A 57,671-nucleotide genomic window follows, 5' to 3' on the forward strand; every position below is an offset into this window, starting at 1 on the left:
CTGTTCGTCGAGGATCACGCACGGGCGCTGGAACTGGTCGCCACCAAGGGCACGCCGGGCGAGAGCTACAATGTCGGTGGCAATTCGGAACGCACGAACCTCGCCGTCGTCGAGACGATCTGCGATTTGCTCGACATCAGGCGTCCCAGGGCCGGCGGCATGCGCTACCGCGAGCTGATCTCCTTCGTCGCCGACCGCCCCGGCCACGACCGCCGCTACGCCATCGACGCCTCCAAGATCGGCCGTGAGCTCGGCTGGGCGCCGAGCGAGAATTTCGACAGCGGCCTGGCCAGGACCGTGGACTGGTTCCTCGACAACAAATGGTGGTGGGGGCCGATCCGCGAGCAGCGCTACGCCGGTGAAAGACTGGGTGAAGCCCGCAAGGTGGGCGCGTGAGGCTCGTTGTCACCGGACGCGACGGCCAGGTCGCGGCTAGCCTGCTGGAAGTCGGCCAGGCGCGCGCCGATGTGGAGGTCGTCGCCCTCGGCCGCCCGCAGCTTGACCTGGCAAGGCCCGAGACCGTCATTGATGCCATCGCCGCGGCGAAACCGGATATCGTCGTCTCGGCCGCCGCTTACACGGCCGTGGACCAGGCCGAGGACGAGCCCGATCTGGCCTTTGCCGTGAATGCCTTAGGCGCCGGCAAGGTGGCTGAGGCGGCAGCGCGGCTCGGCCTTCCTGTCATCCATCTCTCGACCGACTATGTCTTTGACGGCTCGAAGGGCAGTGCCTACATCGAGACCGACGCGACGGCGCCGCTCGGTGTCTACGGAGCCTCCAAACTCGCCGGTGAGCAGGCGGTCGCCGCCGCCAGTCCGCGCCACCTCATCTTGCGCACCGCCTGGGTCTATAGTCCGTTCGGCCGGAATTTCGTCAAGACCATGCTGCGGCTGGCCGCCGACCGCGACGAGATTTCGGTGGTGGCCGATCAATGGGGAAACCCCACATCAGCGCTTGATATCGCCGACGCGATCATGCATGCGGCGGCAATGCTGCATGGCGACAGGCGCTTTGCCGCGTTCGGCATCTACCATCTGGCCGGCACGGGCGACACAAACTGGAGCGGCTTTGCCCGTCATATCCTTGACACAAGTGGCGTGCTTGGTGGCCCTTGGGCGCGGATACGAGACATTGCTACGATGGACTATCCGACCAAGGCGCGCCGCCCCGCCAATTCCCGGCTATCGCCCACGAAATTCGCCTCCACCTTCGGCTGGACCGCGCCGGACTGGCGGCAATCGACGGAAGCCGTGGTGCGCCGGGTTGTGGTTGGCGAGACGAAACAGGCTTTGACGGCATGAACAAGCATCCGTCACCTGAGCAATTGCATGACGCGACGCCCGGCGCGCGGGGGATCGATCAACCAACGCCGAAGAAGCGCGCCAAGGCTACAAAGCCCGAGCCGCGTATCTGCATCATGGTGCTCGGCATGCACCGCTCGGGTACGAGCGCGTTGACGAGGGTCATCAGCCTTTTGGGCGCGGCGCTTCCGCATCAGGTTCTTAATCCGGACGACAGCAATGCCAGCGGCTATTGGGAGCCGACGAATCTCAACCATCTCAATGAGAAAATGCTCGCTGAGGCCGGCAGCCGCTGGGACGACTGGCGCAGCTTCGACCCAGGAGATCTGGGACGTTCACGCATCCTGTTCTACAAAACGGAAATTTCCCGAATTGTCGATGAAGAATACGGAAATGCCTCGGCGATCGTTCTCAAGGAGCCGCGAATTTCTCGCTTTGTGCAGCTTTATGCCGCTGTTCTAAAAAAGAAAAAGTTTCAACTGCACTACGTACTGGCCATTCGCAATCCGCTGGAGGTCATAGCATCTCTCAGCAAGCGAGATGGCTCGACTTTCGCAACGGGCTCGCTGCTTTGGCTGCGACATCAAATTGAAGCCGAGCGCGCAACGCGGGGTATGTCGCGTGTCTTCGTCTCATATGACGCCATGATGGTCGATTGGCGCTTGGAGCTGACAAAAATCATCACCACTCTGCCGTCAGGCTGGTCCAGGTCGTTCGAGGAGGTCGGGCCGGAGATTGATGCGTATCTATCCTCCGACCACAGACATCACGCGATAAACGATGACCGCCTTTCGGCCGACGAACGGGTGCTTCCTTGGGTCAAAGAAGCCTACACAGCTTTTCGAGCGTTGGAAGCGGACCCGAACGATACCCGAGCGCTAGCCATTCTCGATGGCATTACAGCTGAATTCGACGCGCAGACGCTTGTTTTTGGTGAAGCCGTTTTCCCGGAGCTGAAAAAGAAAAGTGAAGAGTTCAGGTTTTTGGAAGGAAAGCTTCGGGAGCTTTTGAATCAAAAAGTCGAAGAAATAAGAGAACTAAGCGCTTCCAAACACACGATGCTGCATGGTTTTAATGCGGAGAGGTCAAGTTGGACTGCGCAAAGAGATGAGGCTCAGCAAGAGATCCGTGCGCTGCAACAAAGTGCTGCGGAGGCCAGGAGATCGGAAGCTGCGTTCTCCGAAGCTGCTGAGACCTTAGAAAAAGCGCTCTCATTACAGAAGGAGAAGGCTGAGGTTTTGATTGCCACGAATGAGAAAAAATATCTCGCAGACATCCGAGAGAAGTATAAATACATAGAGGCTTTGCAGGCAAAAGTTGATCAGATTGACCAGGACATCAAGGTATTGCGCCTCGATGCCGGGCGTAAATCTGACTTGATTTCGGCGATTCAGAAAAGCAGCTCATGGCGCGTGACCGCTGGCTTGAGGTACGTAAGGCGGTTTCAGGTCGAGCTCCCATCGAAAGTACGTTCCGCGACCGAGCGAGGCCTCGTCGCATTGTGGCGCCGTGCTCCGATCGGGGGGCACCGTAAAGCGGTTCTCAAGGCTGCCTTGTTCAAAAACCTCCCTTGGTTTTTTGAGAAATTTGACACCTACAGGCAGTGGTTGTCGAACAGGCAGATTGATAATTTGGAAGTGAAAGCGAGGCCAAAAATATCGATCGCGGGTCGGGTAGATCAGAAGCTGGCCAGGATTATTTGCTTTTATCTACCTCAGTTTCACGAAATTCCTGAGAACGATGCGTGGTGGGGCAAGGGATTTACTGAGTGGTCAAATGTAGTTCCGGCCCAAGCTCAATTTAAAGGACACAACCAGCCAAGGAACCCAGCAGACCTCGGATACTACAATTTGTTACAAAGCGATGTTCAGAGGCGACAGATAGAGATGGCCTCTTCCGCAGGAATCGAGGGCTTCTGTTTCTATTTTTACTGGTTCGGCGGGAAGCGCTTGTTGGAAAAACCCGTCGACAATTACCTCGCAGACACCACTCTCGATTTCCCGTTCTGTCTATGCTGGGCGAATGAGAACTGGAGCAGGCGATGGGATGGGCTTGAGAGCGACATTCTGATTGGCCAGAACCACTCGCCCGACGATGATATCGCATTCATTCGCGAGATCGCTCGATTCATGCAGGACGACCGCTATATTCGTATCGGCGACAAGCCTCTGCTTTTGGTCTACCGCCCGAGTCTCTTTCCTTCGGCCAGGGACACGGCAACACGTTGGCGTACGTGGTGTCGAGAGAATGGTATCGGGGAGATTTTCCTCGCCTGTACGCAATCCTTCGAGCAGGCAGATCCTGCCGACTACGGGTTCGATGCTGCGGTTGAGTTTCCTCCCAACAACTCGGCACCTCCCGATATTACCGATCAGGTTCAGGGTTTTGTGCCTAAGTTCGGCGGTCGTGTGTACGATTGGACTGCTTTGTTGAAGCGCAGCCTGAATTACGCCAGTTCAAGCTATGTCACATTCAGGGGGGTCTGCCCAGCATGGGACAATACGGCGCGGCGTAAAAACAAAGGCAACATATTCGTCAACAACAGCCCCCGCCTATTCGAAGAATGGTTGAAAAACGCCGTCGATGACAGTTTGCAGCGGTTTCAACGAGTCGATGAAAGGTTGGTATTCGTAAACGCCTGGAATGAGTGGGCGGAAGGCGCCTACCTAGAGCCAGACGACAGAGATGAATTCGCCTATCTTAGAGCGGTAAGGAACGCAGTGTTTTTGAATCACCGCTCGGAATACCTCCCTGCCGCAGCTATAAACGCGTTGCCGGCAATGAAGCTTTTCCCTCGTGTTGCTTTGGTCGTTCACGCCTACTATCCGGAATTACTGTCGGATATATTGGATATTGCTTCAGAGAATCCTTTTCCAATCAAGATTTTTGTTACGACGGGTAAGGATAGCGAGGGCGAGGTACGAAATTGTCTCGAGAAATATAGCATCCCCTTCCTTTTGAAGGTGGTCGAAAACCGTGGGCGAGATGTCCTGCCGTTCTTTAAAATTCTTCCCGAGGTGCTGCGGGAGGATATTCCCTATGTCGTCAAGGTGCACACAAAGAAGTCTCCGCATCGCGTTGACGGAGACTTCTGGCGGCAGGATCTGGTGAGAAAAGTTTTGTCCTATGAGGCTCTGAACGGTTCCCTGGAGAGGTTTGAAGCCGATCCCCGTTTAGGAATGATTGGCCCGGCCGGGCATTTCGTTTCCATGACGACATACCTCGGTTCGAACCATTCCCGGCTGGTCTGGCTGGCCGAAAAACTGGGGCTTACGGAGGAGCGCATCCTGCGCGAGGGCTTCTTTGCAGGAACGATGTTTGCCGCGCGCACGGCGTGCATGGCGCAACTTCAGCCGCTCGTGGCTGACGACCTGTTTGACCTTGAGGCTGGTCAGGTGGATGGTACATTTGCGCATGTCTTAGAACGAGGCTTTGCGTTGAGTGCCGTTTCATTGGGAATGAAGATCGAGGAATCGCACGCCGGCATGGATTTGGAGATGATCGGCAGAGGCGTCGTTCCGGCAGAAAGCTACCCGCATGCGTAATGTCTGCACTGTTGTGAAATCACGCCGAGGATAGCCTTTTGCCCGCTTCCGTTGAAATCTCTGAGGTGGATTGCCGAAGATTCCACCAAGTTGACGACCTGTTTCAATTGCTGGATCGATCGCTTCCTTTTTCGGACAGGGTCATTATCCAAGAGCCCGAGCGATGGGTCGGCACGACGCCGCACGGTCTTCGTGTCGGAGCGAACGTTTTCGGCGACGGGTACGCCGCTCCAATGATGTCTACTATAAAGAGCGAAACGCGAATGAAGTCAGTCGCTTCATTCGCGTGTGATCGCGCGACCCTGCTCCCTGCCACAGGTGCGGTGATCACCCAGGACAACGGACTGGTTCAATCAACTGTTGAGAATGCGCACTATTTTGGTGGCGTCGAGTTTGTTGAGCCCTACCTGTCTCGTAAGGGAGCCGGGCTCCAATCTTCCTACCTTAATGATCTGACGGATATTGATGCCGACGTTGTTACAAGTTTTGGAGTAGGGAGCTCGAATTATGGGCATTTCATGTTCGATGGACTGCAGGCAGCATATATTATTTACAACGTTGTTTCACCAAAGACAGAAGTATTTATTGCAACCCAGAAGCTGAATTCCTGGCAAAGGGGGATTCTGTCCGTCCTTGGTCTTGACAAGCGCGTTGTCGAGGTGGATCGCCCGACCCGCTTTCGCTCGATATTGGGGACGACACTCGTATCGATGCATATCTCGTATACGACACGGTTCTGCCGCCCGCTCTTTGATACGCTGCGCATGAACGTGGCATATCAGGACACCGCACCAAAAAGAATCTATATTCAGCGACCGCCTGGCAGCACTAGGGCGATGAAAAACCAGGACGCCGTCGAAGAGTTGTTGAAATCGCGGGGTTTCTTGCTGGTTAGGCCAGAAATCTTCGACATTCGGCAGCAGATTGGACTTTTCTCCAATGCGCAAGTCGTGGTGGCTCAGACCGGAGCTGCGCTGGCAAACATTGGATTTTGTCCGCCTGGATGCCAGGTGTTGGAAATCATGCCGGAGTGCTACTTCGACCAGTGGATTCGATCGACCAGCTATTTTCTGGGCCACGACTGGAAAGTCATTTTTTGCAGCGTTCCGGAGGCTTCTCGACATGGGCTCACGGCCGGCGGAAAAGAGCACCCTCATGCAGACTTCGATTTCTCAGTAGATATCGCCGAGCTTCGACGGGCGCTGGATGCTGCGGAAGAGTGTCTGGTTTCTCAACGCAATTGATGAGGACCGGAAGAGTATTATGCATCTTCGTATTATTTTTGACCTGGCTCGTCGAGAGGTCGCTGGTCGTTACCGTGGATCGACACTTGGGCTGTTGTGGTCGCTGCTTAATCCGCTCTTCATGCTAGCCGTTTACACATTTGTCTTCGGCGTGGTGATGAAGTCACGATGGACGATGCCTGACCAACAGGCCGCCACGCATTCGACGGGAGAGTTTGCGGTCATCCTGTTTTGCGGGCTGATCGTCTTCCAGTTTTTCGCCGAGGTCGTTTCGCAGTCGCCAGGACTGATCGTCGCCAATGCCAGCTACGTCAAGAAGGTCGTGTTTCCGATCCAGATTCTGCCTGTGGTTTCGGTTGGTGCTGCCTTGTTCCACGCTGCAGTGAGCCTGCTCGTGCTGTTGGTATTCGCCTACGTGATCTTCGGGAGCATTCCGCTGACGGTGGTGCTAGCACCGGTGGTACTGGCGCCGCTGGTGGTGCTGGTGCTTGGCATAGCTTGGATATTGTCATCGATCGGCGTCTATTTTCGTGACATGGGCCAGATCGTGACCCCACTTGTGACGGCGACGATGTTCCTCTCCCCGGTTTTTTTCCAGAGGACAGCCCTCCCTACTTGGCTGCAACCATGGCTCTCATTCAATCCGCTCGCTATTCCCGTAGAGAACTTTCGCAACACGGTTCTCTTCGGGGTGTGGCCGGATTGGATGGCGCTTGGCAATTATTCGATCGCGGCCATTGCGATCGCTTTTCTCGGCTATCAGTTTTTCCAGAGGACTCGCCGAGGCTTTGCCGATGTTCTCTAACAGGTTTGACGCCGACGCTCGTGCATTTCCGCGAGCGTGCTCGATATGTCGAAGCGTTTCTCGTCTTGATTGGATCGTCGGCTATGACCAGCAGTGATGTTGCTATCCATCTGCAGGATGTGACGAAAGTGTTTCGTATCTACTCGCGCCCCCAGGATCGATTGATTCAAATGGCAACTTTCGGCCGTGTTCGCAGGTTTCGGGAATATCCGGCCATACACGGAGTGTCGTTTGACGTTTTTAAGGGTGAGACGATCGGCATCATCGGCCGCAATGGTAGCGGCAAATCCACGCTTCTTCAGATGATTGCGGGCAACTTGCTACCGACCTCAGGCACGATCGAACAAAAAGGCAAGCTGTACTCACTGCAGCTTGGGACGGGCTTTGACCCGGACTTCACTGGGCGCGAGAACGCCTATCTCGGCGCCGCGATCCTCGGAATGTCGAGGTCCGACGCGGAAGCCAGAATGGGTTCGATCCTGGAGTTCGCGGGCATCGGCGATTTCATCGATCAGCCGGTCAAGACCTATTCGAGTGGCATGTACGCACGCCTGGCCTTCGCCGTCGCCGCGCATCTGCCGACGGAAATTCTTCTCGTGGACGAGGTCCTGGCCGTTGGTGATCTGGCCTTTTCTCAGAAATGCATGCGTTTCATCCGCGAGTTCAAATCGCGCGGGACGCTGTTGTTGTGCGCGCATGATCTAGGTTCGGTGATGGCCCTGTGTTCCCGCGTCGTCTGGGTCGACGGAGGCAAGATCCGCATGATCGGTGAGACCAAGGAGGTCTGCGATGAGTACCGCCGTGCGATCGAGCTTGAAGGCGACAGCACGGCCGAATTGAAATTTGGCGGTCGCCGCGGCGAGCGCCCGCCCGAGCCCCCCCCGCCTCCGGACCATCGTTCCGAAATACTGCGGTCGTCCTCGCTCGCCAACGAAATCAAAGTCTTCGATTTTGACGATGACGCCGCCTGGATCGGTACCCGCTCGGGGTCGATTGTTTCTGCAGGGTTGAGAAGTCCGGCGGGGCTACCGCTCACCAATCTTTCGGGTGGGGAGAGCATCGTCTTCGAGATCAAGGCAAAGGCAAATGCGAACCTTGAGCGTCCAATCCTGGGTTTCACCGTTCGTGACCGACGTGGCCAGGCTGTCTTTGCCGACAATACATTCCTGACCTATCACGACCATGACATCATCATACAAGCCGGGGAAACGATAGTTGCCCGATTCGCGTTTCAGATGCCCTATCTGCCGACCGGAGATTATGGAATTACGGTCGCGTTGGCCACTGGAAACCAAGCGGAACACATCAAGCAGCACCGGGTCGAAGACGCCATCTTTTTCCACGTTCTCTCATCGCATGTGGCAAAAGGCCTGATGGGCATCCCTATGCAGTCGATCACGATGGAAACCATTGGCGGGCAGGAGTTTTCGGCATGAGGGACCCGGGCGAGTTTTATCTCGATCTTCTGAAGCGCTCGCTGCTCAACTGTGTGTATCTCGATAATGAGCTTCGCATCATCTATCTGCGCAACTGCATTGCCGGCTCCGAAGTGTTTGACCCCCGCGTGCTGCACGATATTCGCCATGAACGTGCCGATGCCTATACCGAGATGGTCGCAGGGCGTGCCGATGGCAGGTTCTTTGGCCGTAGTATCCACAATGCCGGATATTCGCATACGATGATCGGACGGGCACGTCTGGACATGCTGCATGAGTGCCTCGACACAGTGGTTGACGACGGCATTCCCGGGGATCTTGTCGAGTGCGGTGTCTGGCGCGGCGGCAGCTGCATTTTCATGGCGGGATACCTGAGGATTAACCCAGCCGAAAACCGCCGGATATTTGTCGCCGACAGCTTCGAAGGACTACCTCCTCCGAGCCTTGCACAGGATGCCGGACTCGACCTGAGCAAGACAGTCTATCCCGAGCTTGCGGTAGGTGAGGAAACTGTTCGCGAGAACTTTGGCGTTTACGGGCTGGAGTCCGATTCGATCGTTTTTGCCAAAGGATGGTTCAAGGACACGCTCCCTCAACTCCAGACGCGTGAAATTGCCTTGCTTCGCCTGGATGGTGATCTTTATGAATCGACTATGGACTCCCTCGATGCGCTCTACGACAAGGTTTCGCTAGGCGGCATCGTCATCATCGATGACTACGCCATAGAGCAATGTCGTCTCGCGGTGGCAGATTATTTTGCGCGGACGTCGCGTGATCTTCCTCAAATGCACCAGGTCGACTGGACGGGCGTTTGGTTTCGCAAGGCGGCGTGATGGATTATCTTGAAGCCCTCTCGTCGATACACAGGATATTGCGACCCCGAAACTATCTCGAAATCGGGTCGCGTTTCGGCCACAGCCTTGCTTTGTCTGAGGCGCCGTCGATCGGGGTCGATCCGGACTATGAAATCAGGCTGCCACTGAAGGCGCCAACGCGTTTGTTCGCGGAGACGAGCGACGACTTCTTCAAGCGTGACGTCGCCGCGCTGGTGTGCGGCCCGGTCGATCTCGCATTTATCGATGGCATGCACAATGCGGAGTTTGCGCTCCGCGACTTCATCAATTGTGAGCGTGCGAGCCACGCGCAGGGCATCATTGTGATCGACGATGTCTTGCCGCGCGACATTGCTCACACGAGCCGTGAGCGCAACACTCAGGTCTGGACTGGCGATGTCTACAAACTGGTTGCGATATTGCGGAAATTTCGACCTGACCTGATCGTGGAAACATACGATGTCGAGATGAAGGGACTGTGCATCGTCTCGGGATTGAGACCGGGCGACGCCACCCTCACGGAAGCCTATCGCGACATCGAGGCCGGGATTCTGAATGGCCGCTACCAATTGGAAACGATCGAGGAAATCACTCGGATTGTCGCGCCGCAGCCGGCGGCCTCATTGCAAGCCGATCTTGAGCGATTGAAGGAGCGCCGCTCGAAACGAAGCTACGCGACGGGCCTGGTTGGCGCTGATCTCCCTGCTTACCACGCCGGGACTATGGAATATCGTTACCGCGGCATTCCGTGTCTAAAAAGCCCTGTCGACATCGCAATCTATCTGCGGCTCCTGGACCAGCTCCGGCCTGCATCGATCATCGAGATCGGATCGAAGCATGGCGGAAGCGCCATGCTTTTCCGCGACATGTGCGGGGCCATGGATATCCAGGCCCAGATTGTTTCGATCGATCTGGATCAGCCGGGCCTGCCCGCTTCGGAAGAAATTCGGTTCGTTCAAGGCGATGCCGCCAATCTTGAGACTCCGTTCCGCCAGCACGGACTTTTTGACTTGCCCCGGCCCTGGTTGGTGATCGAGGATTCGGCTCATAGCTATGCCGTGTGCACCTCGGTTCTTGAGTTTTTCGAAGAGCATCTTCGCACTGGCGAGTATCTCGTCATGGAAGACGGCGTGCTCGACGATCTCGGATGGTCGGCCCAATATCAGGGAGGGCCCAACAGGGCGATTGCGGAATTTCTTGCAAGAGGCTCCCGGTCCTTTGAAATAGACGTTGCCTACTGTGATATGTTCGGCCGCAACATGACTTACAACCCCAATGGATATCTACGACGGACATGAGGCTTTTTTCACGAAAGCGTCGACCGTTCCTTTCGGTGATCATCTGCATCCATGACATGGCAAGAGAGGCGCCGCGTACGATCCTGTCTGCTTGCCTTCCTTATCAAAAAAATGTCTCGCCCGAGGACTATGAGGTTATTGTCGTCGACAATGGCTCGGCTGTTCCTTTTACACTATCCGAAAGCGCGGTTCTGTTGCCGGCCCCCCGGATCGTAAGCATGCCTAGCCCGCGACCGTCCCCTGTCTTTGCGCTCAATTGGGCAGCAAGGCACGTGGCCAAGGGCACGCATATCCTATTTGCCATCGACGGAGCCCGCATCTTTTCGGATCAATTGATCGCCAATACTTTGAGGGCACACTCAATGTGTGCTGATGCGTTCGTCTACACACTGGGCTGTCATCTCGGGCCAAGCGTGCAGATGGTCTCGACGACCCAAGGGTATAATGAGGACGTCGAGGACAGGCTGATCGCGGAAAGCGGCTGGCCCTCGAAACCGTCCGCCCTCTACGATATTTCCGTATTTGCGGGCTCTTCCAGTAACGGCTTCTGGAAGCCGATCGTGGAAAGCAACGCATTCTCGGTACCGCGCCATCTCCTCGACAGGATGGGCGGTTTCCATGAAGGCTTCGTTTCCCCGGGCGCCGGCTTGGCCAACCTCGAGATTTTCGCACGATACGTGCAACGTCCTAACGCCAAGAATATATGCCTGCTGTCGGACATGACATTTCATCAAGTTCATGGCGGTGTAGCAACGTCGGGGAAGGTGCATCATTCCACCTTCGCGGCCGAGTATCTCTCGATTTTTCAATACGGCTACCAGCCGCCTTCCTTTGATCCGATCTATCTTGGGCCTCTCCGTGCAGAGGCCGAGAAATTTGCAAGGATTGGCCTCGGCGACTACAATTCGGCAGGGCTGACGCGGTAGCCGGCGTGCTGACCGAGTGCGTGGAATCCGAGCGTGGGCATTGCAAGGCGTGATGAAGCCTGGACAACAGATGACCGTGATTCCGAATCGCCGGGCAGGCGAGCCGCGCCCGGTTCACTTCCGACAAAGGGCCTGATCCCGCCGGAATGAAAATCTCAAGCAAGGTGTTTGACATCAGTGGATAGGGCAGATTTGCGCATAGCGGTGCTGATGGGCACCAAGGACGGCGCGACCTTCATTGGTGAGCAGTTGCAGTCCCTGCTTGCGCAGTCGCAGTCGCTCATCGATCTCTGGATCTCCGACGATGGCTCTGTCGATGGCACCATTGCCATCATCGAAGCTTGGAAGTCCCGCTGGACAAAAGGTCGAATCACTTTGGTGGAGGGGCCGCGCGCAGGATTCGCCGCCAATTTCCGTTCGATGATACTGGACCGGCGCATCGATGCCGACTGTTATGCCTTCAGCGATCAGGACGATGTCTGGGAGCCGGACAGGCTGGAAAGTGCCATCCGATGGATGCAGGCATTCGATGCGGGAACCCCGTTGATGTTCTGCTCGCGAACCGCGACCATGACCGAAACGGGAAGCCTTATCGGCCATTCGCCGCTGTTTCGCCGTCCGCCGTCCTTTCGCAACGCGCTTGTGCAAAGCATCGCCGGCGGCAACACGATGCTGCTCAACCGCGCGGCGCTCGATCTGTTGGCAAGGGCTTCGGCACGCACTGGCTTCGTCAGCCACGACTGGTGGGCCTATCTGGTTGTCACCGGCGCCGGCGGCGTCGTCCACTACGACCCGCGGCCCCTGGTGCGCTATCGGCAGCATGCGGCAAACCTTGTCGGCGCCAACGTGTCGTGGCGGGCAAGGATCTCGCGGCTTGGCCGTCTGTTCAAGGGTGGGTTCGCCGACTGGACCGATCTCAATCTTGCCGGCCTGGCGGCCAATCGCGACCTCCTTACGCCCGATGCCGCGGCGTGCCTTGACCTGTTCGCTAGCGGTCGAAAGGGCGGTCTGTTCCAGCGCTTGCGCGCTCTGCAAGGAAGTGGTGTCTATCGGCAGACCTTTGCCGGCACCCTGGGGCTTTATCTGGCATTCGTCCTTGGTCGCATCTGAAATCGAACCGCTTCAAGGCGCGCAGTCAGGGAACGCCGCCACAGTTCTCGCATTCATGCTCCGGCGAATGTAGTGACCGCTATCGGATGGGGTCTTGCTTGGCCGTGGTCGCCCGCGCCCTTTCAAGCGTCAAGGCCACGATCGCAGCCGCTCTGTCAGGGGTTGCAGCCTCCGAATAGCAGCGAAGCTCGGGCGCGTTGCCGGAAGGGCGCAAATGGACGATTTCGCCAGTCTGCATCCGCGCCCGGAGGCCGTCCGTCTCGTCGACTTCGGCAACGGTCCCGAGAGGCGCCAGAAATTGCCGCAGTGCATCCCGATCCGCGAGTCGGCGCATCAAGCCGCGCGAGCTCTCCACCGGGAAGTTTTCAAGTCGCTCGCTTGCGCAAACCGGAAGCTTCCAAACCGCGCGCAGTTGCGACAGCGTATTTCCTGTCGCCCCGGCCAGACCCAGGACGGCGAGGATCGGCAGCAATGAATCGCGTGTCGGCAATGCCGTCAGCGTCTTTCCGCGCAACGAACAATCCGACCCCAGGAGGACGCCGCCATTGGCCTCGAAGCCGATGACGATGCGACCGGCATCGTATGATGCTTCCATCCCTTCGATAACAAAGGGAGATCCGACCTTCGTTCTCACGACCTCGAAACCGAAAGCTTTCGAAATGCCTGAGTTGGAGGTCACCGGCGTCACGACGACGTCCGCCCGCAAGAACAAGGCCGTGGCGAGGCCGATCAGGTCGCCGCGAAAAAGATCGCCATTCTCGTCGGCGATGAGCGGACGATCGGCATCGGCATCTGTCGACACGATGGCATCCAGGTTGAATTCCCGAGCCCAACGTTTGAATTTTGCTAGTGTGGTCGGGCTCACAGCTTCCGTGTCAACGGGCACGAAGGTGTCGGACTTCCCGACAGGCGTTACTGTGGCGCCAAGCGATTGGAGAATCTCGACTAGCAGATCCGCCGCCACCGAGCTGTGCTGGTAGACGCCGACCCTTCTGCCGGAAAGGGAGCCGGGCTCCAATATCATCTCGGCGCGCGCGCGATAGGTGGCGATCGCTTGATCATGGCGTGTTGGTATAGCGCTTCCTGGCTGCGGCGGAGCGCGATAGACTTCCGATCTTTCCGCCGCGTATTGTGCCATGGCGGCTTCATCGGCCTTGCTGATTTCGCCGTGCGGGCCGTAGAACTTAATGCCGTTGCGGTCCGCGGGGATATGCGAACCCGTCACCATAAGTGCCGCTGCGCCATGCTGCTGGCCGTACAGCGCCAAAGCCGGTGTTGGAATGGCGCCGCAATCGATCGGTTGAAGCCCGCTTGCCGTCAGGGCTGCCATGCAGTTGGCGGCAATGGTGGGGCTGCTATCGCGCAAGTCACGACCCACCAGCACCATGGCGTTCGGCTGGGTTCCGGCGGAAGCCAGGCGCCAGGCAAACGCCTCGGTATAAAGTCCGCTCGGGTTCCCGACCAGTTCCGAAGCCAAGCCTCGAAGGCCACTCGATCCAAATTTCATCGCTTCGCTTTGAGTGGTGAGAGGGAAGGCCGTCATATTGCGGTAGGTTCCCCTGTCAACCGAAATCGCTTGCCCGTCCGGCGAGGGCTCTCCTTGAGAGCTTGCAACTGTGCATCGAACGAAAGGGTAAGGGCAGCGCTGTGAAAATGCGTCAAACGGCTGCCAATTTGCATCGCCGGACCTGCCCGTGGCAACAGCGTGCACCTCAAATCTTTCCGCCGGTCACCTGGCCGTCCTTAAGCTCTATGAGCCATAGCCACTTTGCCCTTGCTGTTGCGTGATATCCTGGTCGACGACTTCAGTCCAATCCCACCGCCAGTGAAAGAAAACTCTGGCGACGACGGCAACTCCACGCTATGCGATGGGTCGCAGCGGGGGCTGAGGATTTGGACTTCAACGGGTGGTTAGTGACGTATGTCAATTGATCTCACGCTAATGTAGTCTTCAAGTCCTTTCGCCTGGAGTTCAGTACTGGCCAATGACTTCCTATTTGCAAGCCGTGTCCGGAAGTCGGCCGAAGATGCGACGCGCCATCATCATGGTCCAGGATCTTGTCATGGTCTTGGTCGCCGTAGCGCTCAGCCTGGTCCTCTCACGGTCAAATCTTTCGTTCGAGGCGCTCTCCTATGAGGGCTTGGCCACCTGGTTTGGCATCGTTGTCATCAGCCACCTGCTGTTCAGATATTGTGGTCTCTACACCACGATCTGGCGTTTTGCCTCGACCCCGGATTTTTTCAACATTCTGAAGAGTTGCGGGATTCTGACGATTGTTCTTTATGGCGTCTCGCTGCTGGCTCGTTACATCCAGCCCGTCGCTGGCCTCAACGAGCGCCAGTTCATCGTCTTCTTCCTCGTTTCCTTCACCATCATATCGGCGCCTCGGCTGTTCTACCGATTTCTTCGCGACGGCGCGAGCTGGGGCATCCTCACCGACAAGACCGGTAAAGCGCAGGCCAAGCGGGCGCTGTTTGTCGGCCGCCTCGGCGAGGCTGACCTGATCATTCGTTTCACGCGCACGGCAGAGCCATCAGACCATTCCATCGCCGGCATCATGGCGACAGAGCGCGGTGCGCCGTTGGGCACACGCATTCAAGGTGTCCCCGTGGTGGCGACGAGGCCGCGCCTGATCGATGTCCTGGAGGACTACGCCGCCGGCACCAGGAGCATCGACCTGCTTATTTTCGGCAGCGGCGCCGAACATGAGATCGAGGAATATTCCGAGCTTGTGCGTGTCGCCCGGCATGGCGGCATCGCCGTTGCCCAGTTCTCGAGGCTTTCGCAACTGGGGCAGGAGGGCAAGCTCGTTCTCGACGAAGTCGAGATGGAAACGATCCTGCGCCGCCCGACGGTGCCGTCCGATATCGAGCGCATTGGTGCCTTCGTCGGCGGTAAGCGCGTCCTGGTGACGGGAGGTGCGGGATCTATCGGCCGCACGCTGGTCAAGCGGTCGTTGGAACTCGGGGCAGGGGCGGTGCTGGTCGCCGACAATTCCGAGTTCGGCATCTTCCAACTGAGCCAGTATGTCGACGAGAAGGACCATGATCGCCTCAAGGTTCGCATCGTCGATGTCGCGGACCGGCGCCAGATGACGCGCGTCGTCACGGAATTCAAACCGGACATCATCTTTCATGCCGCCGCGCTCAAGCACGTTCCGCTGCTCGAGGAAAACTGGGAATCGGCCATCCAGACCAATGTTTTCGGCACGCTTGTCTGCGCTGAGGTTGCCGCCAAGTGTGGCGTTCCGCAATTCCTGCTCATCTCGAGCGACAAGGCTGTGGATCCGTCCTCGGTGCTTGGCATCACAAAGAGAGCGGCCGAACAGCTCGTCAGTTCCCTGCACGAAAGCCACGCAATCGCACCGGATGGGCGCCGTTCCGGCACCAAGTTCATTGCCGTGCGGTTCGGCAACGTGTTTGGCTCCAATGGTTCGGTGGCAACGATCTTCCAGGCACAGATTGAAGCCGGCGGTCCGGTCACGATTACCGATCGACGCATGACGCGTTATTTCATGACGGTGGCGGAAGCTGTCGACCTCGTCATCATGGCGGCCGCCGACGCACAGTCGCGCAACGGCAAGGACGACTATGCCATCTACATGCTGGACATGGGCAAACCCGTGCCGATTCTCGAAGTCGCGGAAACCATGATCCGCATGGCCGGCAAGACGCCCTATACGGATATCCCGATCCGTTTCACCGGCATCAGGCCCGGTGAGAAGCTTCATGAGACGCTCCAGGGCGCCAATGAAGAGGTCGTCACGCTCGACATCGCCAAGATCTTCGGCCTCAGGACCGATGTCGTGGCGTGGCCGACGGTTCAAGCCGCGTTGGCTGCGCTACAGGCTGCAATGAAGAACCAGGACAAGGCTTCCGCCCTTGCCGTGTTGGCGGAACTCCATCGGCCGGAGACATCAGCGCCCGACACGCTGCAGGAAACTGGCACGAGAACAGTCGGGCAAGCGGGTTAGATACGTTGCAGCGGGTGGTCGAACGGCGAGGCTTTGCCCTGAAATCGATCCCCCGGCCGGCATTGTCAGAGCAATTCCCAGGGGAATTGCTCTAGTGAACAGGGAGCATTGGCGGATGGCCGTGAAGGGACCGAAGCGAGCCTTCGACCTCGTCGCGACAGCCCTGCTGTTGCTGGTGACGTCCCCTGTTTTGTTGCTCTGCGTCCTGGCCGTGCGGGCATCGTCGCCCGGTCCGGCGATTTTTTCCCAGACGCGGGTCGGCCGCGATGGCGCGTTGTTTCGCTGCCACAAGTTGAGGACGATGTATCAGGGAACGCCGTCCTTGCCGTCGCACGAAGCGCCCGCGCATGCCGTGACTTCGGTCGGAAGGGTCCTGCGGAAATTCAAGCTCGATGAGCTGCCGCAATTCTGGAATGTTCTGCGGGGCGAGATGAGCCTGGTCGGACCGCGCCCATGTCTGCCGACACAGACGGAATTGATCGAGCGTCGCAGGCGGCTGGGGGTTTTGGCAGCACGTCCGGGCATTACCGGCATGGCGCAGATCAGGGGCATCGACATGTCGAATCCGCGGCTTTTGGCGCAAACGGATGCCGCCTATCTCAGGACGGCGTCATTCTGGCTCGACCTTCGTATCCTGTTTGGAACGCTCTATCGCAGCGGAGGCGGTTGAGCGTTTCCGAGCCGCGCTATCTCGGCCAGCCGCTCAAGCGTGCCTGTTTCCGGCAGCCAGCCTTCGGATACGAGCAGGGACGGGTCGCATATCTGCGTCGCGGTCATGCTGTCCCAGGATGTCCGCTTGCCCAAGAGGATCGCGGCTGCCCGCAGTGGCCCGGCCGGCACGGCCATTAGGCGCGTCGGCCGCCCGAAACCGTAGCGAAAGGCGCCGACAATGGCAGCGATCGAAACCGGCGGCACATCGCTGGCAACATGGATCGGGCGCAGCGGCTCCGAATGGCTCAGCAGATGCCATATCGCGCCTGCCGCCGACTGCGATGACATGAGCGAGCGGGTTCCGGTCAGGGCGCCTGTCGGCAGCGGCAAGGCCGTGTCGGCCAGCCGCATCAGCATCGCCATATTCCCTTTCATGCCACTGCCATAGACCGGGGGCAGCCGCAGCACCGTGGCGTCGGGGCGGCCATGCGACGCATAGGCTTCCAGCACCCTGATCTCCGCTTCACGCTTCGAGCGCCCATAGGCGCATTGCGGATCGGGCATCGTGTTCTCGTCGATCGTCGCGCTGACGCGCGCGCCAATCACGGCCCGGGTCGAGGAGAGATGGATGAAGCGTCCGCTTGCCTGCGTGGCCGCGGCATGCGCCAGCCGTGCGCTCAGTTCCGTATTGGCCGCCCGAAAATCGGCTTGGGTGGCGTTGCCCTGATCATTGTTCAGGCCGGCGCAATGGACAATGTCGGTAACATCGCTGGTGAGTGCAAGGAAGGCCGCGGCCGAGGCATCGAAACCGGGCATCGGCATGGCATCGAAGCCCGGATCAAGTTTCTCCGGGTGGCGGGATGCAAGGCGAAGCTCGATGCCGGCCAGATGAAGCCGATGGACCACCTGGCGGCCGATGAAGCCTGTCGCGCCTGTAACCAGGACTTTCATTGCCTTGCCCGCAACGGCTAATGGGGAACTGGTGGGAGAGCTTCCGCCAGCAGAACCTGGCGGCCAGAAGCAAGATATGTTCCGCTTACCAGAAACACCATCAGCACAGAGTCTAGAATGTCGTGACCAACCAGGATGCCTGTCATTCCGGCTGTGAGATAGGTAATCACCACGATGACAATCATGGTGGCGCCGAACCGCTCGATCGGGTCCGCGCTGTTGCGCAGGACCAAGGCGGCATTCCTGGCTGCAACCACAAAGATCGCCGCCAGCGTCACCGCGCCCAGGATTCCGGCCTGCACCAAGGCGGTCAGGAAGCCATTGTGGAAATGATTGAAGCCGGCATCCATCCCGAACTGGTCCCGAAAGCCCTGTTTTATCAAGTACTGGGTGGCGCCCACGCCATGTCCGAACAATGGGGTCTCGCGGAACGACTTCAGGCCTATGTCCCAAAGGGCAACTCGGAAACCCAACGAGGTGTTGTAGTTGCCCTGTGTCCCAAGTGCATCCCAGTCGGCGCGCAGAAAGTCGACACGCCCGGATATCGTCTGGAAGCCGACAGCCGCGACCACGACGCCAACCGCCAACAGCAGCAACAGCAGGCGAACGGCATTCCTGCCTCTCAGCCGCTGCTGGTTGATCAGCAAGACAGCAATGCCGGCGATCAGCAGCGACAGCCAGATAATGCGCGTCCCGGAATAGACAATGGCGATCGTCCCGCTAAGCGCTGCGCAGATAAAGGCGTTCCTGTGTCTCTCGATACCCGACAAGGCTCCAGCCACACAGACCATTACGGCAAGGGAGAGGACCTCCGCGAACACTATCGCATTGCCGGCCCCGCCCTTGGCCCTCATCCCCAGCCAATATTGCTGGACAACGGCCAGCAGCAGCGCGACGAAACAGGCGGCAAGGCTGCTGAACACGATTATGCGGACAAGCGTGGTTTTCTGCGAGATGCTCCAGGTCGAATAGGAGATGGGGAAAAGCAGGAACGTCACGAGCGGAATAAGGCGTGGCGCATCCTGGACGATCGCGTTGTTGACGATGGACGCCACGAGATTGGCCGCGCAATAGGCATAGATCGCGATCGTCAGCGCCATCATCGCCCTGTCGGTGTTGAAGCGCCTCTTCTTCAAGGCGATCAACAGGGCGGACCACAGGCCGCCGCCATTGAACGCGAAGCTAACCAGCGATCCCAGGACCGGTGGAAAAAAGAAGCAAAGGGTGGAGAAGTAGATATTGATCCGCGACGGCGTGAGTTGCGGTCTCATGGACGAAAGCCGGTTCAAGTTTCGGGCTCGCTATTCTCGAGTAGCTCTAGGCGGCACATCCTGTCCAGCGGAACCGAATGTGCTCGCCTCGAAATTGCCCATGCCTGATGACGCATCTTGCCCGCTTCCGGAGGTTTGTATAGTGGCTGGGCTGTCTTTTCGATAGTGCGGCGGGGCTGGTTGTCACCGAAAATCGGCGGCCCGGCGGTCGTCGATTGGGAAATGGCTCCAGAAGCGTTTGTCATCACGTTCTCCCGAGCAATTTTTTTCCTGCGTTTCTTCGGGCCAGGGCCTTGCGAACAGAAATTTCCGGGTTCCGGCGAAAGCGTGGAAAATTCATTCTCGAACCGGCTGCTGCCGGGGCTTGTCTTGCATTGTTCTGCCGTGCGCTGATCTGCTAGAACGCCCGCACGAAACACGTTGTCCAGAAGCGAAGCTTGAATCGGCCATAAAGGCCCCATCATTTGACGCAAGGTCTTCTGCGAGAAAGCACGAGAGAACGCTCACAGTCGATGACAATAGCGCTTACGCATCTGCAGCGGCTTGAAGCCGAATCCATCCACATCTTCCGCGAGGTTGCGGCCGCCTTCGCCAAGCCGGTCATGCTCTATTCGGTCGGCAAGGATTCATCCGTTTTGATGCATCTGGCGATGAAGGCGTTCTATCCGGCCAAGCCGCCGTTCCCGTTCCTTCATGTCGACACGACATGGAAATTCCGCGAGATGATCGCATTTCGCGATCAGATGGCGCAAAAACTCGGCTTCGACCTTTTGGTTCATGTCAACGAAGACGGCGTGCGCGACAACATCAACCCGTTCGATCACGGTTCGAACACCCACACGCATGTGATGAAGACCGTGGCGCTGCGCCAGGCGCTCGACAAATACGGTTTCGACGCCGCTTTCGGTGGTGCCCGCCGCGACGAGGAAAAATCACGCGCCAAGGAGCGCATATTCTCTTTCCGTAACGCCCAGCATGTGTGGGATCCGAAGAACCAGCGGCCCGAAATGTGGAAGATATTCAACACGCGCATCGCAGCGGGTGAATCGATCCGCGTCTTCCCGCTGTCGAACTGGACCGAGCTCGATATATGGCAGTACATCCTGCAGGAGAATATCCCGATCGTGCCGCTCTATTTCGCCAAGGAACGGCCGGTGGTGGAACGCGACGGCATGCTGATCCTCAAGGACGACGACCGTATGAAACTGCGCCCCGGCGAGACGGTCGAGAACCGGCTGGTCCGGTTCCGCACTTTGGGCTGCTATCCGTTGACCGGCGCCATCGAATCCGATGCCGACACGCTTGAAGCCATCGTCGGTGAGATGCTGACCGCGCGCACCTCCGAGCGGCAGGGCCGCCTGATCGACCGTGATGAAGCCGGCTCCATGGAAAAGAAGAAGCGCGAGGGGTATTTCTGACCATGCGCCACATCATGGCAAAAAGCCTCGCACCCACCGACAGCGTCCGCGACTATCTGGCCGCACAGGAGAAGAAGTCGCTGCTACGCTTCTTGACCTGCGGTTCGGTCGATGATGGCAAGTCGACGCTGATCGGGCGCCTTTTGTCCGACACCAAGCAGATTTTCGAGGACCAGCTCGCCGCGCTCGAACGCGATTCGCGCAAGCATGGTACCACCGGCGACGACATCGATTTCGCTCTGTTGGTCGACGGCCTCGAGGCCGAGCGCGAACAGGGCATCACCATCGACGTCGCGTATCGCTTCTTCGCCACGCCGAAGCGCAAGTTCATCGTCGCCGACACGCCGGGCCACGAACAGTACACCCGCAACATGGCGACCGGCGCCTCGACCGCCGATCTGGCGATCGTGCTGATCGATGCCCGGCAAGGGGTGCTGCGCCAGACCAGGCGCCATTCGATCATCGCCTCGCTGCTCGGCATCCGCCACATCGTGCTGGCCGTCAACAAGATCGATCTCGTCGATTTCGATCAGGCGGTTTTTGACCGGATCGTCGAAGAATACCGGCAATTCTCGCGTGATCTCGGCTTCCAGACCATCGCGCCGATCCCGATGTCGGCCCGCTATGGCGACAACGTCAGCGGCCGCTCGCAGAACATGAAATGGTATTCCGGCCCGACTCTGATCGAGCACCTTGAGACCGTTTCGGTCGAAGAGGCTGCCGTCGAGCAGCCGTTCCGTTTTCCGGTGCAATACGTCAATCGCCCCAATCTCGATTTCCGCGGTTTTGCCGGCACGATCGCCTCCGGCGCCATCGCGCAAGGCGACGAGGTCGTTGTCGCCAAATCCGGCAAGTCGTCGCATGTCAAACGCATTGTCGCTTATGGCGGCGATCTTGAACAGGCGGTGGCCGGCCAGGCCATCACGCTCGTTCTTGACGACGAGGTCGAGGTCTCGCGCGGCAACATGCTGGTTTCGCCGGCCGCCCGGCCGCAGGTCGCCGACCAGTTCGCAGCCAACATCGTCTGGTTCGACGAGCATGCGCTGCTGCCCGGCCGTTCCTACATCCTGCGCACTGAAACCGACCAGACCAGTGCCACCGTCACCGACCTGAAATACCGCATCAACGTCAACGACTTTGCCCATGAGGCGGCCAAGTCGCTGGAGATGAACGAAGTCGGCATCTGCAACATCTCGACGCGGGCGCCGATCGCCTTCGATCCCTTCGCCGAGAATCGCACCACCGGCGCCTTCATCCTGATCGACCGCATCAGCAACGCCACGGTCGGCGCCGGCATGATCCTGCATTCGCTGCGTCGCGCCGAAAATATCCACTGGCAGTCGCTCGATGTCGGCAAGCGCGTGCGCGCCGACATGAAGAACCAGCGGCCAGCGGTGTTCTGGTTCACCGGGCTTTCGGGTTCCGGCAAGTCGACCATCGCCAATTTGTTCGAGAAGAAGCTGTTCGCCACCGGCCGCCACACCTATATTCTGGACGGTGACAATGTGCGTCACGGTCTCAACCGCGACCTTGGCTTTACCGACGCCGATCGCGTCGAGAACATCCGCCGCGTCGCCGAAGTCGCCAAGCTGATGGCTGATGCAGGACTGATCGTCATTGTCTCATTCATCTCGCCGTTCAGTGCCGAGCGGCGCATGGCCAGGGAATTGATGGCCGATGGTGAGTTCATCGAGGTGTTTGTCGACACGCCTTTCGAGGAATGCGCCAGGCGTGATCCGAAGGGCCTCTATGCCCGCGCGCTGAATGGCGAGATCAAGAACTTCACCGGCGTCGATTCGCCTTACGAAGCGCCGGAAAAACCGGAAATCCATCTGAAGACGCTCGGCAGATCGGCGGAAGAGATGGTAGACGCCCTGGAACACTGGCTGAATGAGCGTGACATTGCCGAAGACCAATACGACAACGGCGGCGGCATCTGACGACAGGCCGATGCTCGACATCTTCGAGCAGCTGGCGCTGGCCGCCGGACGCGAGGTCATGCGCGTATTTCACGCCGGCTGCGCGGTCGACCACAAATCAGACGCCTCGCCGGTGACCGAGGCGGACCGCGAAAGCGAGAAGATCATTCTCGCCGGCCTGCGCGCCGCATTTCCCGACATTCCCTGCGTGGCCGAGGAGGAAGCCGCGGCCGGCATCATGCCGACCGATCTTGGCGACACCTTCTTCCTCATCGATCCGCTCGACGGCACCAAGGAATTCGTCAATCGTCGCACCGATTTCACCGTCAACATAGCGCTTGTCCGCCATGGCGTGCCGGAAGTCGGCGTCGTCTTTGCGCCTTGCACGGGCCGCTTCTTTTCCGGCCTGCCGGGCAGGGCGGAAGCCCTCGAAATCGATGCCGACTACCAGATCGTCGCTCGCCGGCCGATTTCGGTGAGAACGGCAGCAGTGCCGCTCGCCGTGGTTGCCAGCCGCTCCCACAACACGCCGGAAACCGAAGCCTATATTCGCGACCTCGGTAGCGCCGAGATCGTCTCGGTCGGATCCTCCTTGAAATTTTGTCTTCTCGCCAGCGCCGAGGCGGACGTCTATCCGCGCTTCGGCCGCACCATGGAATGGGATACGGCCGCCGGCGACGCGGTGCTGCGCGCGGCGGGCGGCACGACACGCACGCTGGATGGCAAACCCCTGGTCTATGGCAAACGCGACCAGGCCGATGACGAGGATTTTGCCAATCCGCATTTCATCGCCAGCGGCAGGGCAGGGGCCAGCCCCGCCTGAAACCAGCGGGGTGGTTACTCGGCCGCGGCCTGCGCCGAGTTCGAGCCGATATAGTTGCGGATTGTCTCGATGATCCGGTCCTGGTCGTTCTCGCTGAGATAGGCGTGCATCGGCAGGCACAGGATGCGCTTCGGCAAGTCTTCCGACACGGCAAGACCGGTCGGCGTGCGCGGGTAGTCGCGATAGGCGACCTGGGCATGCAGCGGCTTGACGTAGTAGATGACCGACGGAATGCCCTTTTCGCCGAGATGCGCCTTCAGACCATCGCGCTTGGGCGTTTCGATGGCGTACTGCGCCCAGGCCGAACGGCTGCCGTCGAGGTTGCGGGCTGCGGTAACGATGTCGCCAAGCCCTTCTGCGTAACGGTTAGCCACCACCTGGCGCGCCACCATCTCGTCTTCGAGAATGGCCAGCTTTTCGATCAGGATCGCCGCCTGGATCGTGTCGAGTCGCGAATTGATGCCGACGCGGACATTGTCGTATTGCGTCTCGCCCTTGCCGTGGAAGGCGAAGGATCTGAGCTTGTCGGCCAACTCGTCATCGTTGGTGAACATGGCGCCGCCGTCGCCGTAACAGCCAAGCGGCTTGGCCGGATAGAAGCTGGTCGCGCCGACATGGCCGAAGGCACCGCACATCTTGCCGTCAAGCGACCCGCCCGTCGACTGGGCGGCATCCTCTATCACCAGCAGCCCCTCGCGGTTGGCAATGGCCATGATGGCGTCATAGTCGGCGGCAAGGCCGAACAGATCGACCGGGATGATCGCCTTCGGCTTCAACCGGCCTTCCTTCTTGATCATGCCGATGGCGGCTTCGAGGCTGGCGATGTCGATGTTGTAGGTGTGGGGATCGACATCGACGAAAACAGGTTCCGCCTTGGCCAGCGCCACCACTTCGGCCGTGGCAGCGAAGGTGAAGCTCGGCACGAACACCGCGTCGCCCGGGCCGATACCGGCGGCAAACAGCGGCAAAAGCAGCGCATCGGTGCCGTTGGCGCAGGCCACGACATGCTTGGTGCCGATGTAGGCGGCAAGCTTGTTCTCGAATTCGGTGACCTGCGGCCCGAGGATATAGCGGCCCTCTTCGACGACACGGTCGATTGCGGCCTTCAGCCGGTCGCGGATGCGTTCGCGCTGCGCGCCAAGATCAATGAACTGCATGTCGGCCTCAAAAAACGGTTCGAACCAGGCGGTTTAGCCAGATAACGGCCCGCTGGTACCAGAGTTGCGCCTGCCGAGAAAGCCGGACACGCAGATCCGCGAATTGCTGAGGTGCCGCAGTCTGTTACCTCTGATTTTACGCGACTCCTGGCGAGATGCCGGAAATCCGGGCTTCGTCAGGCGCAATTGTGCCTTTATAGTCCCACGGAGCGGTCCTGCGAAACATAAAGTGATCGGCTGGCTCGACTTAAGTTGAGCGTTGCTCAGGTGATTTCATGCCGCCACGGCGGATTGGCACCCGCGCGTGACACGGTCACCGCCGCTGCCTTGGCACCAAGCGACAGCGCCTTGCCGATGGCGTCTTTCGTGAGGCTGCCTATGGCCGCCTTCGTCAGCAAGCCCTGTTCATGCAGGGAGGCGAGGATGCCGGCGTTGAACGTATCGCCCGCGCCGACCGTGTCGACCACTTCGACTTTTTCCGGCATCACGGTGACAGAGTGGTCCTTGGTGTAGCCGACAGCGCCTTCGCTGCCATGGGTGACGACGATCAGCTTGGGGCCGCGGTCGAGCCAGTTGCGGATGACATCCTCGTGCGAACCGGCTTCGCCGAACCAGTTCAGGTCTTCGTCCGACAGTTTCACGATGTCGGCCATCGCCATCATGGCGCGGATGCGCCTGAGGTGCTTTGCCTTGTCCGGGATGAAGTTCGGCCGGATGTTGGGATCGAGCATCATGACGCGGCTTGCATGCTCGCGCTTCATGAACTCCTCATAGGCACTGCCGGCAGGCTCCGAGATCAGGCTGATGGCACCGAACAGCATGGCCTCGATCTCGCTGCCGAGCGTTGGCAGGTCGTCGATGGTCAGCAGGCGGCCCGCGGTGTTCTCGTCGTAGAAGGTGTAGGTCGCCTGGCCGTTGGTGAGCTTCACGAAGGCCAGTGTCGTCGGCCTGGGCGAGGTGTGGGCATAGGTGGAACTGACCTTGCTCGCACCCAGTGCATCCCTGAACTGGCCGCCGAACAGATCCGACGACAGGCCCGAAAAGAAGCCGGCCGGCGCGCCCAGCCGGCCAAGCGCGATGGCCGTGTTGAACACCGCGCCGCCGACATAGGGAGCAAAGGCCGGCTCACCCTGCGTCGTGGTGCGCGGCAGCATGTCGATCAGGGCTTCGCCGCAGCAAAGGATCATGTTTTTTTGGTCTCCGGCGGATAGATCACGCCCTTGCGGATGATGATGTTGGCGTAAAGCCGCGGCTCGCTTGTGGCGACGATGGCATGCGCCGATTTGACCCGTGCATAGAAGTCGGCGCCGGCCAAGGCAACCACCTTGCGGCCCGGCGCGCGTTTGGCACAGATCGCCTCGATCTCATGATGGACGGGATCGGCAAGCGACGGGTCGCCCTTCACGGATGCGCGAAACAACGCTTCGGGCACCGCATCGTCCACCGGCAGGACGCTCAGGATCGCATCGAGCACTGGAATGAGCGCATGACCGTCGGCGCGGATCAGGCGTCTCGCCTGCTCCTCGGCCGGGTAGTTTCCGTCGACAAGGGCGATCTCATCGCCATGGCCCATGGCGCGCAATGTCGCCAGAAGCTCCGGACCGAGCAGCGCCGGGATTCCGATCAGCATTCAGGCGCTCCTGGAAATCGTCGTCGAACCGATGAGGAAGCGTTCCGAAAGCGGCAGGCTGGCGCCGCCGAGCGCCCGGGCGTGGATGCCGACGGTTCCTTCGCGAACGGCGGGAAGTTTCAGGCCTTCGCCGTCGATCGTCGCGATGGCGGCGATAATGGCATCGACCAGCCGGCGTCGCACCGCCTTCGGCATCCAGCCGTCGATCACTGCCGCCTCGAAATCGATGACCGAGGACGCCGCGACGATGGCATAGGCAAGCGCCTGCGAGGCGCTGGCGATCCAGTCGTCGAGTTCCGAGCCTATCTCGCCCCAGTCCTCGGGCGATGTCCACAGATGCGAGGCCTCGACGCCACGGGCATTGAGCGCTTTTTCCAGCATGGCGATCGAGGCCACGTCGATCAGTTGGGTCGGCTTTCCGTCCGGCCCGGGTACCGGCATGGAGCCGAGCGCGCCGGCATTGCCGGTCGGGCCGCCGAACAACCGGCCGTTGAGGACGATGCCGCCGCCGGCAAAGGCGCCGATGTAGAAATAGACGAAGTCACGCGCGCCGCCCGCCTGGCCGAAGACGAGTTCGGCGCCGCAGGCCGAGGTGGCGTCGTTCTGCAGATAGACCGGAAACTCACATTGCCCCTGGATATCGGCCCTGATGTCGCGGTTACGCCATTCGTCCATGACGTCGCGCGGCGCACCGGCGGTATCGGCCCAGTTCCACAGTTCGAACGGCATGGCGATGCCGAGGCCGGCAATGCGCTTGTCCTGCGCCGGTGTCAGTTCGCCACGCATCTTCTTCATGCCTGATGTGACGAATTCCACCGTCTCGCGCGGTGCCGGATAACGGTAGGAGTGCTGCAGCATCGCGCGCACGTGCCCAAGAAAATCGATCAGCACCAGTTCCGCGCTGCGGCGGCCGATCTTGAGGCCGATGAAGAAAGCGCCTTCGGGATTGAGCGCCATCGGAATGGAGGGCTGGCCGATCTTGCCGCGCAACGGCGCCTGGCGCACGAGCAGGCCTTCTTCTTCCAGTTCGCGCATGATGACCGAAACCGTCTGCGCCGAAAGTCCGGTCATGCGGGCGATGTCGGACTTCGCCAGGCTGCCGTGCTGGCGCACCAGCGATAGCACCAACCGCTCGTTGTGGTCGCGCATGCCGCTCTGGTTGGTGCCGCGGTGAATCAGGCTGTCATTCGCTTCGGGCGAACCGTGCCTCGCAATGGCGGTCTCCACCCTGTTCCTCCCGTCGTTTCTTCTCGATGCTTTTGGGCCAGAATGAGTGAACGGCGCAAGGCTGTCAATAATAAATAAGAGTGATTTAATTATTGACAGAAGTCCCGGTCTGGTGTCTGTTGAAGCAGCGTCCACGCTGGGAGAAATTCGTTGGATGCGCTGTGGATGTCGGTTGGCCGGCATCCGGAATTGGTTCCACTGGGAGGAAAATCGTGACCAATACAAAACTGTTGAAGTCCACCGTCTTTGCGGCGGCGGCCCTGGGCCTGATGGCGTTTGCCTCGTCCGCATCGGCGGCCGGTGTCGGCGCCTGCCTTATCACCAAGACCGATACCAACCCCTTCTTCGTCAAGATGAAGGAAGGCGCGACCGCAAAGGCCAAGGAACTCGGCGTCGACCTCAAGACCTACGCCGGCAAGATCGACGGCGACAGCGAGAGCCAGGTTGCGGCGATCGAAAGCTGCATTGCCGACGGCGCCAAGGGGATCCTGATCACCGCTTCCGACACCAAGGGCATCGTGCCGACCGTGAAGAAGGCGCGTGATGCCGGCCTGCTGGTGATAGCGCTCGACACGCCGCTCGACCCGATCGACGCGGCCGATGCGACCTTCGCCACCGACAATCTCGAGGCCGGCAAGCTGATCGGCGCCTGGGCCGCGGCCACCCTAGGCGACAAGGCCAAGGACGCCAAGATCGGCTTCCTCGACCTGACGCCGTCGCAGCCGACCGTGGACGTGCTGCGTGACCAGGGCTTCATGATGGGCTACGGCATCGACGTGAAGGACCCCAACAAGATCGGCGACGAAACCGATCCGCGCATCGTCGGCCACGACGTCACCAATGGCAACGAGGAAGGCGGCCGCAAGGCGATGGAGAACCTGCTTCAGAAGGACTCCGGCATCACCGTCATCCACACCATCAATGAGCCGGCCGCTGTCGGTGCCTACCAGGCGCTCAAGGCCGTCGGCCTTGAAAAGCAGGTGCTGATCGTCTCGGTCGACGGTGGCTGCCCCGGCGTGAAGTCGGTTACAGAAGGCGTGATCGGCGCGACATCGCAGCAATATCCGCTGCAGATGGCGGCGCTCGGCATCGAGGCGATCGCAGCCTTCGCCAAGGACGGAACCAAGCCGAAGCCGACCGAAGGCAAGAACTTCTTCGACACCGGCGTCAACCTGGTGACCGACAAGCCGGCCACTGGCGTGAAGTCCATCGACACCAAGGAAGGCCTCGCCAAGTGCTGGGGCTAATGCCGGTCTGACTGGCAACAAAACAACCGAAACGGCCGGGGGGACTTGATCCCCGGTCGCTTCGGGTGGACGATGGGTCGCGTGACCGCGAACAATCCCGGCGATAGACCGGAAAGGCGTGGACGGGCGTCAGCGATTGGCTGACCCCTCACGGGGAGGAAACATGGCTCAAGCTCAGGAATTCGAGAAGGTTCTCTCGAGCAGCGACACCAGCGTCGCCGCTTTTGACGAGCACAAATCGGCCGTCAAGCGCATCCAGCATTTCCTGCATTCGACGCCGGCCGCTGTGCCGCTGATCGTGCTGGTCCTGTCGATCGTTATCTTCGGCATCGCCATCGGAGGACGTTTCTTTTCGTCCTACACGCTGACACTGATCCTGCAGCAGATTGCCATCATTGGCATTCTGGGGGCCGCGCAGACGCTGGTCATCCTGACCGCCGGCATCGACCTGTCGATTGGCGTGATCATGGTGATTTCAGCTGTGATCATGGGTAATTGCGCGGTCAGTTACGGCATGCCGAGCGTGCTCGCCGTGGCGATCGGACTCGCCGCCGGCGCGGCATGCGGGCTGCTCAACGGGCTGCTGGTCGCCTACATGAAATTACCGCCCTTCATCGTGACGCTCGGCACCTGGAACATCGTCATGGCCACGAACTTCATCTATTCGGCCAATGAGACGATCCGCGACACCGACGTCGACGCCCAGGCGCCGCTGCTGCATCTGTTCGCCCTGAGCTTCAAGATCGGCACGGCGGTGCTGACGCTCGGCGTCATTGCCACAGTCGTGCTCGTTTTGATCCTCTGGTACGTGCTCAATCACACGGCATGGGGTCGCCATGTCTACGCCGTCGGCGATGACCAGGAGGCGGCGAAACTGTCGGGTATCCAGACCAAGAAGGTGTTGATGACGGTCTACACTCTTGCCGGGCTGATCGCTGCTTTCGCTGCCTGGGTCTCTATCGGCCGCAACGGCTCGATCTCACCTTCGGCCGCCGTCACCGACTACAATCTGCAGGCCATCACCGCGACGGTGATCGGTGGTATTTCCCTGTTCGGCGGGCGCGGCTCGATCCTGGGCACGCTGTTCGGCGCGATGATCGTCGGCGTCGTCTCCATGGGTCTCAACATGCTGGGCGCCGATCCGCAGTGGAAAGTGCTGCTCACCGGTGTGCTGATCATCGGCGCCGTGGCGATCGACCAATGGATCAGAAAGGTTTCGGCATAATCATGACCCAGGAACCCATCCTTACCGCGCGCGGGCTGGTCAAACGCTACGGCCGCGTCACCGCCCTCGACAATGCCGACTTCGACCTTTATCCGGGCGAAATCCTCGCCGTCATCGGCGACAATGGCGCCGGCAAATCATCGCTCATCAAGGCGATTTCCGGCGCGGCCGCGCCGGACGAAGGCGAGATCCGGCTCGAAGGCAAACCCGTCGCCTTCAAGTCGCCGATGGAAGCACGCGAAGCCGGCATCGAGACGGTCTATCAGAACCTGGCGCTCTCACCGGCCCTGTCGATCGCCGACAACATGTTCCTCGGCCGTGAGATCCGCAAACCCGGCTTCCTCGGCCAGTGGCTGCGCATGCTCGACCGCCCGGCAATGGAAAAGCGTGCCCGCGACAAGCTCACCGAACTCGGCCTGATGACCATCCAGAACATCAGCCAGGCGGTGGAAACGCTCTCTGGCGGCCAGCGCCAGGGCGTGGCGGTGGCGCGCGCCGCTGCCTTCGGCAGCCGGGTGGTCATCATGGACGAGCCGACTGCTGCCCTCGGCGTCAAGGAGAGCCGCCGCGTGCTTGAGCTGATCCTCGACGTCAAGAAGCGCGGCCTGCCGATCGTGCTGATCTCGCACAACATGCCGCATGTCTTCGAAGTGGCCGACCGCATCCACATCCACCGCCTGGGCCGTCGCCTCTGCGTCATCGACCCCAAGCAGTATACGATGTCCGATGCCGTTGCCTTCATGACCGGAGCAAAGGCTCCCCCGGAGGCAGCGCTGGCAGCCTGACTGCCAAGTTGCCGCAGGCGCTCTTGGTTGCGCAATCGCCTAAATCGATTGAACATCCTGAAAGATGCGCTAGCATGGGCTGGGAGGATTGACGAAAGCCGGTATGATCGGGGCAACCGCACGAGAGGCAGCATGACGCGCGCGATGACATCCGAAACCCTTCCACCACTGCTCGAAAACCCTGATCCGAAGACGCTCGCAAGAGAAGTTCTGATGGCCCTCAAATACAGGGTCGGCAAGGACACCACCGTCGCAACCCAGTACGATTGGCTGACCGCCTCGATCAAGGTCGTGCGCGACCGCATCATCGATCACTGGATGGAGGCGACCAAGGAAGCCTACGACCAGCAGGAAAAGCGGGTTTACTACCTGTCACTGGAATTCCTGATCGGGCGCCTGATGCGCGACGCCTTTTCCAATCTCGGCCTGATGGAGAACATGCGCGAGGCGCTGTCCTCGCTCGGCGTGAACCTCGACCTGATTGCGGCACTGGAGCCGGACGCCGCGCTCGGCAATGGCGGCCTCGGCCGGCTCGCCGCCTGCTTCATGGAAAGCATGGCGACAGTCGACATCCCCGCCCACGGCTACGGCATCCGCTACGCCAACGGCATGTTCCGCCAGGAGATCCACGATGGCTGGCAGGTCGAACTGCCCGAGACCTGGCTCGACCATGGCAATCCGTGGGAGTTCGAGCGGCGTGAGCGCTCTTTCGATGTCGGCTTCGGTGGCTCGGTGGAATCGGTCACGTCGAAGGACGGCCGGCTCGAGCGCCATGTCTGGAAGCCGACCGAGCACGTCCTGGCCGTCGCCTACGACACGCCGGTCGTCGGCTGGCGTGCGAACCGCGTCAACACGCTGCGGCTGTGGTCGGGCATGCCGGTCGATCCGATCCTGCTCAGCAAGTTCAATGCCGGCGATCACATCGGCGCGCTGGCCGAAAGCAACAAGGCCGACGCGCTGTCGCGCGTGCTTTACCCCGCCGATTCCCATATGGCCGGCCAGGAACTCAGGCTTCGGCAGGAATATTTCTTCTCCACAGCCTCGCTGCAGGACATCGTCCAGCGGCATCTCAGCCAATATGGCGATCTGAAGTCGCTGCCCAACAAGGCGGCTATCCATCTGAACGACACCCATCCGGCGATCGCGGTGCCGGAGCTGATGCGCCTGCTGATGGACGTCCACGGCATGGACTTCGATCTCGCCTGGGATGTTACAAAGCGCACCTTCGGCTACACCAACCACACGCTTCTACCCGAGGCACTGGAAAGCTGGCCGGTGCCGCTGTTCGAACGGCTTCTGCCGCGCCACATGCAGATCGTCTACGCCATCAACGCACAGGTGCTGCTCGAAGCGCGCGCCACCAACCAGTTCTCGGACGAACAGATCAGCCGCATTTCGCTGATCCAGGAGAATGGCGACCGCCGGGTGCGCATGGGCAATCTCGCCTTCGTCGGTTCGCACTCGATCAACGGCGTCTCGGCGCTGCATACCGAGCTGATGAAGGAAACGGTGTTTGCCGATCTGCACAAGCTCTATCCCGATCGCATCAACAACAAGACCAATGGCATCACGCCGCGGCGCTGGCTGATCCAGTGCAATCCGGGGCTGACGTCGCTCGCCCGCGAAGCGATCGGCGACCGTTTTCTCGACGACATCGAGGCAATCAAGGGGCTCGACACCTTTGCCGATGACAGCGCGTTTCGCGACAAGTTCGCCGCAGTCAAGCGACAGAACAAGGCGCGGCTGGCCAATCTCGTCGCCGACCGGCTCGGCATCAAGGTCGACCCCTCGGCCCTGTTCGACATCCAGGTCAAACGCATCCATGAATACAAGCGCCAGCTTCTGAACATCCTCGAGGCGATCGCGCTTTACGACCAGATTCGCTCGCATCCGGAGCGGGACTGGATGCCGCGCGTGAAATTCTTCGGTGGCAAGGCCGCGCCCAGCTATCACAACGCCAAGCTGATCATCAAACTCACCAACGACGTCGCCAAGGTCATCAACGGCGATCCGTCGGTGCGCGGCCTGCTGAAGGTGGCGTTCGTGCCGAACTACAATGTCAGCCTGGCCGAGGTGTTGATGCCGGCCGCCGATCTCTCCGAGCAGATATCGACCGCCGGCATGGAAGCGTCGGGGACCGGTAACATGAAGTTCGCGCTCAACGGCGCGCTGACCATCGGCACGCTCGACGGTGCCAATGTCGAGATCAAGGAGCATGTCGGCGACGACAACATCTTCATCTTCGGCCTGACCACCGCGGAGGTCGCCGAGCGGCGCAACAACGGCTACAATCCGCGCGCCGTGATCGAAGCATCGCCCGAACTGGCGCAAGCCGTGGCCGCTGTTTCGTCGGGCGTCTTCTCGCCGGATGATCCCAACCGTTACCGCGACCTCATCAACGGTCTCTACGACAGCGACTGGTTCATGGTCGCCGCGGATTTCGATGCCTACACCGCCGCCCAGCGCGAGGTCGACGCCGTCTGGCGTAACAGTCCGGACTGGTATGCCAAGGCAATCCGCAACGTCGCGAGGGTGGGCTGGTTCTCATCTGACCGCACGATCCGCCAATACGCGAAAGAAATCTGGAACGTGCCCGCCTGATGTGATTGCATGAGGCCACGAACAATGTGGTCCCGGTGATGTGCGTTGAATGTCAATTCACACCACCAGAAATAACCACCTGGTGCCCGGGGAGGGACACTGCCTGATGACGAAGCCGCGCGCGACCGCTGCGACAAGCGGGCCGGACGGACTGGCGCCAGCCAGCGATGTTGCGGCGATTGTCGCCGGCACGCACGGAGATTCGTTTGCTGTCCTTGGTGTCCATGAGGTTGGCAAGAGCCTGTTTGCCCGTTGCTTCGTTCCGCATGCCGAGACGGTCACCGCCTATACGCTGACGGGTATCGCAGCCGGTGAGCTGTTGCGGCGAGACGACGGCGGCTTCTTCGAAGGCAAATTGTCGATCAAGAAGCGGCAGCCGCTGCGCTATCACGCGCGCAATGCTGGCGGTGACTGGTGGCTGACCGATCCCTATTCGTTCGGCCCGGTGCTCGGTCCGATGGATGACTATTACATCGCCCAGGGATCGCACCTCAGGCTGTTCGACAAGCTCGGCGCGCATGTCATCGAGCACGAGGGCGCCACCGGCGTCCATTTCGCCGTATGGGCTCCCAATGCGCGGCGCGTCTCGGTGGTCGGCGATTTCAACGACTGGGATGGCCGCCGCCACACGATGCGCGATCGCCGCGACACCGGCATCTGGGAACTGTTCGTGCCCGACATCGGTGCCGGGCGACCCTACAAGTACGAGATCATTGGGCCCGATGGCGTCAGACTGCCGCTAAAGGCCGACCCGTTTGCGTTCAAATCCGAACTGCGTCCGGCCACCGCTTCGATTGTTGCCGTGCCGCCGGCGCATGAGTGGGGCGACGAGGCGCACCGCAATTTCTGGCGCAATGCAGATCACCGGCGTGAAGCCATCTCGATCTACGAAGTCCACGCCGGTTCCTGGCAGCTTCGCGATGACGGTACGTTCCTGTCATGGGACGAAATGGCTGACCGGCTGATCCCCTATGTGGTCGAAACCGGTTTCACGCACATCGAATTCATGCCGATCTCCGAGCATCCCTATGACCCGTCCTGGGGCTATCAGACGACCGGCCTCTATGCGCCGTCGGCCCGCTTCGGCGATCCGGACGGTTTTGCCCGTTTCGTCGATGGCGCGCACCGCGCCGGCGTTGGCGTCATACTCGACTGGGTGCCGGCGCATTTTCCGGTCGACGCGCATGGCCTGGCCCATTTCGACGGCACCGCGCTCTACGAACATGCCGATCCGCGCAAGGGTTTTCATCCCGACTGGAACACCGCGATCTACAATTTCGGTCGACGTGAGGTGGTGTCGTTCCTTGTCAACAACGCGCTGTTCTGGGCCGAGAAATATCATGTCGACGGTCTGCGCGTCGATGCGGTCGCCTCGATGCTTTATCTCGACTATTCGCGCAAGGCCGGCGAATGGATCCCCAACGAGAAGGGCGGCCGCGAGAACCTCGAAGCGGTGTCCTTCCTGCAGAAGATGAACAAGGAGGTCTACGGCCACCATCCGGGCGTCATCACCATCGCCGAGGAATCGACCTCATGGCCGAAGGTTTCGGCGCCGGTGCATGAAGGCGGGCTCGGCTTCGGCTTCAAGTGGAACATGGGCTTCATGCACGACACGCTGGAGTATTTTGCCAAGGAGCCGATTTTCCGCAAGCACCACCACAATGACCTCACCTTCGGCCTGACCTACGCCTTCTCGGAGAATTTCGTGCTGCCGCTCTCGCATGACGAGGTCGTGCATGGCAAAGGCACGCTACTGGGCAAGATGGCCGGCGACGACTGGCAGAAATTCGCGACCTTGCGTGCCTATTACGGCTTCATGTGGGGCTATCCCGGCAAGAAGCTCTTGTTCATGGGGCAGGAGTTCGCGCAGCGGCGCGAATGGAGCGAGGCACGCGCGCTCGACTGGAACCTGCTGGATTTCCGGCCGCATCGAGGCGTCTGGCAGACGGTGCGCGATCTCAACTATCTCTACCGGTCGCGCCCGGCGCTGCACGGCCGCGACTGCGAGCCGGAAGGGTTTTCCTGGCTGATCGTCGACGACAGCCAGAATTCGGTTTTCGCTTGGCTACGCAACGCGCCGGGCGGCAGCCCGGTGGCCGTCATCTCCAACTTCACGCCGGTGCCGCGCGACAATTATCGCGTGCCGCTGCCGAAGGCCGGCAAGTGGCGCGAAATCATCAACACCGACGCTTCTGCGTATGGCGGCTCCGGTATGGGCAATGGCGGCATGGTCGAGGCAAGGGCGGACGGCAAAGGCATCTCGGCAACGATGCTGTTGCCACCGCTGTCGACGATCATGCTTGAACTCGTTGCCGACTGAACCCGTCGGGGCCGAGTAACATGGCGAGACTTGAGTAACTTGGGAGGGTAGAAATGGCAGACTTGAAACGGACACAGCCGCTGGCGCGCGATGCCATGGCCTACGTGCTGGCCGGCGGCCGTGGCAGCCGGCTCAAGGAATTGACCGACCGACGTGCCAAGCCGGCGGTCTATTTCGGCGGCAAGACGCGCATCATCGACTTTGCGCTGTCCAACGCGCTCAACTCCGGCATTCGCCGCCTTGGCGTGGCCACCCAGTACAAGGCGCATTCGCTGATCCGCCATTTGCAGCGAGGCTGGAACTTCCTGCGGCCCGAACGAAACGAAAGCTTCGACATCTTGCCGGCCAGCCAGCGCGTCTCTGAAACGCAATGGTATGAAGGCACCGCCGACGCCGTTTACCAGAACATCGACATCATCGAGGCCTATGGCCCGGAATACATGGTCATCCTCGCCGGCGACCACATCTACAAGATGGATTACGAGCTGATGCTGCGTCAGCATGTCGACGCCGGCGCCGATGTCACGGTCGGCTGTTTGGAAGTGCCGCGCATGGAAGCGACCGGCTTCGGCGTCATGCATGTCGATGCCAAGGACAACATCATCGCCTTTGTTGAAAAACCCGCCGACCCGCCCGGCATTCCCGACAGGCCGGAGTTTGCCCTGGCCTCTATGGGCATCTACGTCTTCAAGACCAAGTTCCTGATGGAGCAGTTGCGTCGTGACGCTGCCGAGCCCGGCTCGAGCCGCGACTTCGGCAAGGACATCATCCCCTATATCGTCCAGCACGGTAAGGCGATCGCCCACCGCTTCGCCAAGTCCTGTGTCCGCTCGACGATGGAAAACGAGGCCTATTGGCGCGATGTCGGCACCGTCGATGCCTATTGGGAAGCCAATATCGATTTGACAGACATCACGCCGGAACTCGACCTCTACGATCGCGACTGGCCGATCTGGACCTATGCCGAGTTGAAGCCGCCGGCAAAGTTCGTTCATGACGAGGATGGCCGGCGTGGTTCGGCCGTGTCCTCGCTCGTCTCGGGCGACTGCATCGTCTCGGGTGCGTCGCTGAAAAGAAGCCTGATCTTCACCGGCGCGCGCATCAATTCCTATTCGACGCTGGAAGAGGTCGTCATGCTGCCCGACGTTCATGTCGGCCGGAACGCAAAGTTGAAGCGCGTCGTCATCGACCATGGTGTTAGGATACCGGAAGGGCTGGTGGTGGGCGAGGATCCGGTGCTCGACGCCAAGCGTTTTCGCGTCTCCGAAAAAGGCATCTGCCTGGTCACCCAGGACATGATCGACAAGCTGAAGCTTTAGGAGCTATTCCAGGAAAAGTGGGAAGCGGTTTTCCGTCCGGAATTGCGCAAAACAAAAATTGGACAGGATCCATAGACGCATGCAGGTTCTGTCGGTCACGCCCGAGATTTTCCCGCTGATCAAGACCGGCGGGCTTGCCGACGTGACCGGCGCGCTGCCCATCGCGCTCGCTGCCAAGGGCGTGACCATGCGCACGCTCATTCCCGGCTTTCCCGTGGTGATGGATGCCTTCAAGAAAAAGAAGGCTGTTTACCAATACCCGCTGCTGCAGGGCGGCAAGGCTTCGGTCCATGCCGTCCAGATTGCCGGGCTCGACCTGTTCGTGCTCGACGCGCCGCATCTGTTCGACCGCCCCGGTGGCCCCTATGGCAATGCTGCGGGCGCGGATTGGCCGGACAATTGGCGGCGCTTCGCGGCGCTGAGCCAGGTTGGCGGTGACATCGCCGGTGGTGCCATCTCAGGCTACCAGCCTGACATCGTCCACGCCCATGACTGGCAGTCGGCGATGACGCTGGCCTATATGCGCTACGGCAAGGCGGTCGGCGTGCCGTCGATGATGACCGTCCACAACCTCGCCTTCCAGGGCCAGTTCGGCGCTGGCATCTTTGGCGAACTCGGCTTGCCCGCGGTCGCGATGGCGCTTGACGGCGTCGAATATTATGGCGGCGTCGGCTTCCTCAAGGCCGGCCTGCAGGCCGCCTGGGCGATCACCACGGTCAGCCCGACCTATGCGCAGGAAATCCGCTCGGCGGAATTCGGCATGGGCCTCGACGGCCTGATCAACATGCGCTCCAGTGACCTCTACGGCATCGTCAACGGCATCGACACCGACATCTGGAATCCGGAAACCGACAAGCATCTTGTGTCGGCCTATTCTGCCGGAACACTCAAGGCCCGCCTTCCCAATCGGGCGGTTGTCGAGGACCGTTTCAACCTCGACCGCGATGACAGCCCGATCGTCTGCGTCATCAGCCGGCTGACCTGGCAAAAGGGCATGGATATTTTGGCCACCGTGATCGACGGCATCGTTGCGACCGGTGCACGCCTGGCCATACTGGGCTCCGGTGATGCCGGCCTCGAAGGCGCGCTGCTTGCCGCTGTTGCACGCCACCGTGGCCGCATCGGTGTGGTCGTCGGTTATGATGAGGGGCTGTCGCACACCATGCAGGGCGGCTGCGACGCCATCATCATCCCGTCGCGCTTCGAACCCTGCGGACTGACCCAGCTTTACGGTCTGCGCTACGGCTGCGTGCCGATCGTTGCCCGCACCGGCGGCCTGGCGGACACGGTCATCGATGCCAATGAAGCCGCCGTTTCCGCCGGCGTTGCCACCGGCTTTCAGTTCGCGCCCAACAATGGCGTTGCCATGCTGCACGCCATCCGCCGCCTCGTCGATGCACATGCCAATCCGGCTATCTGGGAATCGCTGCAGCGCCAGGGCATGAAAGCCGATGTGTCCTGGGACAAGAGCGCGGAAAAATATGTCGAACTCTATCGCCTGCTGCTTTCGAAAAAGGTTGCCTGAAGCATGATACGGACCGTTCCCACCAAACCCTACCCCGACCAGAAGCCCGGCACGTCGGGCCTGCGCAAGAAGGTGCCTGTGTTCCAGCAGGAGCACTATGCCGAGAACTTCATCCAGTCGATCTTCGACGCGCTCGACGGGTTCAAGGGCAAGACCCTGGTGATCGGCGGCGATGGCCGCTTCTATAACAGGGAGGTCATCCAGAAGGCCATCGCCATGGCCGCCGCCAACGGCTTTGGCAAGGTGATGGTCGGGCAGGGTGGTATCCTGTCGACGCCGGCCGCCTCGCATGTCATCCGCAAATACAAGACCTTCGGCGGCATCATCCTGTCGGCCAGCCACAATCCTGGCGGCCCACACGAGGATTTCGGCATCAAGTACAATGCCGGCAATGGCGGCCCGGCACCGGAGAAGCTGACCGACGCGATCTTCGAAAAGACCAAGGCGATTTCGAGCTTCAAGACATCAGACATCGATCCGATCGACATCGACACGATCGGTACGGTCAAAGCCGCCGGCATGACGGTCGAGATCATCGATCCGGTCGCCGACTATGCCGAGTTGATGGAAAGCCTGTTCGATTTCGACGCGCTGCGCAAATTGTTCAAGTCGGGCTTCCGCATGCGCTTCGATGCTATGCACGCGGTGACCGGTCCCTACGCCAAGGAGATCCTCGAAAACCGGCTCGGCGCGCAGAACGGCACCTGCCGCAACTTCAAGCCGCTGCCAGATTTTGGCGGCCATCACCCGGATCCGAACCTCGTCCACGCCAAGCACCTCTATGACGAGATGATGGGGCCCGATGCGCCCGATTTCGGTGCTGCTTCCGATGGTGACGGCGACCGCAATCTGATCATCGGCAAGGGCATTTTCGTCACCCCGTCGGACTCGGTCGCCATGCTCGCCGCCAATGCCCGCCTGGCGCCCGGCTACAAGGATGGGCTGAAGGGCATCGCCCGCTCGATGCCGACCAGCGGTGCCGCCGACCGCGTCGCCGAAAAACTCGGCATCGGCATCTATGAGACGCCGACCGGCTGGAAGTTCTTCGGCAATCTGCTCGACGCCGGCATGGCGACGATCTGCGGCGAGGAGAGCGCCGGCACCGGCTCCAACCATGTCCGCGAGAAGGACGGCCTGTGGGCCGTGCTTTTGTGGCTCAACATCCTCGCCTCGCGCGGCGAAAGCTGCAAGCAGGTCGTCACCGAGCACTGGGCGGCCTATGGCCGCAACTACTATTCGCGCCACGACTATGAAGAGGTCGAGAGCGACCGCGCCAATGCCCTGGTCGATGAACTGCGCGCCAAGCTCGGCTCGCTACCCGGCACCAGCGTGCGCGGCCTGAAGATCGCCAATGCCGACGATTTTGCCTATCACGACCCGGTCGACGGTTCGACCAGCGAGCACCAGGGCATCAGGGTGCTGTTCGAAGGCGGCTCGCGCGTCGTCTTCCGGCTTTCCGGCACCGGCACTTCGGGGGCGACGCTCCGCGTCTATATTGAGCGTTACGAGCCGGACAAGACGAAGCACGATATCGACACCCAGGTCGCACTCGCCGACCTGATTGCCGCCGCCGATGATATTGCCGGGATCAAGAGCCACACCGGCCGCAACAAGCCGAGCGTGATTACTTGAGGGTGGTGTCGTGCGCTCCACCTTCTCCCCTTGTGGGAGAAGGTGGATCGACGCGTAGCGTCGAGACGGATGAGGGGTGCGTGACAGATCGCCGTCTTTGCCAAGCTGGAGCACCCCTCATCCGTCGCCTTCGGCGATACCTTCTCCCACAAGGGGAGAAGGGGGAGCCTGCATGACCCAACTCGGTGCCACCATCACCCCGGAAGGCATCCGTTTTGCCGCCTGGTCCTCGTCAGCCCGTCGCCTTTGGGTGTCGATCTTCGACGAGCAGGGAAACCGCGAACTCGATCGGATGGAAATGAAGCCGGAAGGCGAGGTGGTGCATGCGCTCTTCGTCTCCGGTCTTGCCGCGGGCACGCGATACGGCTTTCGCGCCGATGGCGATTACGCGCCCGAGCGTGGGCTGTGGTTCGACCCCGACAAGCTGCTGACCGATCCCTACGCCGTCGAAATCGACCGGCCCTATGCCTATCACTGGCGGCTTGCCGCAAAGCGTAACGAGGGTGCGGACACCGCGCCGCTGATGCCCAAGGCCGTGGCGACGGCCTTGCCCAAGGCCGTGCCTGCCCTGCCGCCGCTGTTTCGTCCGGGCGGCCTGATCTATGAGCTGAATATCCGCGCCTTCACCAAGCTGCACCCGGACATTCCGGAAGAGCAGCGCGGCACGATCGCGGCACTCGCTCACCCTGCTATCATCGAGCATCTGCAAAGGCTCGGCGTTTCCGCCGTCGAACTGATGCCGGTGACGGCCTGGATTGACGAGCGGCATCTGCCGCCGCTGGGCTTGAGCAACGCATGGGGCTACAATCCCGTTACCTTCATGGCGCTTGATCCGCGCCTGGCGCCTGGCGGCCTGGCAGAATTGCGAAACACCGTCGCCGCGCTGCGAAAGGCGGGCATCGCTGTCATCCTCGATCTTGTCTTCAACCACACAGGCGAAAGCGACCGGCTCGGGCCAACGCTGTCGCTGCGCGGCTTCGACAATCAGGCCTACTACCGGCACCAGCCGGACGGCAAGCTGGTCAATGATACCGGCACCGGCAACACCGTCGCCTGCGACCATCCGGTGATGCGGGAGATGGTGCTCGACACGCTTCGCCATTTCGTCCGCAATGCCGGCGTTGACGGCTTCCGCTTCGATCTCGCTCCGGTGCTTGGCCGCGTCGACGGCGCGTTCAATCCCACAGCGCCGCTGCTCGGTGCGATCGCCGGTGATCCGGTCCTTGCCGATCGCATGTTGATCGCCGAACCCTGGGATATCGGTTCGAACGGCTATCAACTCGGCAATTTCCGGCCGCCATACCTGGAATGGAATGATCGCTACCGCGACGATGTCAGGCGCTTCTGGCGCGGCGATGCCGGTTTGGTCGGCGCGCTGGCTACCCGGCTTGCCGGCTCGTCCGATGTCTTCGCCAAGACAGGCCAGCCGGTGAGCCGCACGGTCAATTTCATCGCCGCTCATGACGGCATGACGCTGGCCGATATCGTCGCCTATGAGCGCAAGCACAACGCGGCCAATGGCGAGCAGAACCGCGACGGCCACAATGAGAATTTGTCCTGGAACAATGGCGTCGAGGGCGAGACGGGCAACGCTGCGATCACCAGCGCGCGCTTCGACGACCAGTGCGCGCTGCTTGCCACGCTGTTTGCCTCGCGCGGCACCATCATGCTCACCGCAGGCGACGAATTCGGCCGCAGCCAGCAGGGCAACAACAACGCCTATGCGCAGGACAATGCCATTACCTGGCTCGACTGGGCAGGCCGCGACCGGGCGCTGGAGCGTTACGCATCGGCACTCGGCACGCTTCGCCGTGCCGTCCCCGCTCTGTCAGACACGGACTTCCTCACCGGAGAGCCGGCCGATGCGACAGGCATCCCCGACGTCGCCTGGTTGACCGAGACCGGCACGCCGCTCGCAGAGGCCGACTGGAACGATGCCGCGCGACATCGCCTCGTCATGCTGCTCGGCGATATGGAGGGCAATCGCCTTGCCGTCATGGTCAATGGCGACCGCCGCCAATGCGTCTTCACCTTGCCCTCGCGGGAAGGGTTCGGATGGCAGCCGGCGATCAAAACGCAGACGCTCGACCTTGCGCACCCGCTGCCGGGCCGCAGTGTCAATTTCATGATCGAGCGTCGGGCCGCAAAGGGCGGCGCCGGGAAGGGTTCGTAATGGCCGACGACAATGCCAGCCCTTGGGCCGACCCGGGGCCCGAGCAGGGCACCGAATGGTGGCGCGGCTGCGTCATCTATCAGGTCTATCCGCGTTCTTTCCAGGATACGACCGGCGACGGCAGCGGCGATCTAAGGGGTATCACGGCAAGGCTTGCCCACATTGCCTCGCTCGGCGTTGATGCCGTCTGGTTGTCGCCCTTCTTCAAGTCGCCGATGGCCGACATGGGCTATGACGTGTCGGACTACCGCGACGTCGATCCGATGTTCGGCACGCTGGAGGATTTTGACGCCCTGGTCGCCGAGGCGCACCGGCTGGGCCTGAAGATCGTCATCGACCAGGTGCTGTCGCACTCCTCCGACAAGCACGAATGGTTCGTCGAAAGCCGTGCCAGCCGCGACAATCCCAAGGCCGACTGGTACGTCTGGGCCGACACGAAACCCGATGGCAACGCGCCCAACAACTGGCTGTCCGTCTTCGGTGGCCCGTCCTGGGAGTGGGATTCGACCCGCCGGCAATATTACATGCACAATTTCTTCGCCTCACAGCCCGACCTGAATTTCCACAATCCCGATGTCCAGGACGCGCTGCTCGACACGGTGCGCTTCTGGCTGGAGCGCGGTGTCGATGGGTTCCGGCTTGATACGGTCAACTACTATGTCCACGACCGCTGGCTGCGCAGCAATCCGCCTTTGGCGTCCAGCGTCGCCGGCACCAATGGCGAGACCAACACCTACCTTTATCAGGAGCATCTGTTCGACAAGACGCAGCCGGAAAACTTGGCTTTCCTCAGGCGTTTCCGGGCGTTGCTCGACGAGTATCAGGACCGCGCCGCCGTCGGTGAAATCGGTGATGAGGGGCGCTCGCTGCAGACGCTGGCCGCCTATACTTCCGGCGGTGACAAGCTGCAGATGTGCTATACGTTCGATCTGCTCGGCTCACAATTTTCGGCGGCGCATGTGCGCGGCTGCGTCGAGGCCTTCGAACAGGCGGTTGTCGATGGCTGGGTTTGCTGGGCGTTTTCCAACCATGACGTGGTGCGCCATGTCAGCCGCTGGGCACGACCGGATGGTGATGCCGACGCGGTCGCCAGATTCTCGATCATGCTGCTCGCTTGCCTGCGCGGCTCGATCTGCCTCTATCAGGGTGAGGAACTCGGCCTGGAGGAGGCGGAACTTGCCTATGAGGATCTGCGCGATCCTGTCGGCATCCGCTTTTGGCCAGGCGTGAAGGGGAGGGATGGCTGCCGCACGCCGATGGTCTGGGAGGCCGGCGCCGACAATGCGGGTTTCTCGACCGGCAAACCCTGGCTGCCGGTCCTGGCCAGTCATCGCGCCCGCGCCGCCGATGTGCAGAACGGTAATGAGCAATCGGTGCTGTCCGCCTACCGCTCAACGCTCGCCTTGCGCAGGCGCCATCCAGCGCTGGTCAGCGGTTCGATCCGCTTCCTCGACGCCGAGGGTGACGTGCTCGCCTTCATCCGCGAGGGCGGCGGCGAAGGGCTGCTCTGTGTCTTCAATTTCTCTGGGGAGCCGGCGAATTGGCCGTTGCCGCCTGATATCGGAACCGTTGCGGCTGTCTTGGGTGGCACCGGCGCTGTCGAGGAAGGTGCGCTCTCGCTGCCGGCTCTCGGTTGCTTCCTTGGCCGGATCGACTGACTGCCGGTTCGACCGTGTCTTGGCCAAACGATCCGCTTGGCTACAAATACCCTATTGAACCAGCACCGCCCGTCCGCAGGTCGCTCCGGTGACGCGCACGTCGGCCTGGCCGACACCGACGCCCAGTACCGAAAGCACATTGTAGAGCAAGTCGTCGACGGGCGCCGTTACGGTGTTGAGCACCGCCACCACCGCGGGTTTGACGGTTCCGAGCAGGGCGGTGAGGTCGATGCCGAGACCAAGCACGCCCACCGAAAGCGACAGGTTGTTGACCAGTGACGTGGTGAGCGACTGCGAGATGTTGCGCGTCGAAACGGTCTTGATCGTCTTGTTGGCAATCTCGGTCGCGTTGAAGGTCAAGGTCTGGGGGCTGTTGTTGGTGATCGCCGTCGCGGCCGAGCCCATCACCTGGATCAGCGGGAGATTGATGAGCAGCAGATGCAGGCTCACATCGGCGATCTCGGCGTCGGTGAAGGTCTGCGGTTGGCTGAAATCGGCAAAACCTGAGGGATTGTTGCTGTTGGCCAGGTTCAACTGGGCAATGCCGGGGTGTGCGGCGATGGAAACGCTGATGCTGGAAGGCCCCGTCGGACAGGTGATGTCGGTCAGCTTGGCCTCGGCATAGGCGACTTCCACATTGAGTGGCAGGTTGACGGCCAGCAGGCTGATGCCGCCGCCGAGGCCAGACGTGCCGACACCGACGGATGCTGTCAGCTTGATGCGCGTCTGGGCGGTCCGCACCGTGGTGCCGATGCCATCGACGGCCAGCCATGGTGAAGATTGTGCCGGCTCGCCAATGGCGATGGCAAGCTGGGTGGAAAGAAGGCCAGGTATGGTGGCGCCGAGATTGACCTGAGCCTGGTTGGTGCCGTTGGCCAGCACGGCAGCGGCCGTCAGCATACCCATGGCGCTTGCATCGACCCCAAGGCCTGTTGGGGTTTGCCCCAGTCCCAGGCTGCCGACGGAGCCGAGATCGATAAGGCTGCTGAGCGGAATCTTGACCGTGCTGGTCGATTTGGAGGCGATGCTTTGCAGGGCAAGCTTTGCCGTATTGCCGAGGCCGGGAACGTTGGCCATGGCTGTGGCGATCTGGCCGACCGTCGCCTTGGAGGCCAGCACGTCCGAATAGGTGCCGGCCGTTATGTTCAATTGTGTGGCGAGCGCACTGATGAAGGAAAGCACGCTGACATCGGCCGAGATCAGTCCGTTGTAATCCATGACGCTGAGCGAGATGTTGCCGCCGAGAAGTCCGCTCAGCAGAGCGTTGAGGATGCCGCCGTTGACGCTGAGCAGTCTCGAACCGACCGAGAATGTCGCCTGCGGCGTCATGCTGGCCGTGGCCACGGTTCCGATGACCGGAGTGGGGATGAGAGAGCTGGCGAAATAGCGGTTGGGTATTTTTGCCAGCGTGACACGCACCGCGTTGTAAGGTGTCACGCCGGCCTGGAAGCGCTGGGTGACATTGGTTGTCGTTGAGGCATATCGACCTTGCGTGACCGTCACCACCGTCTTCCCGACAGCCGGGGGAATGGTCTGGCCCGAAGCTTGAACGACGACGCCTGGCATGCCGTTGTCGGTGAGCGTGGTGACCACCGCCGTGTTGACATTGGTGATGTTCGACGCTGCGGTGATTGCCGCCAGGTCGACCATCGCCTGGGCTTGCCGACGCTCTGTGTAGATCGAGCCCTCATCGATCGCCACAGCTGCCAGCGCCAGCGCGACAGGTGCGCTCAATGCCGTCATGACGGCGAAATTCGCCTTCTTGTCGGTCAACAGACGCAGGACTGCTCGGCCGATCCTCGTGCGTGCGCGAAGCAACATTCAGATACCCCCGACCCTGATCGTTGACTGGCGCGTGATCGTGGTCCCCGGCATGGCTATGCCCGGGAAGAGATTCCAGATCGGCAGGTTGCGGGCATCGTACGAGATCGACACCACGAACTGGCTTCCATCGGCGACGCTGTCATTGGCCTGATAGGTCAGTTTGCTGGCGTCCACGAAGGGGTATCCGCCGGCATTGTTGGTAAGGTAGCTGGCCACCAGCGTCTGACGCTCGGTCTGGTTCAACCCGGCTATGGCCGTCCGGGCAGCATCCGCCGCGATCTGCTGGATTGAATTGGCAGCTCCAAAATAGATGCCATATGCAACCATTCCGAGCAGGAGAAGGATGAAGAGCGGCGATAGCAGGGCGAACTCGACCGCCGACGTTCCCGAGGTGTCTGTTCGGAACACGCGCCTTCGGACCTTGGAAATGAGGTTCTGCACCATGGTCCTACCATGCCAAAGTTCGCATGCAGAAAGCGAAAACTCCGGGTACAACCTGAGGGCGTGTGCGATTGAAAAAGCCGCTCTAATTTAGCCGTTGCTTTTGCGATCATGAGGATTGACTTAGGGTCAATCAGTACTCGGTTGAAAAGAGCTTACCTCCTGTCTAGTCTCCTGCCACCAGCTGCCGGAGGGAACCGGCGGCGCGCTCAAAGGGGCCAGACATCGGTTCCGGGGCGTCAACACGTAAAGGCGCGCCCACGGCAGCGCCGACAGGGAGAACTTCATGCTGAAAAACATGCTGAAGGCGACGGTATTCGCCACGACCATGACCTTGGCTGGCGGCACATTCTTGACGCCGGCCTTTGCCGAGACCGTCTACAACAGGGGCACCGCCGCAGAGTCGGAATCGGTCGACCCGCACAAGACCTCTACGGTCTATGAAGCGAATGTCTTGCGTGACCTGTTCCAGGGGCTGGTCATGCAGGACCAGAAGGCGAACCTCATCCCGGGGGCGGCCGAAAGCTGGACGGTATCGGATGACGGCACCGTCTACACCTTCAAGCTGCGCAAGGACGGCCAGTGGTCGGACGGCAGCCCGGTGACGGCGGACGACTTCGTCTACGCCTTCCACCGCCTGGAAGACCCGGCGACCGGCGCCGAATACGCCTCTATGCTGTACCCGGTGAAGGGTGCGGAGGACGTCAACACCAAGAAGGGCAAGCCCGAGGACATGGGCGTCAAGGCAATCGACGCTAGCACTCTTGAGATAACGCTCAAGGCGCCGACCCCATACTTCCTGGAAATGTTGACCCACCAGGCGACCTATCCGGTCAGCAAGGCCTCCATCGAGAAGCTGGGCGCCGACTGGATCAAGCCCGGCAATCTCGTTTCGAACGGCGCCTATACGCTGGCTGAATGGGTTCCCAACGACCATATGAAGCTGGTCAAGAATCCGAAATTCTGGGATGCGGCGACCGTCAAGTTCGACGTGGTCAACTATATCCCGACCGAAGACCGTTCATCGGCGATGAAGCGCTTCGAGGCCGGCGAACTCGACAGCTATGACGATCTGCCGACCGAACAGCTCGCCGATCTCAAGACCAAGTTCGGCGATCAGATCCATGTCGGGCCATATCTCGGCACCTACTACTACGCGATCAAGACCGACAAGGCGCCGTGGAACAATCCCGAGCTGCGCAATGCCATCTCGATGGCGATCGACCGCGACTTCATCGCCGAAAAGGTCTGGCAGAATTCGATGCTGCCGGGCTATTCGATGGTGCCCCCGGGCATCGAGGGCTACACGCCGGCAATGGCCAAATTCGCCGATATGCCGCAGATCGATCGCGAGGACGCAGCCAAGAAGGTGCTCGAGAAGCTCGGCTATACGCCCGATAAGCCGCTGAAGATGGAGATCCGCTACAACACTTCGGAAAACCACAAGAATATGGCAGTGGCGATCCAGGAGCAGTTGAAGCCGCTTGGCGTCGAAGTGACCCTGCTCAACACCGACACCAAGACCCACTATTCCTTCCTTGAGCAGAAGGGCGACTATGATTTGGCTCGTGCCGCCTGGATCGCCGACTACAAGGATCCGGAAACCTTCCTCGGCATCTCGCGCAAGGCGAGCGGTAACAATTATTCGAACTACAACAGCCCGGCATACGAGGCGGCCATGGATAAGGCGGCCGCAGCCGGCGGCAAACCCGAAGAGCGCATGAAGGACCTCTCCGAGGCCGAACGCATCCTGGTCGACGATGTCGGCCAGATCCCGCTCCTCTATTACAGCTACCACGACATCGTATCTTCGAAGCTGCATGGCTTCACCGACAATGTGATGGATGTCCATCCGTCGCGCTTCGTCAGCAAGGACTGATCCCGGCCAAGCCGCCGCGTCTTTCGAGGCGCGGCGGCGCTGGTTTGCCATCGCATCGGCCGGGAAACGGAATCGATTTTCGGAAAATCCGGTGCGAAGATTTGAAGGCTGGAGCATGTCAGTCCAATTGGACGTACAGGCTCCGGATCAAGCGGGGCACCGATGCTGCGATACGTACTCCGGCGGCTTTTGACCGCCATCCCGACGCTGTTCGTCATCGTGACGATGGCGTTCTTCCTGATGCGCGTCGCACCAGGCGGCCCATTCAACCAGGAGCGGGGGCTTAGCCCCGAGATCAAGGCCAACCTTGAAGCCCAGTTTGGCCTCAACGATCCGCTCTGGCTGCAATATGTCCACTATCTCGGCAATCTCTTGCGCGGCAATTTCGGGCCGAGCTACAACATGCCGGATTTCACCGTCACCGAACTGTTTGCCAAGGGCCTGCCCATTTCGATCCAGCTCGGTGCTTCGGCGCTGATCCTGGCGTTGCTGCTGGGCAGCGTGCTCGGCACCATCGCCGCGCTCAACCAGAACAAGCTTGGCGACTATACGGTGATCGCGCTGGCGACAGCCGGCAGCACCATCCCCACCTTCGTCATCGCGCCGGTGATCCAGCTTCTGTTCGGGCTGACCTGGAAGCTGTTGCCGATCGGTGGCTGGGGCGATGGCGCCTTCCTCAACAAGATTGGCCCGATACTGACGCTTGCTCTGCCGCAGATCGCCATCGTTGCCCGCCTGATGCGCGGTTCGATGATCGAATCGCTGCGCTCCCACCATATCCGCACCGCCCGCGCGCTCGGCCTCTCCGACTGGTCGGTGGTGGTCAAGCACGCGCTGCGTGGCGCCATCCTGCCGATCGTTTCGTTCACCGGCCCGGCGGCGGCGGCGCTGCTGACCGGTTCGGTCATCGTTGAGACGATCTTCTCCATTCCAGGCGTCGGCCGCTATTTCGTCGATGCCGCGCTCAACCGTGACTACACGCTGGTGATGGGAACCGTGGTGGTGATCGCGATCTTCACCATCATCTTCAACCTGATCGTCGACGTCATGTACGCGGTCGTCGACCCGAGGGTGCGCTATGACTGACATTACAGCCACGGCTCCCGCCATTGTCGGCCGATCCTTGTGGGGCGATGCCTGGGCACGCCTCAAGGCCAATCGCGCCGCCATGATCAGCCTTTATTACCTCGCCTTCATCGCTCTCATCAGCGTGTTTGGACCTTGGGTCGCACCGCATGAATACACGACCATCTATGGCGACTATGTGCGCACCCCGCCAAGCCTGACGCCCTATCCCAAGGCCGACATGATCGAGACGGCTCTCAACGACGCGGTCAAGCGCATGAGGGTCGAGATCAAGGAATGGAAGCAGGATGGCCAGCGCGTCACGGTGACCGTCACCTCGACCAAGCCGATCGACGATCGCAACATCCGCTATCTCGACCGATCCGATGCCTTTGACGACACCAAGATCGATAGCAAGTCGCCGGACGGGCTCGAAGTGACGATGAGCACATCGGTCAAGCAGCAGTATTTCCTGTTCGGCACCGACAACACCGGCCGCGATCTGCTGTCGCGCACGCTGATGGCCGGACGCATCTCGCTGGCCATCGGCCTGCTCGCAGGCGTCGTGGCGGTGGTGATTGGTGTGATCTACGGCGCCGCTGCCGGCTTTTCCGGCGGCAAGATCGACGAGGTGATGATGCGCATCGTCGATGTGCTCTATTCCTTGCCGTTCATCTTCTTCGTCATTATGCTGGTGGTGTTCTTCGGCCGCAACTTCGTGCTGATGTTCCTGGCTGTGGGGGCGGTGCTGTGGCTCGACATGGCCCGCATCGTGCGCGGCCAGGCGCTGTCGATCCGCCGCCAGGAATATGTCCAAGCGGCGGAAGCCATGGGCGTCGGCCAGCGCGGCATCCTGCTACGCCATGTCATTCCCAATCTGCTCGGCCCGGTCGTCATCTACATGACGCTGCTGGTGCCGCAGGTCATCATCCTGGAAAGCTTCCTGTCGTTCCTCGGCCTCGGCGTGCAGGAGCCGATGACCAGCTGGGGCGTGCTGATCTCGGTCGGTGCCAAGAACATCGGCTACGCCAATTGGCTGCTCTTGTTCCCCGCCTTCTTCCTCGTCTCGACGCTGTTCGCCCTGAACTTCGTTGGCGACGGCCTGCGCGACGCGCTTGACCCGAGGGATCGATAGAGATGGGGACCGTTGATATGGCCACTCCCGAAACGATCCTCAGCGTCAAGGATTTGCGTGTCCGCTTCCGTACGCTCGATGGCGCGGTCGAGGCGGTGAAGGGCATCAACATTCACGTCAACGCGGGCGAGACCGTTGCCGTGGTCGGCGAGTCCGGTTCCGGCAAGAGCCAGACGATGATGGCGGCGATGAGCCTGCTCGCCTCGAATGGCGAAGCCACCGGCCACGTCGACTATCGTGGCCGCAACCTGCTGACGCTCAGCAAATCCGATCTCAACAAGGTCCGCGGGGCCAAGATTAGCATGATCTTCCAGGAGCCGATGACCTCGCTCGATCCGCTCTACTCGATCGGCAACCAGCTGATAGAGCCAATCCGCCGGCATCGCGGCCTGAATGCCACCGCCGCGCGCGAAGAGGCGCTCAAGCTGTTGCGGCTGGTGCATATTCCCGATCCCGAGCGGCGGATGAAATCCTATCCGCACGAAATGTCGGGCGGCCAGCGCCAGCGCGTCATGATCGCCATGGCGCTCGCCAATGACCCCGACATCCTGATCGCCGACGAGCCGACCACGGCGCTCGACGTCACCATCCAGGCGCAGATCCTGATGCTGCTCGCCGAATTGCAGCGCAAGCTTGGCATGGCGATCGTGTTTATCACCCATGATCTCGGCATCGTCAGGCGCTTCGCCGACCGCGTCTATGTCATGCGCCAGGGCGAGGTCGTCGAGGAAGGCGAGGCGGAAGCGATCTTCGTCAACCCGCAGCACGCCTATACCAAGATGCTGCTGGCGGCCGAGCCGACGGGAACCAAGGCGCCACCGCCGGCCAATGCGCCCGTGGTGCTCGAAGGCAGGAATGTCGAAGTCACCTTCAGGATCGGCGGCGGGTTTCTGGCTGGCGAGCCGCTGATGCTGCGTGCCGTCGATGACATTTCGATCCGGCTGCAGCGCAACCAAACCATAGGCATCGTCGGCGAATCCGGTTCAGGCAAATCGACGCTCGGCCGCGCCTTGCTGCGGCTGCTGCCGAGTGATGGCCTGATCCGTTTCGGCGATCGCGACATTTCCACTGCCGACCGGCAGACGATGCGGCCGCTGCGGCGCCAGATGCAGCTTGTCTTCCAGGATCCATTCGGCTCGCTGTCGCCGCGTATGACAGTCGGTCAGGTCATCACCGAAGGGCTGTTGGTGCATGAGCCTAACCTGTCGCACAAGCAGCGCGACCAGCGCGCGGTGGAAGCCTTGCTTGAAGTCGGCCTCGATCCCAACGCCCGAAACCGCTACCCGCACGAGTTCTCCGGCGGGCAACGGCAGCGCATCGCCATTGCCCGCGCCATGATCCTGAAGCCCAAAATGGTCGTGCTGGATGAGCCGACCTCGGCGCTCGACCGCTCGGTGCAGAAACAGATCGTCGAACTGCTGCGCAAGCTGCAGGCCGACCACGAACTGTCCTACCTCTTCATCAGCCACGATCTGACGGTCGTGCGCGCCATGGCCGACTACATCATCGTCATGAAGCAGGGCAAGATCGTCGAAGAGGGGCCGACCGAGGCGATCTTCAGCAATCCACAACACGCCTACACGCAGACACTGATGGCTGCGGCGATCGATGTGACGCGGTTCAGGCTGAGCGCTTGAATTCGGCGAAAAACAGAGACTTGAAACGCGTCGCCTTTGTCCGTTTCGGCGCGACGCGCTTCAAGCTTCGGAGAGGCTTTTCTGAAGGGCGTCGAACGCAGCCCGGTATTCCTTTTTGACGGCCTCAGCCCCACCGAGGGCCGCCGTCTTTTGTTCGATGCGGGACCAGAGCCCGGTTTCATCGAGCTCCTTCGCCGAATAGTAGCGGCTGTAGTCCTGCCAGATTTGTCCGGTCTTCACCGTGCCTCTGGCGGTATCGTCGACATAGTCCTTCAACAAGCTGATCGGCGGATCGGCAAGCGCCAGCTCAAAGGGTTGTCGTCCGACATTGTCGGCCGTGTCGCCGCTCCCGAACCATTGCTTGAAGCGGTCTCGGCCGATCAGAATTTGGCTAGCGGTACGCGATGGTCTGAGCCGAACGAGCAGATTATAGGGATCGTCGGCATGGCTGAGATAAAGGTCTTCGCTGAGGAAATGCGGCGTCGCGTGCGCCTTCTTCCTCGAACTCGGGTCCTGGTAGACGACCTCCCTGGCCACCGGAATATTCACGATGCGCAGCATGGCGGCGAGAAAGGCCGCGGTTCCCCAGCAGCCTGCGGTGATGTGGTGAGGCGGGTCCTTGCGTCCGGCGACGACCGTGCCTGAAATGATGCGGGACATTGGCGGCTCGCCATAGTACTGCCATTGCCGCTCCAGATTTGCATTCGACGTGTCGCCGGTGAAGTGCACGAGCCGCGCGATGCACCACTGCAGCAGTCGTTCGATCGTTGCCCGACGGGTAGGACCGATGAGTGCCTGGGTGCGCAGAAAATGATACGCGACATCCGGAGGCGCGGGGATGCCCGACCAATTCACCCGATAGAGTTGGGTGTGACGGTCGAACAGGAACATTTCCGGTGGCGAGAAGAGGGCAGCGAAGCTTGCATCGCTGTCCTGCTCAATCGACCAAGGCACGCGTTTGCCGATCTCGACGACGAGACTTTGCGCCACAAGCGCCAGGAACAGACGCCGCGCGTCTTCCGCGCTCAAAAGGGTCTCGTTGATGGCCGGGTCGCACCGATTGGGAGGTGGATCGGTTAAGGCCAGTGGCTGTCCGGCCCATAGCAGATTGAAGAACTGCTTGAGTTCTTCTTTCCAGGAGGCCGGCCATTGCGCATAAGCGAGCTGATTGGCGGCGCCGGGGGCATACCAGCTGATCGCGCTTGCAACACGAGGGCGTCGGTTGAGCTCGCGCGCGACGTCAGGTGCCGGGCCGGCTGCTGCGCAGGCAAACTTTGCCGATGCGGAGACGGCGCCTAATCCAAGGATGGTCAGAAAGGCTCGGCGTGTCTGTACCGGACCGCAGAGGCTACATCTCAAATGCATGGAAACCTCATTCTTGAACCGTTGCGGGCAGAAAGAGCCGGAGTGCACGGGTTGTCGAATCGTCTCCTGTTACAGTTGCGTAAGCCCTGAAGCTGCCGTGTCGGTGAAAGGATGCCATGCTTTGGTCCTGAGCGGCATCTCCCAAATGGGTGGCACGCTCGCCTCAATCCCGTTTAACGGCAGGACCTTGAGGGATAGACGCTGATCGAACATGAAGCTGGCGCAACTCATTGCGAGGACGCACAGCGGCTCTTTCTTGCGGCGATGAGCGTCTGCTGTTGTTGCTGCAGCCGCTCGATTCGGGTGGTTTCGCGATTGGCCACCACGGTCTTCACCCGCTCGCCGCCAAGCAGCCATGTGGGAACACTGGTACTGGCGACCTTGCCGCGGCTGATCGCGGTCCGCGAGATGTCTGTGGCGGCATCGCCAAGCGCAACGTTCAGTTCCTGACAGCTCATCCGGTCGTATTTTGCCGGACTGATTGACGCCACTGTCGACGAGCAGCCGGCTGCCAACAGCAGCAGTGCGGTCATCGGTAAAATGGCCATCGGTGCGAATTTCATACGCTCACCCGGTTCGCCGTCCCAAATATGGACTACCGCCCAAGGTAGCGCATGACGCCACGAGGTCAAACGAACGGCTGCCGGGCGAGCGCAAGCGGTCCGCTCGGTGTTCGACACTGCTGAACTCGGGAAAAGCAACAAGCATCAAGTGCTTGTTTTTCTCGTCGGAGTGGCAGGATTTGAACCTGCGACCCCTTGTCCCGAACGAGGTGCGCTATCGGGCAATGTTGCACTGGGAACAGGCCAATGGCATATTATGCCATTGGCCTGTTGTTCGATAGCGAAAGGAGAGTCCGATGCCAACGCGCAATGTCGTCCTGACGGATCATCATGAAGAGGTGATCGAAGGGCTCGTCAAAGCCGGTCGTTACCAGAACGCCAGTGAGGTGCTTCGTGACGGCTTGCGTCTGGTGGAACAGCGCGAGGCACGGGAGAAGGCCAGGCTTGTTGCGCTTGAGGAGGCGGCCCGTATCGGATTTCGTGACATCGAAGAAGGCAGGTTCCGCGACGTGAGTGACGATAGGCTGGAGAAATTCATGAGCGACCTGGGACGGCAGGCAAGTACAAGAAACGCAGGCCGATAATACTGTGGCGGTTTTTCGGCTTGCTGCGTCGGCCGAGGAGGACATCGTCGAGCTGCTGTCTTACACGGCAGCCAATTTCGGTGAGAGTGCGCGCATCCGCTACGAGCGATTGCTGATCACCGCACTGCGCGACGTTGCCAGCGATCCCATACGAACGGGCAGCGTTGCCCGTGCCGAACTTGGCGACAATATCCGCAGTTATCATCTCAGGCACAGTCGCGACCGTGCAAGGACCGATCATGGAATCGTCCAGCGCCCGCGAAACCTCCTGCTTTACCGCGCTACCATCGAAATGATTGGCGTTGGCCGCGTTCTTCATGACGTGATGGAAATCGAACGGCATCTACCCGCAACTTATGGCGACGACTGAATGCCTATGGCCCGCGACATCAAAGATTGTGCCCGGGGAGGATGGTTTGCTCTTGTCGGGGAAAAACTCGGGAGCACAGCTAAGCTGCTGTTTTTTCTGGTCGGAGTGGCAGGATTTGAACCTGCGACCCCCTCGTCCCGAACGACGTTGCTAGGCAACAAAGCGTTATAAAACAATGAGATAGCGGCGACGTTTGAATCAAAAAATCACTGTTTGTTCCGTTCATTCGTTGCCAATCATTGCCGTAACCATAAAAGACGTCCGGCCGAACCGGCCGCCGCAAAAACTGACCTGAAATAGGAAACACACACATAATGCGCATACGAAACGCGCGGCGGCTCAAGATGGAGCCTACGCCGCGAGGATTCACCACGCTTGCCCGGTTCGAGTTCGAGCCGGTCGATGGAGTGGTGATTTACGACTGCATCCTCATCCAAGCGCCGGACGGCAAGTACCTCGTCTACGGGCCGCCCGCGAAGAACGATGCTCCAATTTTGAGCTTGGCGCCCGAGTTGCGCCGCGAACTGATTTCCATGACGCTTTCTGGGATTAATGATGACAATGACCGCAACAACGCCTGAAACCGCCCCGCCTCGGCTGCCCAAGCCGGAAAGCCTCGAGGCCAAGTTCAAACTCTCGACCAACCTGCCATACGACCCGCGCGCCAAGCGCAAACATATGCTGGTCTTCGGCTTCATTCTCGACTGGTATCATTCGAAGTACGGCGATGCCCTAGCGAGTGTGCGCCACATAGAAGCCCTGCTGAAAGAGCGCGACCCCTCCGGCAAGGGCCTTTACATTGGCGACGTTCACGCCGCGCTTACGGACCTCGTGGCCTGGGGATATCTGGAGCAGGAATTGGGCGCCGGTCGCAGAGCGAGCCGCTATGTGCCGAACTGGGGTTTAGTCTGTAGCGTTCGGGAAAACACTAACACTACGGATGCCGCCTCTAGTGTTATGATTTCCCCGAACGCAAGTGTTATGATTTCCCCGAACGCTACGTTCGATAGCGTTCGGGATTCTACGAACGAAGACCCACTTACTGCGACCCGTCCACAGGACGGGGTCACAAGTAATGGTACAGATGTATCCGCTTTGCCCGCGGCTGGCCTTGCGGCCGCCGCGCCAGCGGGCTTCGAAAATATCTGGATTGCATACGGTAAGCACGGCAGCAAGGTCGCGGCTCGAGCCGCCTTCGCTGCTATCGTAAACCCAGACGTCGACCATATCGCCGAACGTGCAGCGTCGTGGGCGGCCAGCGCAAAGCCCGGCAAAAAGCGGATGCCGCTTGAAAAATGGCTGGCGGCAGAGAAGTACGACGAAGCTGATAGGATGGTTGAGCGGAAGGCTGCCGCTAAGCCGGTGGTCGCTAAGCCGCCGGCCACGATCCCTGCAAACGACAATCAGCCGTCAAAATGGGCGGATGAAGTCTCTCCATTCGTGACGCCTGGCCGACGTCCTTTTCGCGTGACTGGCGCAGTCGGGCGGGAGATAGGTGATAACTATGAGGTGACTCTTTCGCTGGATATAGACAACGGCGAGATGACCCTGGAGGGCATTCTGCACGTGTTCTTCACGCAGCACGCTGACGAGGCCGTCCAGAAGCGCGGACAGTCGCATTGGCATGGTGTATGCGGTGCGGTTGACGCGGAATGGAGCGGTGAAACCGTCACGGGCGTCATCGGCAAGAGCGGCTTGGCTGAAGTAGGCAACGACGGCAGTATTGAGTACATCCCGTGCTGGAAGGTGGCAGCATGAACCGCAGCACGTTAGCTTAGCTTGACCGCTTACCCTTGCTTGGCTTGGCCGTGTCGGGATCGCCAAAATTCTCGACCAGTACGCGCTTGGCCACATAAACCACCAAGCTCCACTTCAGCATTCTCAACATGGTTGGCTCCTCAGCGACGACGACGTGGCGCGTCTGGCACAGGATCGCCGCCGCCCGGCACGTTGTCCGGGAAGCGTTTCCCAAAGCGCCAGCCGAAGAACACGGCCAGACCGATCAGTATCCACCTCGCAGCCATCGCATCCTCCATCGTGATGCGGATGAACGCGGCCGAGCCGGCGGAGTTCCCCATGGTGCAACCCACAACCATAAATGCAACCCCAGGTAGGGGCCGTCGTCGTTCCAAAACCGGCCTTTCTGCGGACCGTTCGGACCCCATCACGCTCATCAACACTGCCCCGGTTCAACAAATATTCGGCCTTTGCCTTGCGACGCAAGGATTTGCGGCCCGAAACCAAAGGAAAACACATGCATTCAACTAACGCTCAGGCGCAGAAACCGCCCGCAAACCTGCGGCCAGCTACCCGAAAATGGTATAAATCCGTGATCTCTGACTTCGACTTGGAAGGCCACCATATCAAGTTACTGACCTTGGCGGCCGAGGCTTGGGATCAAAGTCAGATTGCACGCGAAGTCCTCGATAAAGACGGCCAGACGTACACAGACCGCTTCGGCCAGCCAAAAGAGCGGCCTGAAATTGCCATCCTCAATGCATCTAGAATTGCCTTCGCCAGGCTGATCCGCGAGCTGGCGCTTGACGGCGTTGACTCGCCTGAAGCGCCACGGGGCGCCCGGACAGCCGACTACGGCCGGAGGCGGTGATGCCAGTCAGACGTAAAACACAGAAGCGCAGCGCCGACGTTGCAGTGGCATGGGCACCCTATTTCGAGGAGGGCTGCGTCCTTCTTTGCCAGTTGGACATGGTCGGTATTCCGACCACACACGGTGAGCCAGACGACGCCGAGGCTGCAGAGGTGGCCTGGCACACTTACGGGCCGGACTTCATGGCCAGTCGTGA

The 57,671-nt window shown here is 60.5% G+C and carries 48 protein-coding genes (1 of these 48 running past the window's edge); 36 read left to right on the forward strand and 12 right to left on the reverse strand.

Annotated elements, in window-relative coordinates; genetic code table 11:
- The 10 genes from A3A9_RS0120795 to A3A9_RS0120845 form a co-directional block, all read left to right on the forward strand.
- A partial coding sequence (locus tag A3A9_RS0120795; RefSeq protein WP_027060494.1) for a GDP-mannose 4,6-dehydratase occupies window positions 1-396 on the forward strand: 396 nt, incomplete at its 5' end.
- Window positions 393-1,301, forward strand: coding sequence for a dTDP-4-dehydrorhamnose reductase (gene rfbD, locus A3A9_RS0120800; protein ID WP_027060495.1), 909 nt, complete (start codon window positions 393-395; stop codon window positions 1,299-1,301). The genes A3A9_RS0120795 and rfbD, both read left to right, overlap by 4 nt.
- On the forward strand, window positions 1,298-4,846 hold the full coding sequence (locus tag A3A9_RS41830) for a glycoside hydrolase family 99-like domain-containing protein (protein WP_051371052.1): 3,549 nt from the start codon (window positions 1,298-1,300) through the stop codon (window positions 4,844-4,846). Before rfbD ends, A3A9_RS41830 begins: the two co-directional genes overlap by 4 nt.
- 38 nt (window positions 4,847-4,884) lie before the next feature.
- Entirely contained in the window at window positions 4,885-6,090 is a 1,206-nt protein-coding gene (locus tag A3A9_RS0120810) for a glycosyltransferase family 61 protein (RefSeq protein WP_027060497.1), read from the forward strand.
- Window positions 6,091-6,109: 19 nt separating this feature from the next.
- The gene (locus tag A3A9_RS0120815) at window positions 6,110-6,895 is read left to right on the forward strand and encodes an ABC transporter permease (protein WP_202596397.1); all 786 of its coding nucleotides are present in this window, start codon (window positions 6,110-6,112) and stop codon (window positions 6,893-6,895) included.
- 83 nt (window positions 6,896-6,978) lie between these two features.
- Entirely contained in the window at window positions 6,979-8,331 is a 1,353-nt protein-coding gene (locus A3A9_RS0120820; RefSeq protein WP_027060499.1) for an ABC transporter ATP-binding protein, read from the forward strand.
- A complete protein-coding gene (locus A3A9_RS0120825; RefSeq protein WP_027060500.1) occupies window positions 8,328-9,164 on the forward strand; it encodes a TylF/MycF/NovP-related O-methyltransferase in 837 nt (278 codons plus the stop codon). The genes A3A9_RS0120820 and A3A9_RS0120825 overlap by 4 nt, the downstream gene beginning before the upstream one ends.
- Window positions 9,164-10,462 (forward strand): class I SAM-dependent methyltransferase, encoded by a 1,299-nt coding sequence (locus A3A9_RS42780; protein WP_051371055.1) that lies wholly within the window; start codon window positions 9,164-9,166, stop codon window positions 10,460-10,462. The genes A3A9_RS0120825 and A3A9_RS42780 overlap by 1 nt, the downstream gene beginning before the upstream one ends.
- Window positions 10,459-11,388 carry a glycosyltransferase family A protein gene (locus A3A9_RS39180; RefSeq protein WP_063827785.1) on the forward strand — a complete coding sequence of 310 codons (930 nt, stop codon included), beginning with the start codon at window positions 10,459-10,461 and terminating at the stop codon, window positions 11,386-11,388. The genes A3A9_RS42780 and A3A9_RS39180 overlap by 4 nt, the downstream gene beginning before the upstream one ends.
- A 177-nt stretch (window positions 11,389-11,565) precedes the next feature.
- Window positions 11,566-12,498, forward strand: coding sequence for a glycosyltransferase family 2 protein (locus A3A9_RS0120845; protein ID WP_027060501.1), 933 nt, complete (start codon window positions 11,566-11,568; stop codon window positions 12,496-12,498).
- Between the two features lie 79 nt (window positions 12,499-12,577).
- Here the strand turns inward: A3A9_RS0120845 and A3A9_RS0120850 are convergent, their stop codons facing one another.
- Complete coding sequence (locus A3A9_RS0120850) at window positions 12,578-14,005, reverse strand: phosphomannomutase (protein ID WP_027060502.1); 1,428 nt, start codon at window positions 14,003-14,005, stop codon at window positions 12,578-12,580.
- Between the two features lie 478 nt (window positions 14,006-14,483).
- Here A3A9_RS0120850 and A3A9_RS0120855 point away from each other — a divergent pair, with 478 nt between their 5' ends.
- Both A3A9_RS0120855 and A3A9_RS0120860 read left to right on the forward strand, forming a co-directional pair.
- Window positions 14,484-16,472, forward strand: a complete 1,989-nt coding sequence (locus A3A9_RS0120855; protein WP_027060503.1) for a nucleoside-diphosphate sugar epimerase/dehydratase — start codon at window positions 14,484-14,486, stop codon at window positions 16,470-16,472.
- Window positions 16,473-16,587: 115 nt separating this feature from the next.
- Window positions 16,588-17,142 carry a sugar transferase gene (locus A3A9_RS0120860; RefSeq protein WP_202596398.1) on the forward strand — a complete coding sequence of 185 codons (555 nt, stop codon included), beginning with the start codon at window positions 16,588-16,590 and terminating at the stop codon, window positions 17,140-17,142.
- On the opposite strand, the gene A3A9_RS0120865 is transcribed toward A3A9_RS0120860, so the two are convergent.
- Together A3A9_RS0120865 and A3A9_RS0120870 are read right to left on the reverse strand one after the other, a co-directional pair.
- Window positions 17,121-18,074, reverse strand: a complete 954-nt coding sequence (locus A3A9_RS0120865; RefSeq protein ID WP_027060505.1) for an NAD-dependent epimerase/dehydratase family protein — start codon at window positions 18,072-18,074, stop codon at window positions 17,121-17,123. The genes A3A9_RS0120860 and A3A9_RS0120865 overlap by 22 nt on opposite strands.
- A 17-nt stretch (window positions 18,075-18,091) precedes the next feature.
- The gene (locus A3A9_RS0120870; RefSeq protein ID WP_027060506.1) at window positions 18,092-19,363 is read right to left on the reverse strand and encodes an O-antigen ligase family protein; all 1,272 of its coding nucleotides are present in this window, start codon (window positions 19,361-19,363) and stop codon (window positions 18,092-18,094) included.
- A 162-nt stretch (window positions 19,364-19,525) separates the two neighbouring features.
- Between A3A9_RS0120870 and A3A9_RS39185 the strand changes: the two genes are divergently transcribed.
- The 4 genes from A3A9_RS39185 to cysQ all read left to right on the forward strand — a co-directional run bounded on the left by A3A9_RS39185 (window position 19,526) and on the right by cysQ (window position 23,505).
- Window positions 19,526-19,738, forward strand: a complete 213-nt coding sequence (locus tag A3A9_RS39185; protein WP_033838698.1) for a hypothetical protein — start codon at window positions 19,526-19,528, stop codon at window positions 19,736-19,738.
- A 119-nt stretch (window positions 19,739-19,857) separates the two neighbouring features.
- On the forward strand, window positions 19,858-20,763 hold the full coding sequence (gene cysD / locus A3A9_RS0120875) for a sulfate adenylyltransferase subunit CysD (RefSeq protein WP_027060507.1): 906 nt from the start codon (window positions 19,858-19,860) through the stop codon (window positions 20,761-20,763).
- A 2-nt stretch (window positions 20,764-20,765) separates the two neighbouring features.
- Window positions 20,766-22,703: a sulfate adenylyltransferase subunit CysN gene (cysN, locus tag A3A9_RS0120880; RefSeq protein ID WP_027060508.1), complete on the forward strand. Its 1,938-nt coding sequence runs from the start codon at window positions 20,766-20,768 to the stop codon at window positions 22,701-22,703.
- Window positions 22,704-22,713: 10 nt separating this feature from the next.
- The gene (gene cysQ / locus A3A9_RS0120885) at window positions 22,714-23,505 is read left to right on the forward strand and encodes a 3'(2'),5'-bisphosphate nucleotidase CysQ (RefSeq protein ID WP_027060509.1); all 792 of its coding nucleotides are present in this window, start codon (window positions 22,714-22,716) and stop codon (window positions 23,503-23,505) included.
- 14 nt (window positions 23,506-23,519) lie between these two features.
- Here the strand turns inward: cysQ and A3A9_RS0120890 are convergent, their stop codons facing one another.
- The 4 genes from A3A9_RS0120890 to A3A9_RS0120905 form a co-directional block, all read right to left on the reverse strand.
- Window positions 23,520-24,662, reverse strand: a complete 1,143-nt coding sequence (locus A3A9_RS0120890; RefSeq protein WP_027060510.1) for a DegT/DnrJ/EryC1/StrS family aminotransferase — start codon at window positions 24,660-24,662, stop codon at window positions 23,520-23,522.
- 263 nt (window positions 24,663-24,925) lie between these two features.
- Window positions 24,926-25,849, reverse strand: coding sequence for a carbohydrate kinase family protein (locus A3A9_RS0120895; protein ID WP_027060511.1), 924 nt, complete (start codon window positions 25,847-25,849; stop codon window positions 24,926-24,928).
- Window positions 25,846-26,292 carry an RbsD/FucU family protein gene (locus tag A3A9_RS0120900; RefSeq protein WP_027060512.1) on the reverse strand — a complete coding sequence of 149 codons (447 nt, stop codon included), beginning with the start codon at window positions 26,290-26,292 and terminating at the stop codon, window positions 25,846-25,848. The genes A3A9_RS0120895 and A3A9_RS0120900 overlap by 4 nt, the downstream gene beginning before the upstream one ends.
- The gene (locus tag A3A9_RS0120905; protein WP_027060513.1) at window positions 26,293-27,519 is read right to left on the reverse strand and encodes an ROK family transcriptional regulator; all 1,227 of its coding nucleotides are present in this window, start codon (window positions 27,517-27,519) and stop codon (window positions 26,293-26,295) included.
- A 269-nt stretch (window positions 27,520-27,788) separates the two neighbouring features.
- Here A3A9_RS0120905 and A3A9_RS0120910 point away from each other — a divergent pair, with 269 nt between their 5' ends.
- The 10 genes from A3A9_RS0120910 (at window position 27,789) to A3A9_RS0120955 (ending at window position 44,004) form a co-directional block, all read left to right on the forward strand.
- On the forward strand, window positions 27,789-28,766 hold the full coding sequence (locus A3A9_RS0120910) for a sugar ABC transporter substrate-binding protein (protein WP_430515894.1): 978 nt from the start codon (window positions 27,789-27,791) through the stop codon (window positions 28,764-28,766).
- Window positions 28,767-28,929: 163 nt separating this feature from the next.
- Window positions 28,930-29,991: an ABC transporter permease gene (locus tag A3A9_RS0120915; protein ID WP_027060514.1), complete on the forward strand. Its 1,062-nt coding sequence runs from the start codon at window positions 28,930-28,932 to the stop codon at window positions 29,989-29,991.
- Between the two features lie 2 nt (window positions 29,992-29,993).
- Window positions 29,994-30,776 (forward strand): ATP-binding cassette domain-containing protein, encoded by a 783-nt coding sequence (locus tag A3A9_RS0120920; protein WP_027034295.1) that lies wholly within the window; start codon window positions 29,994-29,996, stop codon window positions 30,774-30,776.
- Window positions 30,777-30,908: 132 nt separating this feature from the next.
- Window positions 30,909-33,377, forward strand: a complete 2,469-nt coding sequence (locus A3A9_RS0120925; RefSeq protein ID WP_027060515.1) for a glycogen/starch/alpha-glucan phosphorylase — start codon at window positions 30,909-30,911, stop codon at window positions 33,375-33,377.
- Between the two features lie 106 nt (window positions 33,378-33,483).
- Window positions 33,484-35,697 (forward strand): 1,4-alpha-glucan branching protein GlgB, encoded by a 2,214-nt coding sequence (gene glgB, locus A3A9_RS0120930; protein ID WP_027060516.1) that lies wholly within the window; start codon window positions 33,484-33,486, stop codon window positions 35,695-35,697.
- Window positions 35,698-35,750: 53 nt separating this feature from the next.
- Window positions 35,751-37,016 carry a glucose-1-phosphate adenylyltransferase gene (glgC, locus tag A3A9_RS0120935; RefSeq protein WP_027034298.1) on the forward strand — a complete coding sequence of 422 codons (1,266 nt, stop codon included), beginning with the start codon at window positions 35,751-35,753 and terminating at the stop codon, window positions 37,014-37,016.
- Window positions 37,017-37,095: 79 nt separating this feature from the next.
- Entirely contained in the window at window positions 37,096-38,541 is a 1,446-nt protein-coding gene (glgA, locus tag A3A9_RS0120940) for a glycogen synthase GlgA (RefSeq protein ID WP_027060517.1), read from the forward strand.
- Window positions 38,542-38,544: 3 nt separating this feature from the next.
- On the forward strand, window positions 38,545-40,173 hold the full coding sequence (locus A3A9_RS0120945; RefSeq protein ID WP_027060518.1) for an alpha-D-glucose phosphate-specific phosphoglucomutase: 1,629 nt from the start codon (window positions 38,545-38,547) through the stop codon (window positions 40,171-40,173).
- Window positions 40,174-40,345: 172 nt separating this feature from the next.
- Complete coding sequence (gene glgX / locus A3A9_RS0120950) at window positions 40,346-42,346, forward strand: glycogen debranching protein GlgX (protein WP_027060519.1); 2,001 nt, start codon at window positions 40,346-40,348, stop codon at window positions 42,344-42,346.
- Window positions 42,346-44,004 (forward strand): alpha-glucosidase family protein, encoded by a 1,659-nt coding sequence (locus A3A9_RS0120955; RefSeq protein WP_027060520.1) that lies wholly within the window; start codon window positions 42,346-42,348, stop codon window positions 44,002-44,004. Before glgX ends, A3A9_RS0120955 begins: the two co-directional genes overlap by 1 nt.
- Window positions 44,005-44,055: 51 nt before the next feature.
- On the opposite strand, the gene A3A9_RS0120960 is transcribed toward A3A9_RS0120955, so the two are convergent.
- Both A3A9_RS0120960 and A3A9_RS39190 read right to left on the reverse strand, forming a co-directional pair.
- A complete protein-coding gene (locus tag A3A9_RS0120960; RefSeq protein ID WP_027060521.1) occupies window positions 44,056-45,825 on the reverse strand; it encodes a pilus assembly protein TadG-related protein in 1,770 nt (589 codons plus the stop codon).
- Window positions 45,826-46,272 carry a TadE/TadG family type IV pilus assembly protein gene (locus A3A9_RS39190; protein WP_027060522.1) on the reverse strand — a complete coding sequence of 149 codons (447 nt, stop codon included), beginning with the start codon at window positions 46,270-46,272 and terminating at the stop codon, window positions 45,826-45,828.
- Between the two features lie 283 nt (window positions 46,273-46,555).
- Between A3A9_RS39190 and A3A9_RS0120970 the strand changes: the two genes are divergently transcribed.
- The 4 genes from A3A9_RS0120970 to A3A9_RS0120985 all read left to right on the forward strand — a co-directional run bounded on the left by A3A9_RS0120970 (window position 46,556) and on the right by A3A9_RS0120985 (window position 51,985).
- Window positions 46,556-48,148: a peptide ABC transporter substrate-binding protein gene (locus A3A9_RS0120970; RefSeq protein ID WP_027060523.1), complete on the forward strand. Its 1,593-nt coding sequence runs from the start codon at window positions 46,556-46,558 to the stop codon at window positions 48,146-48,148.
- A 162-nt stretch (window positions 48,149-48,310) separates the two neighbouring features.
- Window positions 48,311-49,234: an ABC transporter permease subunit gene (locus A3A9_RS0120975; RefSeq protein ID WP_027060524.1), complete on the forward strand. Its 924-nt coding sequence runs from the start codon at window positions 48,311-48,313 to the stop codon at window positions 49,232-49,234.
- Window positions 49,227-50,348 (forward strand): ABC transporter permease, encoded by a 1,122-nt coding sequence (locus A3A9_RS0120980; protein ID WP_027060525.1) that lies wholly within the window; start codon window positions 49,227-49,229, stop codon window positions 50,346-50,348. The genes A3A9_RS0120975 and A3A9_RS0120980 overlap by 8 nt, the downstream gene beginning before the upstream one ends.
- Before the next feature lie 17 nt (window positions 50,349-50,365).
- Window positions 50,366-51,985 (forward strand): ABC transporter ATP-binding protein, encoded by a 1,620-nt coding sequence (locus tag A3A9_RS0120985; RefSeq protein WP_027060526.1) that lies wholly within the window; start codon window positions 50,366-50,368, stop codon window positions 51,983-51,985.
- A 60-nt stretch (window positions 51,986-52,045) separates the two neighbouring features.
- Here the strand turns inward: A3A9_RS0120985 and A3A9_RS39195 are convergent, their stop codons facing one another.
- A complete protein-coding gene (locus tag A3A9_RS39195) occupies window positions 52,046-53,350 on the reverse strand; it encodes a hypothetical protein (protein ID WP_051371059.1) in 1,305 nt (434 codons plus the stop codon).
- A gap of 227 nt (window positions 53,351-53,577) precedes the next feature.
- Window positions 53,578-53,913: a hypothetical protein gene (locus A3A9_RS0121005; RefSeq protein ID WP_027060527.1), complete on the reverse strand. Its 336-nt coding sequence runs from the start codon at window positions 53,911-53,913 to the stop codon at window positions 53,578-53,580.
- 296 nt (window positions 53,914-54,209) lie between these two features.
- Between A3A9_RS0121005 and A3A9_RS0121010 the strand changes: the two genes are divergently transcribed.
- The 4 genes from A3A9_RS0121010 (at window position 54,210) to A3A9_RS41840 (ending at window position 56,625) form a co-directional block, all read left to right on the forward strand.
- Entirely contained in the window at window positions 54,210-54,497 is a 288-nt protein-coding gene (locus A3A9_RS0121010) for a type II toxin-antitoxin system ParD family antitoxin (protein ID WP_027060528.1), read from the forward strand.
- Between the two features lie 4 nt (window positions 54,498-54,501).
- Window positions 54,502-54,867, forward strand: a complete 366-nt coding sequence (locus tag A3A9_RS0121015) for a type II toxin-antitoxin system RelE/ParE family toxin (RefSeq protein ID WP_027060529.1) — start codon at window positions 54,502-54,504, stop codon at window positions 54,865-54,867.
- A gap of 314 nt (window positions 54,868-55,181) precedes the next feature.
- Window positions 55,182-55,448, forward strand: coding sequence for a hypothetical protein (locus A3A9_RS0121020; RefSeq protein WP_152536148.1), 267 nt, complete (start codon window positions 55,182-55,184; stop codon window positions 55,446-55,448).
- Window positions 55,429-56,625, forward strand: a complete 1,197-nt coding sequence (locus tag A3A9_RS41840; protein WP_027060531.1) for a hypothetical protein — start codon at window positions 55,429-55,431, stop codon at window positions 56,623-56,625. Before A3A9_RS0121020 ends, A3A9_RS41840 begins: the two co-directional genes overlap by 20 nt.
- Window positions 56,626-56,765: 140 nt before the next feature.
- Here A3A9_RS41840 and A3A9_RS0121035 read toward each other — a convergent pair whose 3' ends face one another.
- Window positions 56,766-56,945: a hypothetical protein gene (locus tag A3A9_RS0121035; RefSeq protein ID WP_027060532.1), complete on the reverse strand. Its 180-nt coding sequence runs from the start codon at window positions 56,943-56,945 to the stop codon at window positions 56,766-56,768.
- Window positions 56,946-57,121: 176 nt separating this feature from the next.
- Between A3A9_RS0121035 and A3A9_RS0121040 the strand changes: the two genes are divergently transcribed.
- Both A3A9_RS0121040 and A3A9_RS44140 read left to right on the forward strand, forming a co-directional pair.
- The gene (locus tag A3A9_RS0121040; protein WP_027060533.1) at window positions 57,122-57,475 is read left to right on the forward strand and encodes a P27 family phage terminase small subunit; all 354 of its coding nucleotides are present in this window, start codon (window positions 57,122-57,124) and stop codon (window positions 57,473-57,475) included.
- On the forward strand, window positions 57,475-57,671 hold the 5' portion of the coding sequence (locus tag A3A9_RS44140) for a hypothetical protein (RefSeq protein WP_152536149.1). The gene runs 70 nt beyond the window's last position; 197 of the gene's 267 nt are visible here — the first part of the coding sequence; its start codon is at window positions 57,475-57,477; the stop codon falls past the right edge of the window. Before A3A9_RS0121040 ends, A3A9_RS44140 begins: the two co-directional genes overlap by 1 nt.

This window comes from Mesorhizobium loti CJ3sym (assembly GCF_000472785.1).
GTDB lineage: Bacteria > Pseudomonadota > Alphaproteobacteria > Rhizobiales > Rhizobiaceae > Mesorhizobium > Mesorhizobium loti_E.

What these genes read in the sequence shown, in the direction of transcription:
- A3A9_RS41830 (WP_051371052.1), top strand. Translation starts at nt 1,298, where the DNA reads ATGAACAAGCATCCGTCACCTGAGCAATTGCATGACGCGACGCCCGGC.
- A3A9_RS0120815 (WP_202596397.1), top strand. Translation starts at nt 6,110, where the DNA reads ATGCATCTTCGTATTATTTTTGACCTGGCTCGTCGAGAGGTCGCTGGT.
- A3A9_RS0120820 (WP_027060499.1), top strand. Translation starts at nt 6,979, where the DNA reads ATGACCAGCAGTGATGTTGCTATCCATCTGCAGGATGTGACGAAAGTG.
- A3A9_RS0120825 (WP_027060500.1), top strand. Translation starts at nt 8,328, where the DNA reads ATGAGGGACCCGGGCGAGTTTTATCTCGATCTTCTGAAGCGCTCGCTG.
- A3A9_RS42780 (WP_051371055.1), top strand. Translation starts at nt 9,164, where the DNA reads ATGGATTATCTTGAAGCCCTCTCGTCGATACACAGGATATTGCGACCC.
- A3A9_RS39180 (WP_063827785.1), top strand. Translation starts at nt 10,459, where the DNA reads ATGAGGCTTTTTTCACGAAAGCGTCGACCGTTCCTTTCGGTGATCATC.
- A3A9_RS0120850 (WP_027060502.1), bottom strand. Translation starts at nt 14,005, where the DNA reads ATGAAATTTGGATCGAGTGGCCTTCGAGGCTTGGCTTCGGAACTGGTC.
- A3A9_RS0120855 (WP_027060503.1), top strand. Translation starts at nt 14,484, where the DNA reads ATGACTTCCTATTTGCAAGCCGTGTCCGGAAGTCGGCCGAAGATGCGA.
- A3A9_RS0120860 (WP_202596398.1), top strand. Translation starts at nt 16,588, where the DNA reads ATGGCCGTGAAGGGACCGAAGCGAGCCTTCGACCTCGTCGCGACAGCC.
- A3A9_RS0120865 (WP_027060505.1), bottom strand. Translation starts at nt 18,074, where the DNA reads ATGAAAGTCCTGGTTACAGGCGCGACAGGCTTCATCGGCCGCCAGGTG.
- cysD (WP_027060507.1), top strand. Translation starts at nt 19,858, where the DNA reads ATGACAATAGCGCTTACGCATCTGCAGCGGCTTGAAGCCGAATCCATC.
- cysN (WP_027060508.1), top strand. Translation starts at nt 20,766, where the DNA reads ATGCGCCACATCATGGCAAAAAGCCTCGCACCCACCGACAGCGTCCGC.
- cysQ (WP_027060509.1), top strand. Translation starts at nt 22,714, where the DNA reads ATGCTCGACATCTTCGAGCAGCTGGCGCTGGCCGCCGGACGCGAGGTC.
- A3A9_RS0120890 (WP_027060510.1), bottom strand. Translation starts at nt 24,662, where the DNA reads ATGCAGTTCATTGATCTTGGCGCGCAGCGCGAACGCATCCGCGACCGG.
- A3A9_RS0120895 (WP_027060511.1), bottom strand. Translation starts at nt 25,849, where the DNA reads ATGATCCTTTGCTGCGGCGAAGCCCTGATCGACATGCTGCCGCGCACC.
- A3A9_RS0120900 (WP_027060512.1), bottom strand. Translation starts at nt 26,292, where the DNA reads ATGCTGATCGGAATCCCGGCGCTGCTCGGTCCGGAGCTTCTGGCGACA.
- A3A9_RS0120910 (WP_430515894.1), top strand. Translation starts at nt 27,789, where the DNA reads ATGGCGTTTGCCTCGTCCGCATCGGCGGCCGGTGTCGGCGCCTGCCTT.
- A3A9_RS0120915 (WP_027060514.1), top strand. Translation starts at nt 28,930, where the DNA reads ATGGCTCAAGCTCAGGAATTCGAGAAGGTTCTCTCGAGCAGCGACACC.
- A3A9_RS0120920 (WP_027034295.1), top strand. Translation starts at nt 29,994, where the DNA reads ATGACCCAGGAACCCATCCTTACCGCGCGCGGGCTGGTCAAACGCTAC.
- A3A9_RS0120925 (WP_027060515.1), top strand. Translation starts at nt 30,909, where the DNA reads ATGACGCGCGCGATGACATCCGAAACCCTTCCACCACTGCTCGAAAAC.
- glgB (WP_027060516.1), top strand. Translation starts at nt 33,484, where the DNA reads ATGACGAAGCCGCGCGCGACCGCTGCGACAAGCGGGCCGGACGGACTG.
- glgC (WP_027034298.1), top strand. Translation starts at nt 35,751, where the DNA reads ATGGCAGACTTGAAACGGACACAGCCGCTGGCGCGCGATGCCATGGCC.
- glgA (WP_027060517.1), top strand. Translation starts at nt 37,096, where the DNA reads ATGCAGGTTCTGTCGGTCACGCCCGAGATTTTCCCGCTGATCAAGACC.
- A3A9_RS0120945 (WP_027060518.1), top strand. Translation starts at nt 38,545, where the DNA reads ATGATACGGACCGTTCCCACCAAACCCTACCCCGACCAGAAGCCCGGC.
- glgX (WP_027060519.1), top strand. Translation starts at nt 40,346, where the DNA reads ATGACCCAACTCGGTGCCACCATCACCCCGGAAGGCATCCGTTTTGCC.
- A3A9_RS0120955 (WP_027060520.1), top strand. Translation starts at nt 42,346, where the DNA reads ATGGCCGACGACAATGCCAGCCCTTGGGCCGACCCGGGGCCCGAGCAG.
- A3A9_RS0120960 (WP_027060521.1), bottom strand. Translation starts at nt 45,825, where the DNA reads ATGTTGCTTCGCGCACGCACGAGGATCGGCCGAGCAGTCCTGCGTCTG.
- A3A9_RS39190 (WP_027060522.1), bottom strand. Translation starts at nt 46,272, where the DNA reads ATGGTGCAGAACCTCATTTCCAAGGTCCGAAGGCGCGTGTTCCGAACA.
- A3A9_RS0120970 (WP_027060523.1), top strand. Translation starts at nt 46,556, where the DNA reads ATGCTGAAAAACATGCTGAAGGCGACGGTATTCGCCACGACCATGACC.
- A3A9_RS0120975 (WP_027060524.1), top strand. Translation starts at nt 48,311, where the DNA reads ATGCTGCGATACGTACTCCGGCGGCTTTTGACCGCCATCCCGACGCTG.
- A3A9_RS0120980 (WP_027060525.1), top strand. Translation starts at nt 49,227, where the DNA reads ATGACTGACATTACAGCCACGGCTCCCGCCATTGTCGGCCGATCCTTG.
- A3A9_RS0120985 (WP_027060526.1), top strand. Translation starts at nt 50,366, where the DNA reads ATGGCCACTCCCGAAACGATCCTCAGCGTCAAGGATTTGCGTGTCCGC.
- A3A9_RS39195 (WP_051371059.1), bottom strand. Translation starts at nt 53,350, where the DNA reads ATGCATTTGAGATGTAGCCTCTGCGGTCCGGTACAGACACGCCGAGCC.
- A3A9_RS0121005 (WP_027060527.1), bottom strand. Translation starts at nt 53,913, where the DNA reads ATGAAATTCGCACCGATGGCCATTTTACCGATGACCGCACTGCTGCTG.
- A3A9_RS0121010 (WP_027060528.1), top strand. Translation starts at nt 54,210, where the DNA reads ATGCCAACGCGCAATGTCGTCCTGACGGATCATCATGAAGAGGTGATC.
- A3A9_RS0121020 (WP_152536148.1), top strand. Translation starts at nt 55,182, where the DNA reads ATGCGCATACGAAACGCGCGGCGGCTCAAGATGGAGCCTACGCCGCGA.
- A3A9_RS41840 (WP_027060531.1), top strand. Translation starts at nt 55,429, where the DNA reads ATGACCGCAACAACGCCTGAAACCGCCCCGCCTCGGCTGCCCAAGCCG.
- A3A9_RS0121035 (WP_027060532.1), bottom strand. Translation starts at nt 56,945, where the DNA reads ATGGGGAACTCCGCCGGCTCGGCCGCGTTCATCCGCATCACGATGGAG.
- A3A9_RS0121040 (WP_027060533.1), top strand. Translation starts at nt 57,122, where the DNA reads ATGCATTCAACTAACGCTCAGGCGCAGAAACCGCCCGCAAACCTGCGG.